Source organism: Amniculibacterium aquaticum (genome assembly GCF_003852705.1).
GTDB lineage: Bacteria > Bacteroidota > Bacteroidia > Flavobacteriales > Weeksellaceae > Amniculibacterium > Amniculibacterium aquaticum.
In genome coordinates this window covers 1-46,374 of the sequence record NZ_REFA01000019.1, presented here as the reverse complement: position 1 = coordinate 46,374, position 46,374 = coordinate 1, and the positions used below count along the sequence as shown (strand labels likewise).

42 protein-coding genes and 1 pseudogene are annotated in these 46,374 nt (G+C 36.9%); 22 read left to right on the top strand and 21 right to left on the bottom strand.

Annotated elements, in window-relative coordinates:
* The 10 genes from EIY84_RS09065 to EIY84_RS09020 form a co-directional block, all read right to left on the bottom strand.
* The coding region (locus EIY84_RS09065) for a hypothetical protein (protein WP_164472031.1) at positions 1-289 on the bottom strand (289 nt) is incomplete at its 3' end.
* Between the two features lie 2 nt (positions 290-291).
* Entirely contained in the window at positions 292-1,548 is a 1,257-nt protein-coding gene (locus tag EIY84_RS09060) for a site-specific integrase (protein ID WP_124642409.1), read from the bottom strand.
* A gap of 254 nt (positions 1,549-1,802) precedes the next feature.
* Positions 1,803-2,837: an NAD(P)/FAD-dependent oxidoreductase gene (locus EIY84_RS09055; RefSeq protein WP_124642407.1), complete on the bottom strand. Its 1,035-nt coding sequence runs from the start codon at positions 2,835-2,837 to the stop codon at positions 1,803-1,805.
* Positions 2,838-2,991: 154 nt separating this feature from the next.
* The gene (gene porN, locus EIY84_RS09050) at positions 2,992-3,927 is read right to left on the bottom strand and encodes a type IX secretion system ring subunit PorN/GldN (RefSeq protein WP_124642405.1); all 936 of its coding nucleotides are present in this window, start codon (positions 3,925-3,927) and stop codon (positions 2,992-2,994) included.
* 28 nt (positions 3,928-3,955) lie between these two features.
* Positions 3,956-5,527 carry a type IX secretion system motor protein PorM/GldM gene (gene porM / locus EIY84_RS09045; RefSeq protein WP_124642403.1) on the bottom strand — a complete coding sequence of 524 codons (1,572 nt, stop codon included), beginning with the start codon at positions 5,525-5,527 and terminating at the stop codon, positions 3,956-3,958.
* A gap of 43 nt (positions 5,528-5,570) precedes the next feature.
* Positions 5,571-6,266 (bottom strand): type IX secretion system motor protein PorL/GldL, encoded by a 696-nt coding sequence (gene porL, locus EIY84_RS09040; protein WP_124642401.1) that lies wholly within the window; start codon positions 6,264-6,266, stop codon positions 5,571-5,573.
* A 36-nt stretch (positions 6,267-6,302) separates the two neighbouring features.
* Positions 6,303-7,715 carry a T9SS ring complex lipoprotein PorK/GldK gene (gene porK / locus EIY84_RS09035; protein ID WP_124642399.1) on the bottom strand — a complete coding sequence of 471 codons (1,413 nt, stop codon included), beginning with the start codon at positions 7,713-7,715 and terminating at the stop codon, positions 6,303-6,305.
* A gap of 108 nt (positions 7,716-7,823) precedes the next feature.
* Positions 7,824-9,677, bottom strand: a complete 1,854-nt coding sequence (gene glmS / locus EIY84_RS09030; protein WP_124642397.1) for a glutamine--fructose-6-phosphate transaminase (isomerizing) — start codon at positions 9,675-9,677, stop codon at positions 7,824-7,826.
* Between the two features lie 50 nt (positions 9,678-9,727).
* Positions 9,728-11,254, bottom strand: a complete 1,527-nt coding sequence (locus EIY84_RS09025; protein WP_124642395.1) for a DUF4270 domain-containing protein — start codon at positions 11,252-11,254, stop codon at positions 9,728-9,730.
* Positions 11,255-11,260: 6 nt separating this feature from the next.
* Positions 11,261-12,037, bottom strand: a complete 777-nt coding sequence (locus EIY84_RS09020; protein ID WP_124642393.1) for a glycogen/starch synthase — start codon at positions 12,035-12,037, stop codon at positions 11,261-11,263.
* A 373-nt stretch (positions 12,038-12,410) separates the two neighbouring features.
* Between EIY84_RS09020 and EIY84_RS09015 the strand changes: the two genes are divergently transcribed.
* The 3 genes from EIY84_RS09015 (at position 12,411) to panC (ending at position 17,163) form a co-directional block, all read left to right on the top strand.
* Positions 12,411-14,975: a TonB-dependent receptor domain-containing protein gene (locus EIY84_RS09015; RefSeq protein ID WP_124642391.1), complete on the top strand. Its 2,565-nt coding sequence runs from the start codon at positions 12,411-12,413 to the stop codon at positions 14,973-14,975.
* Positions 14,976-15,012: 37 nt separating this feature from the next.
* Positions 15,013-16,170: a hypothetical protein gene (locus EIY84_RS09010; RefSeq protein WP_124642389.1), complete on the top strand. Its 1,158-nt coding sequence runs from the start codon at positions 15,013-15,015 to the stop codon at positions 16,168-16,170.
* A 141-nt stretch (positions 16,171-16,311) separates the two neighbouring features.
* On the top strand, positions 16,312-17,163 hold the full coding sequence (gene panC / locus EIY84_RS09005; protein ID WP_124642386.1) for a pantoate--beta-alanine ligase: 852 nt from the start codon (positions 16,312-16,314) through the stop codon (positions 17,161-17,163).
* On the opposite strand, the gene EIY84_RS09000 is transcribed toward panC, so the two are convergent.
* From EIY84_RS09000 to EIY84_RS08985, 4 genes are all read right to left on the bottom strand, one after another.
* Positions 17,152-17,697 (bottom strand): hypothetical protein, encoded by a 546-nt coding sequence (locus tag EIY84_RS09000; RefSeq protein ID WP_124642384.1) that lies wholly within the window; start codon positions 17,695-17,697, stop codon positions 17,152-17,154. The two genes, panC and EIY84_RS09000, sit on opposite strands and share 12 nt — an antisense overlap.
* A gap of 12 nt (positions 17,698-17,709) precedes the next feature.
* Positions 17,710-20,082 (bottom strand): TonB-dependent receptor, encoded by a 2,373-nt coding sequence (locus tag EIY84_RS08995; protein WP_124642382.1) that lies wholly within the window; start codon positions 20,080-20,082, stop codon positions 17,710-17,712.
* A gap of 113 nt (positions 20,083-20,195) precedes the next feature.
* A complete protein-coding gene (locus EIY84_RS08990) occupies positions 20,196-20,531 on the bottom strand; it encodes a hypothetical protein (protein ID WP_164472030.1) in 336 nt (111 codons plus the stop codon).
* Between the two features lie 36 nt (positions 20,532-20,567).
* Complete coding sequence (locus EIY84_RS08985) at positions 20,568-22,505, bottom strand: ABC-F family ATP-binding cassette domain-containing protein (RefSeq protein ID WP_124642378.1); 1,938 nt, start codon at positions 22,503-22,505, stop codon at positions 20,568-20,570.
* Positions 22,506-22,705: 200 nt separating this feature from the next.
* Between EIY84_RS08985 and EIY84_RS08980 the strand changes: the two genes are divergently transcribed.
* The 8 genes and pseudogenes from EIY84_RS08980 (at position 22,706) to aqpZ (ending at position 30,610) form a co-directional block, all read left to right on the top strand.
* On the top strand, positions 22,706-24,427 hold the full coding sequence (locus EIY84_RS08980) for a tetratricopeptide repeat-containing sensor histidine kinase (RefSeq protein WP_124642376.1): 1,722 nt from the start codon (positions 22,706-22,708) through the stop codon (positions 24,425-24,427).
* 2 nt (positions 24,428-24,429) lie between these two features.
* Positions 24,430-25,095 (top strand): response regulator, encoded by a 666-nt coding sequence (locus tag EIY84_RS08975; protein ID WP_124642374.1) that lies wholly within the window; start codon positions 24,430-24,432, stop codon positions 25,093-25,095.
* 131 nt (positions 25,096-25,226) lie between these two features.
* Entirely contained in the window at positions 25,227-26,102 is an 876-nt protein-coding gene (locus EIY84_RS08970) for a DUF4138 domain-containing protein (protein ID WP_124642372.1), read from the top strand.
* A 9-nt stretch (positions 26,103-26,111) separates the two neighbouring features.
* On the top strand, positions 26,112-26,663 hold the full coding sequence (locus EIY84_RS08965; RefSeq protein WP_124642370.1) for a hypothetical protein: 552 nt from the start codon (positions 26,112-26,114) through the stop codon (positions 26,661-26,663).
* Between the two features lie 17 nt (positions 26,664-26,680).
* Positions 26,681-28,144 carry a hypothetical protein gene (locus EIY84_RS08960; protein WP_124642368.1) on the top strand — a complete coding sequence of 488 codons (1,464 nt, stop codon included), beginning with the start codon at positions 26,681-26,683 and terminating at the stop codon, positions 28,142-28,144.
* 257 nt (positions 28,145-28,401) lie between these two features.
* A complete protein-coding gene (locus EIY84_RS08955; RefSeq protein ID WP_124642366.1) occupies positions 28,402-29,130 on the top strand; it encodes a pirin family protein in 729 nt (242 codons plus the stop codon).
* 14 nt (positions 29,131-29,144) lie between these two features.
* Positions 29,145-29,705, top strand: coding sequence for an NADPH-dependent FMN reductase (locus EIY84_RS08950; RefSeq protein ID WP_124642364.1), 561 nt, complete (start codon positions 29,145-29,147; stop codon positions 29,703-29,705).
* Between the two features lie 169 nt (positions 29,706-29,874).
* Positions 29,875-30,610, top strand: a pseudogene (aqpZ, locus tag EIY84_RS08945) (aquaporin Z).
* Between the two features lie 56 nt (positions 30,611-30,666).
* On the opposite strand, the gene EIY84_RS08940 reads toward aqpZ, so the two are convergent.
* The 3 genes from EIY84_RS08940 to EIY84_RS08930 are packed head-to-tail and all read right to left on the bottom strand — an operon-like array spanning position 30,667 to position 32,905.
* On the bottom strand, positions 30,667-31,653 hold the full coding sequence (locus EIY84_RS08940; protein ID WP_124642362.1) for a LuxE/PaaK family acyltransferase: 987 nt from the start codon (positions 31,651-31,653) through the stop codon (positions 30,667-30,669).
* Between the two features lie 3 nt (positions 31,654-31,656).
* Positions 31,657-32,424, bottom strand: a complete 768-nt coding sequence (locus tag EIY84_RS08935; protein ID WP_124642360.1) for a UDP-2,3-diacylglucosamine diphosphatase — start codon at positions 32,422-32,424, stop codon at positions 31,657-31,659.
* 34 nt (positions 32,425-32,458) lie between these two features.
* Positions 32,459-32,905, bottom strand: a complete 447-nt coding sequence (locus EIY84_RS08930) for a 6-pyruvoyl trahydropterin synthase family protein (protein ID WP_124642358.1) — start codon at positions 32,903-32,905, stop codon at positions 32,459-32,461.
* A gap of 49 nt (positions 32,906-32,954) precedes the next feature.
* On the opposite strand from EIY84_RS08930, the gene EIY84_RS08925 reads away from it, so the two are divergent.
* Positions 32,955-33,602: a ComF family protein gene (locus tag EIY84_RS08925; RefSeq protein ID WP_124642356.1), complete on the top strand. Its 648-nt coding sequence runs from the start codon at positions 32,955-32,957 to the stop codon at positions 33,600-33,602.
* 1 nt (position 33,603) lies between these two features.
* Here EIY84_RS08925 and upp read toward each other — a convergent pair whose 3' ends face one another.
* Together upp and der are read right to left on the bottom strand one after the other, a co-directional pair.
* The gene (gene upp, locus EIY84_RS08920) at positions 33,604-34,254 is read right to left on the bottom strand and encodes a uracil phosphoribosyltransferase (protein WP_124642354.1); all 651 of its coding nucleotides are present in this window, start codon (positions 34,252-34,254) and stop codon (positions 33,604-33,606) included.
* A 90-nt stretch (positions 34,255-34,344) separates the two neighbouring features.
* A complete protein-coding gene (der, locus tag EIY84_RS08915; RefSeq protein ID WP_124642352.1) occupies positions 34,345-35,655 on the bottom strand; it encodes a ribosome biogenesis GTPase Der in 1,311 nt (436 codons plus the stop codon).
* Positions 35,656-35,807: 152 nt separating this feature from the next.
* On the opposite strand from der, the gene EIY84_RS08910 reads away from it, so the two are divergent.
* A complete protein-coding gene (locus tag EIY84_RS08910; protein WP_124642350.1) occupies positions 35,808-36,212 on the top strand; it encodes a thiol-disulfide oxidoreductase DCC family protein in 405 nt (134 codons plus the stop codon).
* A gap of 54 nt (positions 36,213-36,266) precedes the next feature.
* Here the strand turns inward: EIY84_RS08910 and EIY84_RS08905 are convergent, their stop codons facing one another.
* Positions 36,267-36,566, bottom strand: coding sequence for a c-type cytochrome (locus EIY84_RS08905; RefSeq protein WP_241154768.1), 300 nt, complete (start codon positions 36,564-36,566; stop codon positions 36,267-36,269).
* A 275-nt stretch (positions 36,567-36,841) separates the two neighbouring features.
* On the opposite strand from EIY84_RS08905, the gene EIY84_RS08900 reads away from it, so the two are divergent.
* The 9 genes from EIY84_RS08900 to EIY84_RS08860 all read left to right on the top strand — a co-directional run bounded on the left by EIY84_RS08900 (position 36,842) and on the right by EIY84_RS08860 (position 44,836).
* Positions 36,842-37,351 carry a c-type cytochrome gene (locus tag EIY84_RS08900; protein WP_124642345.1) on the top strand — a complete coding sequence of 170 codons (510 nt, stop codon included), beginning with the start codon at positions 36,842-36,844 and terminating at the stop codon, positions 37,349-37,351.
* Between the two features lie 35 nt (positions 37,352-37,386).
* Complete coding sequence (gene nosZ, locus EIY84_RS08895; protein WP_124642343.1) at positions 37,387-39,387, top strand: Sec-dependent nitrous-oxide reductase; 2,001 nt, start codon at positions 37,387-37,389, stop codon at positions 39,385-39,387.
* A 238-nt stretch (positions 39,388-39,625) separates the two neighbouring features.
* A complete protein-coding gene (locus tag EIY84_RS08890) occupies positions 39,626-40,204 on the top strand; it encodes a hypothetical protein (protein WP_124642341.1) in 579 nt (192 codons plus the stop codon).
* Between the two features lie 177 nt (positions 40,205-40,381).
* A complete protein-coding gene (locus tag EIY84_RS08885; protein ID WP_124642339.1) occupies positions 40,382-40,783 on the top strand; it encodes a nitrous oxide reductase accessory protein NosL in 402 nt (133 codons plus the stop codon).
* A 107-nt stretch (positions 40,784-40,890) separates the two neighbouring features.
* Entirely contained in the window at positions 40,891-42,126 is a 1,236-nt protein-coding gene (locus tag EIY84_RS08880; protein WP_124642337.1) for a nitrous oxide reductase family maturation protein NosD, read from the top strand.
* A 4-nt stretch (positions 42,127-42,130) separates the two neighbouring features.
* Positions 42,131-42,595 (top strand): cytochrome c, encoded by a 465-nt coding sequence (locus tag EIY84_RS08875; RefSeq protein WP_124642335.1) that lies wholly within the window; start codon positions 42,131-42,133, stop codon positions 42,593-42,595.
* Positions 42,592-43,323, top strand: a complete 732-nt coding sequence (locus EIY84_RS08870; protein ID WP_124642333.1) for an ABC transporter ATP-binding protein — start codon at positions 42,592-42,594, stop codon at positions 43,321-43,323. The genes EIY84_RS08875 and EIY84_RS08870 overlap by 4 nt, the downstream gene beginning before the upstream one ends.
* 19 nt (positions 43,324-43,342) lie before the next feature.
* Positions 43,343-44,110 carry an ABC-2 transporter permease gene (locus EIY84_RS08865; protein WP_124642331.1) on the top strand — a complete coding sequence of 256 codons (768 nt, stop codon included), beginning with the start codon at positions 43,343-43,345 and terminating at the stop codon, positions 44,108-44,110.
* A gap of 171 nt (positions 44,111-44,281) precedes the next feature.
* Positions 44,282-44,836: a fasciclin domain-containing protein gene (locus EIY84_RS08860; RefSeq protein WP_124642329.1), complete on the top strand. Its 555-nt coding sequence runs from the start codon at positions 44,282-44,284 to the stop codon at positions 44,834-44,836.
* A gap of 194 nt (positions 44,837-45,030) precedes the next feature.
* Here the strand turns inward: EIY84_RS08860 and EIY84_RS08855 are convergent, their stop codons facing one another.
* A complete protein-coding gene (locus EIY84_RS08855; protein WP_124642327.1) occupies positions 45,031-46,245 on the bottom strand; it encodes a hypothetical protein in 1,215 nt (404 codons plus the stop codon).
* Positions 46,246-46,374 lie beyond the last annotated feature (129 nt).

Genomic DNA, 46,374 nt, shown 5'->3' with positions numbered 1-46,374 from the left:
CCAATGCAAAGATTAAGGCTTCGTTATACAGTAGTACTTGCACCTCTTTAATCTCTAATTGTTGTTTTGTGTAACTATCAGCTAATTTTAAAAAGGTCTGCTTTGTGCAGGTATCAATTAGGTTATTTCCTTTTTCACTTTGATAGTCAAAATGTATGTTTTTAAGGTCTATAAATAAGCTAATAATGTACATAGATTGATGATACATTCCATTGCTTACCTCATCTTCTCCCTTTGTCTTTTCAAGGGTTAAAATATGCTTAATCGCTTGTTGGTAGATTGTTTCCATTATTATTTTGATGCGTTTACAAATGATTGATAGCTTTCGGCTGTTGTTTCTTTTGAAGTTTTACCAATATAGACCAGTAGCATATTTTCGGAGCTATGTCCTGTTACATTCATTATTTCACTATTTTTCATCTTACCGTAAAAGTGTGTCGCAAAAGACCTCCTGCCACAATGTGAAGTGATAAGTTCATATTTAGGATATTCTCCTGCTATCTCTCTAACCTCTCCTTTGCCTATTACCTCCGCTTTCTTACCTCTTGTAATGGTATCTATTCCAGCTTGTTTACATACTTCCTTTATGTATTCATTATATCGTTGGTCGCTAATCTTTCTTGGGAACTCTCCATTTCTTTTTCGTAGTATTTCTTCTACCTGTGGGAGAATAGGAGCGGTTACATTCTTACCTGTCTTTTGTTGGCGTAAATCAATAAACTTCCCAGTATCATTAACTCTTATCATTGATGAGGTAAACTTTAAAAAATCGCTAACTCTTTGCCCTGTGTAACAAGATATGAGTAGCCAATCTCTTGCATTGTCTAAATAATCATCGGTGTATGTTGTATTCTTAATTTTTTTGAGTTCGTCAAAGGATAGGTATATCTTGGGAAATACCTCATCGGCTAACCTTACTTGTAGTTTATCTAATGCTAAACTTGTAGGCACTCCTTTTGTCCGTGCGTGTACACAAACTGTCTTAATGAAAGTAAAATTTCTCTTTATTGTTTCGGGGGCGTATCGGAGCTTTAATCCGTAAGCCGTCCAGTCCTTTACAAATTGTTCATCAACATTTAGAATATCATATTTTTGTTTTTTGATAGACTGAAATTTACCTATCATATTTCTTATTGATGACCACTTCTTCCACGATGATAATTTAGACTTTAACTCAAATTCTCTCAATCCTAAATAATAATCAAAGTAATCCAATAAACCACTTGGGATAACCTCAATCTTTTTAGGATTGTAATAATTGATTAAAGCGTTATTTAGCCAATCTTTATCTATTGACTTGGTGTTGTTGCTTTCCTTTAATAGATAGTCTGTAATGACTTTTAAATGCTCGTCTAATTCAGTTTTAAGATTTACTTTTTCTGTATCTCTAAATTTCTTATTTGACTTGCACTCTTCCCAAAAGTTTTTAGTAACCTTAAATTGAAGCTGTGAACGAATGGACTTAAAAGCGTTGCCCTCTTTGTAGGTTAGTCTAACCTCAATATTTGATAAGTCTTTTTTAGACCTATACTCAAAAGCTATATTCATGATTTTTAAATTTGATTAACATTTCAAAGATAAAAAACTTTTGTACAATTTAGGTAAAAGTTGAGCAAAATTTGTACAAATAGACCGAACAAAGCAAAATGAATTAAAATTGTTTAAAAAATAAAATCATCGTAAACCACTATCAATAGTATGTTTAAGATATATTTGTGCTTTTTATTTAATTTATCATATTCGATATATGTAGAACCTTCCTTTCTGCAAAAAAATCCTGAGAAAATATTCTCAGGATTTTTCTATTGGTATCTTTTGATGTCTATTTCGGGATGGAGCTCGGCTCCGTTTTCGATGTGCTGATACAATTCGTTGGCAAAATAGCAACCGTTGAGCACACCTCGTGTCCCCATTCCGTTGAGGATGTACATGTTCTTGTGCTGAGGGTGCTCACCTAAAGTGGGTCTTCTATCGGTCAGTGTAGGACGCAACCCGACTTCTACTAATTCGACAGAATAAGGATGAGGATAAATCTCTTCAATGCTTTCTTTCAAAGCGTTTACCGAGTCATCCATAATGGACTCATCGGTTGAGTTTCTATCAAAAGTACCTCCTGCGTAATACAGTCCGTTTTCCATTGGGAAGAAGAAGTGTTTCTTTTTCAAAATACCACCTTCGGTAATGGGTTCTGAAAGTTTAACAGAAAGGTGATGCCCTTTGCTTGGGATGATGGGTAAATTTGAGAAATACGGATTGTTTAAGACACGAATACCTTCGGAAAAAACCAAATTTTGATATTCGATATTTTGATATGTTTTATCATTAACATTCAAATGATTAAAATCAAAAGTAGCATTGAAGTACGAATTGTTTTTATCCAAATATGAATAAAAATCACTAAAAAAGGTAGAAACAGCAATTCGGCCCGATTGTAAAACTTCGCCTATTCCGTAGGGATTGATTACGGAGGTGAAATCTAAAAATTCTGGACTAAGATAATCTGAAAGTTCGTCTAACTTCGATTTTTCCAACCAAGTTTGCTTTTCATTGTCGTCGTGTAAAATACGGTGAACAGGCTTTTGTTCAAAATAGTCTTTACCTAAATAATTTTGAATTTCACTAAGCGTTGTTTTTAAGAAAGTCATTTGCTCATTCCCCAACCAAAAGCTGGTAAATTTATTGAGAACTATGGGATTGACAACACCCCCTGAAACTTCAGATGCACTTTGTTTTCTGTCCGAAACCAAAATGAAAGATTTGTTATTCTTGATGAGTTGATGAACAAAAAATAGCCCAGCAAAGCCACCACCAACGACAATATAATCTACTTTTTTCATATAAAAATGTACTATTAATGATTACTAATTAAACGCAGAGAAAGATAAAAAAGCAACATACTTTATGAGATGTTTTTATCTTATTTTGCAAATTTAAGGATAAAAAAAAACCTGAGTAAAAATACTCAGGTTTTTTATATGAATATGAGAAATCTTAGTAATTCCACATTTCGTTATCCATCTCAAGAATCGTTCCTTTGATTCTGTCGCTTTCTTCGATTTGTTCGTCTGCATTTTTAGGGATATAATCCTTAACAACACCATCACCCAATCCGCTTGTTGATTTATAAATAACAGAAGAAAATCTTCTCATGTTAATTACATCATCATAAGAAAGGTCAGCAGAAGCGTTTCCTTTGTTGTAAATGTAGTTGTTGGCTAGAACTTCTCTTGCATCTGGATAATAGATCCAGAAAAGATCGATAAGTTCATTCGCATCACCAATTGGTCTTCCGTCTGGACCAACTTGACCAGCAGTAGCTGGATCTGGACCTAGAGCTGCGATTCCCAATGGACGATACTTCAACATGCCGTCTCTTTTATCGACAAACCACATACCCATAATTTTAAGAACTCTAACTTTATCGGTCGTTGTTCTGATGTAATCGGTATATTGTCTTCTTTCGTCTTCTGTTAACTGACGACCAGAATTCATGATATCGATAGCGGCTTCGTCTAATCTTACAGATTCCAATCTTTTAGGGATTGCTTCTTTAGCTAATTTGACTGTAAAATTTTCGTCGTCATATACCTCTTTCAACTCACCACTTAGAGCAGCATCTAGAAGTACATCATAAATGGACTTAGACGATTTGAAGAATCCATCTTTATTGTTTTTGTAAAAAGGTTGGTTGATTTTATCGTTCATGTCGATAATTTCCCAAACCATCATTCCTTTAACAATATCGTTTTCGTTAACATGTCCATATTTCAATGGAGTTACTTTTGCAGAAACAATAGAATCACCAACGATTTTTTTGTTTTCTGCTCTCATTTGTCTAAACTCTTCTGGAGATTTTGCATTGAGAATAGATTGGGAAAAAGCAAATCCCGAAACTAAAACCATTAAACTGCAAATATATTTTTTCATAGCTGAAAATATTTCTAATTAAAAATTACTATTGAATGTTAATTACAACTGGTGATGCTTGTTTTGGTTTATAAGCTCCTAGACCTGAAATTGTAGTTTCAATATCAAAAATCCATGCAGCTTCACCAGATTTCAAGTTATTTGTCATTCCAGAAACTGAACTTAAACTGTTCCCTGTAACATAAGTAGCGGCTCTACCTGCAACTTTGAATTTAAATCCTGTTACAGTAAAGGTCACTGGGAAGTCAAAGTCTGGAATAGTTGCTGTTACAATTTGGTTTTGGATAGAACCAGCAGGCATTCCGACAACATTCTTACCTCTAACTTGACCTTGTGGAGCAGGTACATTTTTAATTCTATATTCAAATACTTGAGATAAAGATTTTCCATGAGGGTCTCTACCTGACAATGTCATTTTCAATACATTACCCGATTGTGGTACTACGATCCATTTTCCTTTTCCTAAAGATTTAACAGATGCACCAGGAGCAGATAGCGATAATTGTGCGTTATCAGCACCTAGAATAGATCCAGAAATAGGGTTTTCTAAACCTCTGTACACCACATTCATCTTATCCGCGCTAAGCATCAATCCTTGTTGAAGTTTTACTTCTTGAGGACCAGAGATTACATTGTAGGTATGTGTAAATGGAATCGTTTGAGGTTTTCCATCTGCAGTATTTACCGTAATTGATCCGCTGAAAGTTCTTTCACCTAAACCAGAAGTTGGTAAAGACTTATATCCTTTTCCGTTTTCAACTCTATCCACACCGTTGATGGCGATTTTATTAGAGTTGGAATACGATGCTAAAACTACAGTTGCTTCAGCAGGTTTTCCAGCAACAACATCAGTTGGAGCAGAAACGATAGCTTCGTACTGGTTAAACTTGATGTTGGCATCAACTTTTTCTTGAAGCATCATTGCCAATGCATCGGACTGTACATTTCTAGCATCATTTTGCAAAATCTCTAAGTTAGAGATGGCCGCAATTAGAGGTTGATGATAGAATTTGTATTGCAACCAATTTTTTTGATTGATTTTTTGTCCTTTTGGGAATTCAGTAATCAATGCTTTATCAGCTCTTTCTACAAGTTTCTTAAGATTTGGATTTCCTGCAAAAGTTTGGTCGATATAATTTCTTACATCATCAATTTTCGCTTTTAATTCTTTTGCTTTTCCAGAAGGGATGTTTTCATCACCGCTGGTAAAGAAATACTCAGTTACCGAAGTATTATCATTCAATGCATTGAAATTATCTGCTAAATCGGCTTTCATATCCAATCCTGCATCTTTTTGCAATTTGTCTTTGATTTGGTCTGCATGAGATACCAAAGCATCAATTTTTTCTTTTAACTTAAGATATTGTTGATACGGTTGCTCATAAGTATCCGGTACACTTGCAGCTTTTGCTTTCAAGGTTACCTCAAAGATTTCTGTATTTTTCTCTTGAGTTAAAAGTCTTGTGTCTTTCAACGATTGAGTAGAGTCATAGTATGATCTAATGATTTCTGCATCGATGTTCATGGCCATCATGGCAATGAATACCAAGTACATCAAGTTGATCATCTTCTGACGAGGGGTCTGTTTTCCTTGTGCCATTCTTACTACTTTTTTTTAGATTAATAATAAAATGAAGAGGAAATTAAGACTTCATAGCGGTTAGCATTCCGCCATATACTCTATTCAAGTTGTTCAAGTTAGATGTTAAACCTTGTAATTCTTCGTTAAATTTATTAGAATGCTCTACAGATTTCTGCATATCTTCTACATATTTTCTTGAGAAATCCGATTGCATTTTTCCAGTTTCTAATTGAATTGCATACAAATCGTTCATGTTTTTCATGTGATCTGCAGCTTTATTCATTTCGTCGTTATAACGGTGAGTAGATCCTGAGATATCAACCGTTTGAGAGATTTGATCCACAGAGAACGATAATTTATCGATACCTCCTTTCAATCTTTCGAATAAAGCAACATCCAATTTTGCATCTTCCAACATTTTATCCAATTTATTAGATAGATTGTTTTCTAATTCAGCAAATTGATTTCCTGCACCTTTCATTGCAGATACATTGGAATGCAAAGGGTTAGGTTTTGCATGTCTGTCCAAAAGCTCTGGATAAACATTTTCCCAAGCATAAGATTCTTCAACTTTTGGTGGATCAAAAGCAAATACGATAAAAATAATGGCTTCTGTAATAAGGCCGGCTGCCAAAGTTACATTCCCTGTTAATGGACCTATACTCCAGTGCGTAATTTTAAACAATGCACCCAAGATTACGATTGCTGCTCCAAATGAATAAACGAAATTCATTGTAGCTTCTTTAGTTTTAAACATATTCAATTTTAGTTTTTATTAATGATAATGTGAGTTTTATTTGGTGTTTCTTCTGAATCTAGCAGTCATCGCATCTGGAACATCTTGAACAGTTCTGAAACCGATGTAGCTTCTTGCAGAATCTTTATATTCTCTGTCTCTGTATCCGGTCATCAACATATAACCTACATCTTTCCAAGACCCACCTCTTACAGATTTCTCGTCGTTGGTTGCATGTTTAGTAGAAGGATTTAATGTAGAAGCGAATTGGTAAGTTGCATTGTTATACGGAGAATCTGTCCATTCAGCAACATTTCCTGCCATATCAAACAATCCGTATCCGTTCTTTCTGAATTTTTTCACAGGAGCAGAATACATATAAGTTCCTTTTTTATCGTCTTCGACATAGCTACCTCTTTTTGGTTTGAAGTTAGCCAAATAACAACCTCTGTCGTCCATCATATACGGACCTCCCCAAGGGTAAGTTGCATTTTGCTTTCCACCTCTTGCTGCAAATTCCCATTCCATCTCTGTTGGTAATCTGAACGCTAAAGGTTTTTGTTTTTTCTTCTTTAATTGGTCGTTATAATCAGACTTTAACTTTGATCTAAAGTTACAATATGCTCTCGCTTGATCCCAAGTAACACCAACTACTGGATAGTTTTTATACGCATTGTGCCAGAAATATTGTTCGAACAATGGTTCGTTATATGCGTAGTGGAAGTCTTTGATCCAAACGGTAGTATCCGGATAGATAGCAATGCTTTCTTTTTTCAAGAAATTTGCACCTCTTTCTTTGTCGTTTACGGCTTTTTCCATATCTCCCCACTGGTAAGCATACTTCAACTTACTGGCATCGATAATTTTCTCGTTACCAATTCTAGAAGAAGCTGGAAGGTACATGGACTCTAACACCTCTGCATATTCAACATCTGGATAGCTTTTGGTATTCCAATGCAATGGAACTTTCCAATCAAGTCTTTTCGCTTGATCAAATTCAGCACCTCCTTGGCTCTCCAAATATTCTTGATACGGTGTTAAGTTTCCGTTTTGGTTTGGATCTCCTTTATAAGCATAGTCACTAATACTAGCGCCTCTACCGTTCCCTCCACCACCGTCACCAGCAGCTTCAGCCAACAAAGTTCTCGCGATGGAGTCTCTTACATAATTTACAAAAACTCTGTACTCTGCATTGGTCGTTTCAGCTTCATCCATATAGAATGAATTAACAGTTACCGTCTTCAGACCGGTTTTCTCGGGCATTTTCGTAGGATCCTGATCGGCAAGACCTGCGATAAAAGAACCTCCAGGAATAGCAACCATTCCGTATGGTCTTTCTGCCACAAAAGATTTTGAATTCTCTCTAGGTATCAATTCTCCTTTTGTTCCGGGCTTACCAATTGAAGATTTGCCACCAGAACAAGATACTGCTAAAGACGCTGATGCTAATAAAAGAAATATCCTTTTCATGTTGTTTTTTATAATTAAGCGGTAAATATATAATTTTTTTAACAAACTATTAAGATTTTTTTTGAAAAACCGAAAAAAATCTTGAATTATTACATTTCAAAATGGAAATTACTCCACGGTTACGGATTTCGCAAGGTTTCTCGGCTGATCTACATTTGCCCCTCTGTACACTGCAATGTAATAGGCCAACAACTGCAACGGAATCGCAGAAACAATTGGAGAATAGCATTCTGAAGTTTCTGGGATTTCGATAACATAATCCGACATTTCGCTCACCTGAACATCTCCTTTGTTCACTACGGCAATTACTTTTCCTTTTCTGGCTTTAATTTCTTGAACATTGCTTACCAATTTATCATAATGTCCTTTTTTAGGAGCAATAATCACGATAGGCATATTTTCGTCGATCAAAGCGATAGGTCCGTGTTTCATTTCAGCTGCCGGATATCCTTCTGCATGGATGTAAGAAATCTCTTTCAATTTTAGAGCTCCTTCCAAAGCTGATGGATAATTATAACCACGGCCTAAATATAGGAAATTTTGAGCATTTACAAAATCTTTTGAAATTTCTTTAACCAAATCGTGTGTTGCATGCAGAACTTCTTCAATTTTAGTAGGTAAAGCATCCAATTCCGCAATGAGACTCATGAACTCGGCATTGCCCAACTGACCGTTGTGTTTCCCCAATTTCAATGCAATCAGAGACAAAATCACCAACTGAGCTGTAAAAGCTTTTGTAGAAGCCACTCCAATTTCTGGACCTGCATGGGTATAAGATCCCGCATCGGTAATCCTCGCAATGGAAGAATCGACAACATTACAAATTCCGTATATGAAAGCTCCTTTTTCTTTTGCCAATTTCAATGCTGCCATGGTATCTGCCGTCTCTCCAGATTGAGAAATAGCAATCACGACATCGTCGCTATTGATGATTGGGTTTCTGTATCTAAATTCTGAAGCATATTCTACCTCAACAGGGATTCTTGCAAATTCTTCGATTAAATATTCACCGACCAAACCGGCGTGCCAAGAGGTACCGCAAGCGATGATGATGATTCTTTTGGCATTCTTGAATTTTTCTAAATGATCCCAAATCCCGGCCATTTTTACCACACCTTCATTCACCAAGATTCTTCCTCTCATGGTATCGTGAATGGATTTTGGCTGTTCGAAGATTTCTTTCAGCATAAAATGCTCGTATCCTCCTTTTTCAATTTGTTCCAAATTGAGTTTTAATTCTTGGATGGCCGGTTCAATTTTAGAATTGTCTTGGATGCTTCTAATATCCACTCCTTTTTCTAGAGAGATGATCGCCATGTGTCCTTCTTCCAAATAGATGGCTTCTTTGGTGAATTCAACAAAAGGAGATGCGTCGGAGGCGATAAAGAATTCGTTTTCTCCCAAACCAATAGCCAAAGGAGATCCCAATCTGGCAACAACCAATTCTCCAGGGAAATCCTGATGCATTACTGTAATTGCATACGCTCCGTAAACTTCATTCAATGCAAATCTTACGGCTGTCGGAAAATCCAAATTGGCATTTTCGTCCATTACGAATTGTATCAAATTGACCAAAACTTCAGTATCTGTTTCAGATTGAAAGGTAAATCCTTTCTCCGTAAGCATGGTTTTTATGGTATCGTAGTTTTCGATAATCCCGTTATGCACCAAAACGATTTTCTCGTTATTGGACATGTGTGGATGCGAGTTTCTATCACTTGGCACTCCGTGAGTTGCCCATCGTGTATGTCCCATCCCAATGGTTGAAGTTTCCTTTAACTGAGATGAAACCTCTACCAAATCATCAACTTTTCCTTTTGTTTTCTTTAATTCAAACTGGTTGTTTTTATCTCTCAAAACAATACCAGCACTGTCATATCCTCTGTATTCCAGCCTTCTCAGTCCATTAATCACCACTTCATAAGCATCCCTAAAGCCGGTATATCCTACAATTCCACACATAATTTTTTATTGATTTTAGTTTTTAATTTTTACTTAGGTTTATTTTTCTTTTACTTTTTTCCGTAGATCACATTCAACTGTGCTCTGTTTGCATTGTTTGCATCGGTACCCACCAAGACAATTCTATTGGGTTTGTACGCTCTATCGTGATAGTTCAGACCAAAGAAATTTCCGGTTTGTGAGTTTTTCAAATAACTACCGATATTGATCACAAAGTCTGAATTTGCTTCCTCTTTTTCTACAATATCCTTCAACGATTTGGTAATCGTAATGTCGTAATATGCAGGATTTTTGTCGATATCATAATACTTTATCAGTTGAAAACCCGGCGCACCGGTCAAGGTATTGATATCCGATATAAATGAGGTTGCATTTCTGGTATTGAACAAGAAATCGGTTGGCTTTGCATATTTATTGTTCCAAACGGTAACATCTGAGTACAAACGGATTTTGGCGGTGATGATGCCTATTTTTTCATTTTGATATTTTGCTTTTAATTCAGCAATGGTTGCAGCCGGAATTTTCAAAACCGCTCCTGGACCTCCCATTCCTTGAAGGAATAATTTGGAGTCACCGTTCGGATTAATATTTCCCATCGCCGTTGCTACCATGGTTGAATTACGATTGTACTGAATCTGACTGAACTGGGTGTTTCCCGTGCCCAGATTGAAATTGAATGTTTTCTGAGGTCGGGTATTTACTCCGTTTTCTAATTTGTCGTATTTATAATACATCACAATTTGAGCATCGGTTGGGGTAAACTTCATCATGTATCCATCATTTTCATCAACGGAAACTCTAACGCCTTGAAAATAACGGATGAAGTTGGAGGCATCGCTCAATTCTTGACTGCCTTTTTTGGCTATAATTTTTGATTGGAAAAAGGAAGCATCCAACGGTATTCTAAGACTTCCTACCGTAGAACTCCACAAAGCAGAAGCATCGGAGTCCTTCGTGATCTTCACCGTGTTTACTTGACCGTCAAAAACTTTAGATCCCAACAAAGTATTGTAGGCAACAATTTTGTTGGAATAAATGGGATCTGCACTTCCATACAAAAACTCGGATACTTCATGAACTTTTATATTGAATAGGGTTTTACCACCAATTTTCGTTTTACCGTATTTCTGAACCGGATACGACTCTACCACTTTTTTAGCAGGAATATTTCCTTCAGGATAGATATAATTTTCGTCTGTAGTTGTGGTTAAAGAATCCGATGCGTACAACGGTTTCAGCACCAAGACTGCAGAATCGACAACGGCATTGGTCCCGAAGTCCGGATTGTAAGCATCCATTCTGACTTGGGTTACGAAGGACGATTTTTGCATACCAAAAACAGGCTCGTCAAAAGCACCAAGACTGGCGTATTGCAAGCGAGTGGCATCTACCCTTACCGTATCGTTATTGTTCAGGTTATTTGCGATTAGTCCGTACGATTTTTGTTCGCCTTGCACCATGCTGTCAGCAAAAAACTGTTCACCTAAACTGTCCGCATTGGGTTCGCAGTTTAACAAAAAAACACTTCCGAAAACAATTGCAGAAGCGCTATAGATTTTATTAATATTTATTTTCATCAATGATTATTTATCGTATAATGTTCCTATGGCATCAATTTCCAAATATTCCATTTTAGTGGTTTGGGTCTTAGTAAACTCTTTATCTAAAAGCCCTTCAAGGAATTCATCTCCTTTCACCACAGCGTCAACAAAGTTCATACTTTCGGCAACGAAACTTTGGAAGGTCGGTTTTTTAAACGCAGAAAGTCCTTCGATATTATCGAATTTCATTTTATCTTCGATTTGATTTTGGATCTTACCGTCTTTTTCATTGTACAAAGAAAGTACAATTTTGGTATCTGCAAAATAATTATCGTTTTTATAATAAGTCTTTAGATAAATTGGCACAAAAGAAGACATCCATCCGTTGATATGAATAACATCCGGAACCCAATTTAATTTTTTAACGGTTTCGATAACCCCTCTAGCAAAGAAAATTGCTCTTTCGTCGTTGTCGTCGAAAGGTTGATCTTGGTCGTCAAAATAAAATTGTTTTCTCTTGAAATACTCTTCATTTTCAATAAAATACACCTGAAGTCTTTCGCCAGGAAGAGAAGCCACCTTTATAATCAAAGGCTGATCCAAGTCATTGATAATCACATTCATACCAGAAAGACGAATCACTTCGTGAAGCTGGAATTTTCTTTCACTGATTTGTCCAAATCTTGGCATAAAAACCCTAACATCGTTACCTTCCTGATACATCTTTAGAGCCATTTTATTTACCATTGCGGCCAAATTATCATCTTCTTGGTAAGGATACATTGCAGTGGTAACATAAAGTATTTTCTGATTCGGCATAATAATAATTTCTATCTTGTTTTTAAAGTTGATACACCTATATTCTGCAAATTTACAAAAAAATTAAACGATATTTTTTTTTCTCACTGATTTTTAAAGTAAAACTTGATGAAAAACACCAATATTACTAACAGTTAACAAGGATTTTTTGAAGAATTAATACCCAACAAAAACACCTAAAAGGAAGTACAAACCTCGTTACGACCGCCACATCAATTTAATACTCGTTTTCAAAACCGTCTATTGTTCATATTCCATTTACAATACGATAAAATTATTAACACTTTTTTAAAGATTTATTAAAGATTACAAAATCGATTATTTTCCTGTTTCAACCTTACTTTGCGGTGTTAAAAAAGATAAAAAAGTAAGAATGAAAAATTGTAAATTAAGCATTGCTACACTCATTATACTATGCAGTTCGCAATCGATATTTGGACAAAAAAAAGAAAAGGACAGCCTAACAAAAACCAAAGAAATCGAAGTGGTTATCCTGCAAGGTGTTGGTAAAAAAAGTACAGAAAACAGCATCATGAGCATCCAAAAAAAATCGGCAGAAGTTATCGAAAGACTGGGCATCAGCCAATTGGAAAAACAAGGAATTGGAGACGCCTCTACCGCCATTACCAAAGCAACAGGATCACAAAAACAAGAAGGAAGCAACCAAATTTTCATCCGTGGTTTGGGAGACAGAAACAATACGACAACCATTAACGGATTGCCCATCCCATCGAACGATCCTTTACTGAAAAACATAGACCTTTCCATCATAAAAACGGACATGATCGAACACATCGGTTTAGAGAAAGTGTATCACCCAAAAAACTGGGGCGATGTTTCTGGTGCCAACATCGATATTTCATCGAAAATATATTCCGGGAAACCCTACTTCAAAATAAACATAGGATCCGGATTCAACACCAATACCCTAACTAAAAATCCATTTTTAGTACAAGATGGATCTAATTTTTGGGGCAGTAAAACCACACAACAACCGATTAAAAATAAAATTGCACAAATTGGATACGCTTTTGAAACCTCAACCATTAACCAAGAAAGAGATACCCCAATTAACTCTTCGCTAGGACTGGATTTTGGTACGCATTTCAAAGTGGGAAATCAGGGTAAAATTTCAGCTTTCGGATATGCAGGATTCGATAACGATTACCATTACCAAAAAGGAATTACAGGAGGGAGCTACAACGGACAAAACGATCCTTTGAAAATCTACAACAATTCTGAAGAATACAAATACGCCACCAACACCACGGCTTTGATCAATTTAAATTATAAAATAAATCCAAAACACAACCTCAATTACTCTTCCAATTTCTTGCACACCACAGAGCAAAAACTTGGCCTTTACAAAGGCTACGACAGAGATTTTGATATTTTTGATGACCTCGCTTTGACCAAACACGAAACTCAGGTCAGAAGAGCCACTTACAAGACCAACAACCTTTTCATCAACCAGTTACGAGGCGAGCATCAGATTTCCGAACCTGTGAAATTCTCATGGAATTTGGGTTATAATTTTCTTGAAAACCAAAGACCAGATCGACAACAAAACATCAGCATTTACGATAAAACCAGTCAAAGAAATTATTTTGCCAGCTCTAATCCAGGAGCCAATAATCGCTACTTCGACCGACTGATTGAAGATGATTTCGTTGGAGACTTCAAAATCAATTATAAATTCAGCAAAAAAGCCATGCTTACCCTTGGGTACAACGGCAGATACAAGCAAAGCGACTTCAAGGCTACGCAATACAATTTCAAAATTTTAGCACCTCAAAATTCGTATTCATTAGATCCCAATAACTACGATGCTTTTTTCAACCTTGCCAACTACCAATCCGGCGCCTACTTCGATATTGTCACATTTCGTGGAGACATAAAATGGGATGCGAAAACAGCATTGAAACCGCAATATTTCAAATCGGAACTTAACAATCATGCGGCTTATGCATTGGCTGAATTTCAAATCAATGAAAAGCTAACCGCGCAATTGGGTTTGAGGTTCGACATTTTGCAACAAGAAATGAGCTACAACACATCCATTCTTCCTTTGGGTGGAACCATCAATAGAGAATACCAAAAACTCCTACCTTCAATCAACTTAAAATATGCTGTAAACGAAAAACAAAACCTTCGTTTTTCAGCATCTAAAACCTATACGACTCCTTTGTTATTGGAAGTTGCACCATTCGAATACCAAGATATAGACGACACCAGTTTTGGAAACATCGACCTCTATCCTGCCGACAATTACAATGTCGATTTAAAATGGGAAATCTTCCCCAACAAAAGCGAAATGCTCTCTGTAATGGCTTTTGGAAAATACATTGCCAACCCCATAGCCAGAATCACCATGGCATCTTCTGCCAACACCGTTTCCTTTGCTAATGTTGGAGATTACGGTACAGTTTACGGTGCTGAAATGGAACTTAGAAAAGACTTGTTTCAAAAAGGTAAATCCAAAATATATACCTTCCTAAACGCCAGTTACATCCATACCCAGCAGGAACTGAACAAGGAAAAACTAGATCACGAAAACCAATATGTCACCAGCAATTTCATCTCGAATCTGGACAAGATGCAAGGCGCATCCAGCTTTTTAGCCAACATCAACCTGGGCTGGGAACACAAATGGGACAAGAAACAAATTTTGGATTTTGTGATTTCTTACGCTTATCTGTCGGACAACATCTATGCTTTGGGATTCGAAGAACGAGGAAACATGGTGGACAAAGCCATACACTCCTTGGACAGCACCTTAAAGCTAAAATTAAAATCCGGATTGGGAATTTCTTTGAGCGGTAAAAACCTTCTTAACCCAAAGTTTGAAAGGGTTCAGGAGAACAAAACCACCAATCTCATTTCCAAATCGTACCGAAAAGGCAGCGGTGTAAGTCTTGGACTGTCCTATGAATTTTAAAATTAAACAAAATATAAATCAATAAAATAAAAATTAAATGAAAAAATCAATTTTCAGCATCCTAGTCGCTGCAAGCATTGCAACAACAGCAATCACAGTACAATCCTGCAGATCCAATGACGATGAAGAAATCACTGTAAACACGGGAAACACCATGGATCCGAACAACTTTCAGGGAGAAATTAAGAAAGGAGAAATCCTTACTTTAGATCCCAGCAAGGTTTACAAAATGACCGGCCCAGTCTTTGTAAACGACGGTGCCACTTTGGTTATCCCTGCCGGAACAAGAATAGAAGCCTCAGGAGGCACCTCATCCTATCTTACGGTAAAACAAGGCGGCAAAATATTCGCCAACGGCACCGCTTCCCAACCTGTAGTTTTCACTTCGCTTAGTGCAAGTCCCGGTAGCTGGGGTGGACTCGTAATTTGCGGTAAAGCACCCATTAACAAAGGCAGTTCAGCTACTGCCGAAGTTGGGAATGCTACCTATGGAGGAAGCGAAGCCAATGACAATTCCGGAGTATTAAATTATGTGAAAATAGAATATGCCGGAGCTATTTTCACGGCCGACAAAGAATTCAACGGACTTTCTTTATTTGCCGTAGGAAATGGAACTTCCATCAACCATGTTGCTTTGTTAAATGGATCCGATGATGGAATTGAATTTTTTGGTGGAACGGTAAATGTTTCCAACATAATCTCGATCGGAAACGAAGACGATGCCTTTGATTGGACCGAAGGCTGGAACGGCACTGCCACAAACATCTTCACCAAAAGAAGAGCCGATGGCAATGGAAACCGAGGTATAGAAGGTGACAACAACTCCAACAACAACAATGCCGATCCCAGATCCAACCCCACCATAAAAAATGCCACCTTTATCGGAGCAACTACCGGTGAAGCCGATGGCCTAAAACTGAGAGTAGGCACCCATGGGAATTTTGACAACATTGTACTTTCAGGATGGAAAACAGGCATCAACTTGGAGCACGATGCTACATTGAACCATTTCAATGGAAACGGAAAAATTACCAATGTGAAATTTGACAACATCACCACAGAAATTTCTGCAAAAAACAGCAGCGGAAACACCGTAACAACCAACAATAACACCTACACCATCAACAACAACGCCAGCGGTGCCGGTAACGGAACCACCACCCCAACTTGGGCGCTGGGTTGGTCCGGACAATAATACTTTTTTTATCCTATTTTAACTTCAGCGATCAATGAATAATCATTGGTCGTTGTTTTTTTATAAAAAACAATCAAATTTTTAAATTGAAGTTTATTGACGGTAAATTTTAATTATTTTTGAGGTTGAAAATCGTTCATCATGGAAATCATTAAAAACAGAAAAAAACTACAGGATTATATCGAAAGGCAGAAAGAGATGGGAAAGAAAATCGGCTTTGCCCCAACCATGGGCGCTTTGCACGATGGACACCTTTCACTTTACCAAAAAGCCAGAGAAGAAAATGATTTGGTGGTTTCGTCCATTTTTGTAAACCCAACCCAATTCAACAACGCCGAAGATCTTGAAAAATATCCTAGAACGGTAGATCGCGACATTGAAAAACTAAAAGAATCTGCCTTGGTGGATGTCGTGTACCTCCCAGAAGTCGAGGACATCTACCCGGAAAAAGCAAAAAGTAAATCGTATGATTTCGGAGGCATCGAAAAAGAAATGGAAGGCGCCTCTAGACCTGGACACTTTGATGGCGTAGGTACTGTTGTGGAAGAGCTTTTCCGACAGGTACAACCCGACCAGGCCTATTTTGGTGAAAAAGATTTCCAACAACTGGCCATTATCCGAGAGTTGGTGAGGCAACTAAAACTCCAAATAAAAATAATTGGAGTCCCAATTTTTCGTGAGCAACACGGCTTGGCCATGAGCTCCAGAAACGAAAGGTTGACCAACGAACTCAAGCTAAAAGCAGGAAAAATCCATGAAACCTTAAAATGGGTTGAAGAGTCCTTTCCAAAAACACCACTTCCTGAAATTCATGAAAAGGTAAAAGAAGTTTTTGAAAATGACCAAGATATGGAGCTGGAATACTTCATCATTGCCGATGAAAACAACTTAAAAACAGCAACCACCCTTGAAAAAGACAAAAAATATAGAGCTTTTATCGTAGTGGTGGTTGCAGGAGTTCGACTGATCGACAATATGGGACTAAAAAATTAAATCAAAGAATGCTTCGGCATCCGTCTCACCACCTTCGGCATGTCCAAAGGTGGTATTATTTTGGCTTTCTGACACCGAAATCGCACCGTGATTCATGGTTAAAATTAGCTGAGCACCTGCAGGTTGCAAGTCCAAGACTTTCCATTTTGTTTTCAACCCCACTTTCACACCATCAGATCTAAGATCGTTTGCACCATCCAAACGACTAAGCTCCACCTGGGCATTTTGAAAGTTGAAAAGCAAAAAATGTTCATCTTTAGCCGCTAAAATTTCAGAATTCAAATCGTCATCACCATTTTTAAACACGAGATCTGCGGTATACGATTTTCCTATTTCGAGTTTTACTTTTGGCAAATCGTAAGCATTGGCGGTGTAATTATAAGCCTTCACCTCTCCGGTCTGATCGTCTTTTAAGAGAAGTACGATGTTTGAAATTTCCTCTTGGGACAGCACATCCAAATCTTCATCAGCACGATGACAAGACGACAAAGCGAACAATAAAAAACTAAGGGCAACTATGATTTTTGTTTTCATTTTATTTTGAATTTAAAACTGATATTGAACAGACAGAATAAAATTTCGTCCCGTTTCGTGGGCAAAAATCCTCATTCTGTTCATGTAATTTTTATAATTTTTATTCAGCAGGTTATCTACTTTCAAACCAAGAGTCAAACGAGAAAGCAACTCGGTTTCTGCGTACAAATTCCAAAGCTGATACCCTGAAGGAGGCGTAGAAAGATCCAGAATTTTCTCGATTTCTATTCCGTTTTCAAAGATTTTTATGGTTGGATTGTACACCGGATACCTCTTTTGTTGATCTACCCATTGATGTTCAATTCTCAGAAAAGATTTTTTCCAAGGCACATTGATATCTAAAGCATTTTTCAACTGCATGGGCATCATCATAATCAAAGGTTGACGATTGCTTTTGTCCTGACCGTAAACATAAGAAAACTGTGCAATCCATTTCAGATTAGAATTGAATTTCCATTGCAAATCCGCATCCAAGCCGTGCATTTGTGCATCGACTTGCTGATAGGTCCAAACCGGAAAAACACCACGAATGGTATTTTGAATTCCTGTAGGGACTTGGGTCACAAAATCTTTTATCTCAGAAAAATAAGGCGTCAAACTTAGTTTCAAGCCATCCAATGCATTTATTTTGGTATCCATTTTCAAAGAAACCTGTTGGGTCTTTTCATTTTTCAAATTCATAGTCCCCACCTCTATCATCGCAGATGAATGATGCAAACCATTTGCAAAAAGTTCGGCCACATTCGGCACTCTACTGGTGTTTGAATACGAAACTCCCAACTGATTGTTGGTGTTAATTTCCCACAAAACCCCTGCGTTTAATCCGAAATTATCGTAGGACAAATTCGGTATTACAAACACTCTATTCCCCTCTGTTTTCTTGTAGAATTGAGAAAAATTCTGTGCATAATTTTCTTCCCAAAACTTTTCATCAAACCATGCCTTCACCCTGTAATTATGATGGTCGTAACGGATTCCGATTTCGGTTCTCAAAGTTGGAATAACCGTATATTTAAACACCGAATATCCGCCAAAATTATATTGATGATAATTGGGAATCAATCGCTTGGCTTGGGTCGTAATGGGTGAATAGTTGTACTGATACTGAGCGTTAATACCCGTTTCTAAAGACCAATTTTCTCTTTCTATAACATTATTGACATTCAGTTGGTTGGTAAACAATTCCAGCTCCATGGCTGCAAGATTATTGAGCTCGCCACGGCGGAGATCAAACTCTTTTCTGTTATTGTATTGGAAACTATAATCTACAGAAAATTTACCCCAATTTTCATATCTTTTGTATGCTGAAATCTTGGCAATATGATGCTGAATTTCTTGATGTGGATTGTCTATTTTATAAGAAAAATCTCGTGTGTAAATGGGTTTTTGATTCAGAATACTTTCGTACAAATCGTTCAGATTTCCGACATCAGAACCTCTGAAAATTCCGATTTTCTGATTGGTCAGATAATAATCAACCGAAAAACCTTTATAAAAATCGCTGTTTTGAACCGTAAAACCAAAAGAATTCATTTCCATACCTGTATTCATCAGTTTATAATTTGGTGTGGACAGGTCGCCCCATTTTTTGTAACCTCCACGCGTTTTTACAGCCCAAGCGTTGTCCCAAGTTTTCATAAGGCTCAAATCGGCTGTCATACCTTTTCCGTTAGACAGTGCAGAAAGTTTTGCTTTGCCTTTTAGGGTGTCTTTTTTGGGAAATATTTCCGGTTCCAAAACCACCACTCCACCGCTGGCATTCATCCCAAACCTTAACGCCGAAGCTCCTTTAACCACATCAACATGATCAAAATTATTGGTATCGACATTGGGAGCATGTTCTACACCCCATTCTTGATCGGCCAACTTCACTCCATTGTTCACTACGGTTACTCGGTCGCCATAAAGACCATGGATAATGGGTTTGGCAATATTATTTCCGGTTTTCAAAGCAGAAACTCCGGAGATATTGGACACTAAGCTCCCCAAGTTTTCGGTAGCGTTTCTTGATAGTTCCTTATTTGAAATTGTCGAAACCCGAACCGATCCGGACTCTCGACTTTTTTTATGAAGTTTTACCGTCTCGATTTCGGTAACATGGTGTTCCAGAATGATTTTCAAAAAAAGATCCGACTGTATTTTGATTTCTTCTTGGTAGTCGTCGCATTCGGCATGCTTCGCCAGCAAACGATATTCACCCGCTTTTAACTTTAGTTGGAACTCGCCTTTGGTATTGGTAGTTGTTGTATGGCCCCCCAGCTGTACCGTTGCATTGGACAGTGGAGTTTTGTCGTGAAAATCCACAACAACACCAGAAATGCTGTATTGTTGTGCGGGTATTAGGGCCATTCCTAAAAAGAACAGCATCAGTTTAAAAAAAATCATGAATAAAAATAATGATGTCGATGTCCATCTCTTGCATACACAAGAAAGTACTCATTGAAAAATGAGTTTAAATACATCAAACAGGGTTAAAAAATAAAAAATAAAATTTATAATTAACCCAAAAATGGAGGACCGCGAAGGTAAAAAGAGAGAAATAATGACGATTGAACCGAAGGCGTTGTGGAAGCAAACGATGCATCGACCCACAGATTTTGAAAATCTAACGCATCAAAAGCAAGCATTTCTAATGCATGTCCATCCAATAAGAAATGACAGGAAAGACAGTCTTTTGAAGCCCCTTTAAACGGTTGATCTGAAATGTGTTTTTGACCTTTCTCAAACTGTAAAAAAACGCCATGATTGTGTTGGTGGATGTCTTGAGAGAAAATGGCTACAAATAAATATACCGCCATGACCAACATGGCGGATACCTTTTTATATTTCCTCAACAATTTCATGGTTCAAAGATAGAAAAAGTATTCATACTAGCTTTCCAATTCCAAAGATAGAGTTTCCCACTCGGCCATTACTGCATCTAACTCGGCTTGAAGCTCGTTGTATTTTTTCAGGTCGGCTTCTGTAGGGTTGGTTTTGGAGAAATAATCTTCCAAAGTCGCAATTTCCTTTTCGTATTCGGAAATTTTCTCTTCGGTTTTCTTAATTTTATTTTGAATGGCTTTTTGTTCTTTAGACACAAAATCCGGTTTTGAATTTTTGATTTGGTTTTCTGAATTTTCAGAATTGTCCACTTCAGCCTTCACCGTATTTTTTACTTCCAACTTGGATTTTTCCACCGATATTTCTCGGATGGACTCTTTCTGTCTGTACTCCAAATACTCATCGATATTTCCTAAAAACTCTTTCATTTGTCCATCACGGAATTCAAAAATTTTATCGGCCAAGCCTTGTAAAAATTCTCTATCGTGGGAAATGACAATTAGGGTTCCTTCAAATTTATTGAGAGCCAATTTTATAATTTCTTTGGATTGGATATCCAAGTGGTTGGTAGGTTCGTCCATAATCAGGGTATTGAACGGTCTAAGCAACAACTTACAAAGGGCCAAACGATTTCTTTCGCCTCCGGAAAGCACTTTGGTTTTCTTTTGTACATCTTCTCCGGTAAACAGGAAACTTCCCAGGAGGTCTCTAACTCTCGGTCGGGTTTCTTCGGCTGCCGCATCTTCGGCTTCTTGCAATACGGTATTGTTTCCGTTCAAGACTTCGTCCTGATTTTGTGCAAAATAACCGATGTTCACATTGTGTCCCAGCTTCCAATCGCCGGAGTAGTCTTTAATTTCACCTGAAAGAATTTTTGCCAAGGTGGTTTTCCCTTGTCCATTTTGTCCAAGGAGCGCAATTCTATCGCCTCTTTCGACAAAGAAATCGACACCGTCAAAAATTTGTTTTTTCCCGTAGGCTTTACCCAGGTTTTCGGCTTCGAAAATCACCTTTCCGGGCACTTGACTTTGTACAAATCGAATGTTGAATTTAGAAACATCTTCGTTATCCAATTCAATTCGTTCTATTTTATCCAATTTTTTTATGAGGGATTGTGCAAAACTCGCTTTGGTAGCTGATGCTCGGAAACGGTTGATGTTGTCTTCCATTTGTTTGATTTCGGCATCTTGATTTTTCTTGGCTTGTTCCAGTTTTTCCCTTCTTTCTTTTCTCAGTTCCAAATATTTGGAATAATTGGCCTTATAATCGTCCACTTTCTTGTTGTTCACATCAAAAGTTCGATTGCAGATGGCGGTCATAAACTGCTTGTCGTGGGATACCAGGACGATGGCTCCGTTGTAATCCATTAGGAAATTTTCTAACCAAATGATGGATTCCATATCCAAGTGGTTGGTAGGCTCATCGAGAAGAAGCAAATCGTTTTGTTGAAGTAAAAGTTTGGCCAGTTCTATTCTCATGCGCCATCCTCCGGAAAATTCATCGGTTATTCTATCGAAATCATCCGCTTTGAAACCCAAACCAAGAAGGACTTTTTCTACATCGCCTTCCAAATTGTATGCATCGTGATGATGCAAAAGATCGTTAAGATCCGTCAGTCGATGGATCAGGTCACTATAGCTATCACTCTCATAATCGGTTCGGGTTGCCAATTGATGATTGACTTCTTCCAGTTCTTTTTTCCAAAGGTTAATTTGTTCAAAAGCTTGCAAGGTTTCGTTCCACACGGTTCTGCCTTTTACAAATTCCAAATCTTGCTTCAGAAAACCGATGGTAATATTTCCATCTGGAACGACTGAACCTTCAAAGAAATTTATTTCGTTGGAAAGAATTTTAAGCAGAGTCGATTTTCCGGCGCCATTTTTCCCGACCAAACCGACTTTGTCGTTTTTTTTGATGGTGAAATTAACATCGCGGAACAGATAATTTCCTGCGTGATGAAGCCCTAAACCTTGTACTGAAATCATTTGGATAAGTATGAGTATTGTTAGTTTGTCCTTTTTTCGGTTTGCAAAATTAAGAATAAAAAAACGAATTGCATTTGGATGAATCTTATGCAGAAAACCAACACACCTCTTAAAAACAAATAAAAATTAAACATTTGCATAAAAAGAAATAGAATTGTACTTTTACCGATGGTTAACTTGCTGAAAACCCAACACTGAAGATGATTTCTTACAGAAATTTCATTTTACAAAAAAAACAAACATCGATCTGGACTAATATTATTTTCCTGATCATTTCATCGTACACAGTCATTTCGTGCACTAAGAAAACCAATCCTAATCTCATCGAAAAAAAGAAAATTGACTCGCTCTATCAAAAAGCCACAAAGCATGTCAATGAAGGGAAAGATGAAAAAGCATTTTACGAATTCAACCTTGCCAAAGACGGGTATCTGAACAACAAAGACAGCATTTGGGCTTCGAGATGCTTAACCGAAATGGCCATCATCCAAGAATACAGTGGTGATAATCTGGGCAGCATAGAGACCAGTATTGCTGCCATAAAACTTTTGCATGAAAATGAAAAAGACCACTACGAGTTGCTTTTTGACAATTATATTAATTTAGGAACCAATTCTACAAGTCTCAAAAATTATAATGAGGCCGAGAAGTTGTATTTGAAATCATTGGCATTTGTCCAGGAAGACATACAGAGATTGAGAAGCATGCACAATTTGGCCATTGTTTACTTCAAAAAGAAAGAATTCAAAAGAGCGCATGACATCCAAAATCTTGTGGTTTATGGACTATCTAAAGACAATGAAAATTATTATAAAGCCCTAATCAACCAGTCCCGTTATCTTTGGCATGATCAACCGAATATTAACCCAACACAAAATTTAAGAGAAGCCGAAAGACATTATCAAAAAGTTGAGGACTCATGGGGATTGGCGGCAACTTACTGTTATCTTTCTGAATATTACGAAGATAGAAAATCGGACTCGGCATTGTATTTTGCAAAAAAAATGTACGAGGTCTCTAAAAAACTTAAATCGCCAACGGATGAATTGGAAGCTTTGGAAAACATCATCAAATACGATCCACAGCCTCAGAAATATTTTGTCAAATTCTCAAAAATATCCGACAGCATTGCCGTCCACGGTAATAAATCGAGAAATCAATTTGCCATCATCCGATATGAAAGTGAAAAAAACCTGAGTGACAATCTGAAACTTGAAAAAGACATCAGTCAGAAAAATGTACTTTTATTTTTTGTTGCTTTATTGTTGGTTAGCACCACTACGGGTGGCTACATCTGGCTTCGAGCAAGAAAAAAGAAAATAAAACTGATTGCAGACAATAAAATTAAAGAGGAACGACTGTCCACTTCCAAAAAAGTGCACGATGTGGTAGCCAATGGTTTGTACCAAATGATGTCTGCCTTGGAACATCGAGAAGATTTAGAAAAAAATGAATTGATGGATCAATTGGAAAAGATGTACCAAAAATCCAGAGATATTTCTTATGATGGACACCTGCCTTTGGCTCCGGACCACATCAAAGAGCAAATCTCTGAAGTGGCAGAAACTTTCCAAAATGAAAACTTACAGGTCTTTGTTATTGGAAACGAAGACCGCCTTTGGAAACAAGTCCCTCAAAAAATCCACAACGACCTCTACATCATTATTCAAGAATTGTTCATCAATTCAAAAAAACATGGAAATGCATCTAGAATTGTTTTGAAATTTGAACTTAAAAATGAAAAGTTAGAGGTGAATTTTAACGACAACGGCGAAGGCATCTTCAACCAAAGTACCACTTTAGGCAATGGACTGAAGCACCTTTTGGATCGTATAAAAAAACACAATGGGACATTAACAATTCCTGATCACGACACAAAAATCAAAGGATTTAAAATAAATTTCAACTTTCCAATACGATAATCATGTTTCATAAAATCATTATTGCAGAAGACTACCAAAGTACCAATCTGTCCATTCAAAAAGCACTGCACGAATTGCAAATACACCAAACACAATATTCCAGTTATTGCGATGATGCTTATCATAAAATCTACCAAGCGATAGAAGCCAAACAACCCTATGAAGTTCTGATTACGGATCTGTCTTTTGATGAAGATGAAAACGAACAGAATCTAAAATCGGGTTTTGATTTGATAAAAGCAGTAAAAAGATTGAAGCCGGAAACAAAAATTATTGTTTTTTCAGCAGAAAAAAAAGACGGTATTATTCAAAATTTATTTCAAGAATATTGCATTGATTCTTTTGTACACAAGGGGAGAAACGATATGAAGGAACTAAAAACAGCCATCGAAAAAGTATATTTGGGAGAAAAATACATCTCATCCGAGACCAGAAATTCTTTTAAAAAGATGAATAGTTATGAGTTTACAAATTACGACATCACCCTTCTCCAACTCATCTCACAAGGAGTTGCGCAAAAGGACATCCCTACCCTACTTCAAGATAAAAACCTAAAACCCAACAGCTTAAGTTCTATCGAAAAACGATTAAACATACTCCGAAAATCCCTTCACCTTTCGAGTAACGAGCAACTTATTTCTTTCTGTAAAGACTTGGGAATTGTATAAAGTTTATTTTTTTATGGTTTCCCGTATTTTTTTTATTTAAAACATAGTATTTTTGCGCTCCGAATACGGGAATAGATCAACCACAAGTTATCTTTTCCGTATCCAAACTAGTAAAAACTAAAGCCTTAACCATGTTAAAAATTTTATTCTCATCATTGCTCCTATTTGGGGTGATGGCAAACTCACAGTCTGTAAAGAAGAAAAAAGCAGTAGTTAAATCTGCTAAAAAATCTCTAATTACCAAAAAAAGCAATAAAACATTAAAAGCTAAATCCAAATCGGCTGTAATGGTTGCAAAAAAAAGCAACCAAAACTACGAAGTTATTCAAGATTCCGATACTGAAAGCACTACCGTTACCATTACTTTCAAAACCAATAAAAAAAGCAGTGCCTCACCAGTAACTCCGTCTGCAACACCGGCCAAGGATCATCTCAACATCAGTACGACCAGCTTTCAACCCCAATTCACGAATCAATCTTTAGAAAATAAAGAAAGTACTATTTCCCAAAAAGAAGAAAAAGCGAAACTTCTAATTTCTTCTGAAAAAACAGAGCCTAAAAGCTCGAACTATCATCAAATTACGGATAAGCTGTTGGGTCAGAAAGGTTGGATCAACAATAGAAATTCTGCCTACATGGACGGAATAGAAGGTTTTGTAAAAGGTGTTTATTTTAATCAAAATCAAATTTTCATCATGCTAGAATTTGATAACAAAACCACGAGCAGTTATCATATTGAAGATGCATCTTTTATTTCAAGCACAGACCAACCCAAAAACATTTTCGCCCAAGAGCCGTTTACGGTAAAAACAATTTTCCCTCTTTTCAGTTATCAGCCTGAGCAACTACCCAATAACACCTTCACCAAAATGGTTTATATCTTTGATAAAACGGTGCTTATCGATCAAAAGAATCTACAATTCGTCATGACTGAAAAGAACGGTGGAAGAAAAATAGCTTTGGACATAAAATCAAAATTTCTAGAAAAAGCTGAATTCATCAACTAAACCATCAACATGAAAAATAAATATTTCACCGCCCTATTCGTATTAATCACCATCAGTCTCCAAGCTCAAGGCAGAAGAAAAAATCAAGCTTCCATCCATGCTCAATACGGCTTCACCAATAATGGAAGCATGATAAAAGCGGGATACGGCAAGGTCTTTGGAGACCAAGGATTTCTGGGGAAATCTGAAGTTTTTTATCAGAATTACAAGGTTGCTTACATTGACAATCAGTCTTTACCTTATGAAAAATACGGAGCCGGTGTGTCTGCCGGTTACAGTTTCGAAAGGTTTTCTCCATTTTTTATAAATGCTTGGTTAGGTCTCTATGGAGGCTATGAAAAAATCAATGAAGGCAAAGAGTACGACTCCAAATACCACGCACCAATTCCATCTAAAGTAAAAGGAATGATCTACGGTGTTAGTGGAGCTTTAGAAGTGGAATACAATATCAATCGTAGATTTTCCATTATTGCCGACTACAGTCAATTTTTTGATTTAAAAAGTGATTTTTCTAAATCGAAATTTGGAATTTTTGGAGGATTGAAATACAACTTAAACTAAAAACAAACGAATCATTCATGAAAAATATTTATTATTTTTTCCTTACCCTTCTCAGCCTATCGTTTCTTCAATCGTGTAGAGAAGATGGCGATTGGGAAAACCATGTACAATTTAGGTTAACCGTAGATAGAGATTATCAATTCAGTGAAAAAGGGATGGGAGAAGCTCAATCGTTAAAGTTCAATCTAAAAACCCAATACAACTTTAACGCTCTTCCTACAAAATTTAAATTTGACAATACTCTTTCAGGAGTTTTAAAACTGAACAATAAAATTCTTAATCCCAATCAAGAATATACATTTACAAAAAGTGATAACATTTTTGAATATGTTGGTAATGCCCCTGGAGAGCACCAGCTAAAAATCACAGTCTTCAACGATAAGAAATTTAGCATTCAAGAAGATTTTCTATTAAAATATGGAGTATCCAGTTTCACACATACCTATACAGGAGGAATTACGGAGACCTACCAAGGAGACAGCTCCCAATACACCATGAAGATTGTTCCTGGAAACAACCAACCCACAACCGGTTACGAAATAAGATTCAATAATTATTCTGGAAACATCAAGTACAATGGAGCACACGCAAGCTTGGGTCAATTTTACCCCATCAATAATTTGGATGAATTCAATGTAATCCTAAACACAACTATCGCTGGCCAACAAAAACTTGATTATACCATCCGAAACTCCACAACTTCTAAAGATTACGAAATACAACATGAAGTAAAAAAGAGACAAATTTCTTTTGAAAACATTCAAATCAACTCAACAGCTGTACCTATCAATTCCAATCTTAACATTACTGGAATTATAAAAAAATCTCCAAACAACACCAATACATCTATAAAGTACAAAACTTGGATTTCATCTGCGTCCAACAACAACAATTCAGGCATACAAACCACCAACAATACCTTTGTTCCGTATGCTTTAGGGAACAATGGAGCATTTAATTTCAACTTTGAAACTTTAGAAATAGGAAATTACACCCTCAACATTCAAGCTCAAGACGAATTCGGCAACGAAACGGAAATCAAGAGTTTCAACATCATCGTAAATACCCCGATGACGATCAACGGAATACCGAATCTAATTTTCACGATTTATAAAGCAGATAGCAACTCGCACTATGTAGGACAAGTAAAAATAAACGACCTGAACGCAACGGCTAACTATAACAACAAAATTTCAAAAATTGAGGTAAAGTTAAAGTTCAGAAGTATAGCAAGCAACAAATGGTTTGATAAGACTTTTACTTATACCCAAAACCCTAATGAAACAAACCTAAACCACCATTCAGAAAAGACGATATATGGTTTCAAAGACTCTTCAGCATACATTTCGCATGGCGATTGGAGCGGTCAGGATAATCTAAATGCAGAAATTACAGTTTACGACAACCAAGGTCAAAAAACAACCGTTAACCCTAGTGTTAATGGATATTGGTATGCCGACTACAACTATTCTGTACAATAAGGCTAAACAAAATTCAAAGAAATTTGCCATTTTTACGGTTTCCCGTAAAATAATGGATCTCGAATTTCTAACTTTGTCCTCGAAACACAGATGAAGAAGAAAAATTATTAAACTAAGACGAAAGTGCTGCTCTAACACAAGGCAGCACTTTTTTTATCTACATACCTGACCTACAGCACTTAATTTCTTATCCTAGATCAACAATTCTCAACGAACACTTGTTGTAATTTTGCATCATCAAATCAAAAGAATACCGTATGAAAACCGTATTTCACAGTTCTACAAGCCGAGGATTCGCCGATCACGGCTGGCTAAAAGCCCACCATAGCTTTAGTTTTGCAGGATTTTTCAATCCCGAAAAAATAAATTTCGGAACCCTTCGGGTTTTGAATGACGATGAAGTCCAAGGAGGCATGGGTTTTAGCAAACACCCACACCAAAATATGGAAATCATTACCATTCCGTTGGAAGGCGAATTGGAACACGGCGACAATATGGGAAACAACGGCATAATCCGAAAAGGCGACATCCAAGTTATGTCTGCAGGATCCGGAGTGATGCACAGTGAAAAAAACACAAGCTTACAACATCCTGTCCGTTTGCTTCAGATTTGGGTATTTCCTAAACAACAGAATGTCCATCCAAGATACGACCAAAAAAACATTGAAAAAGGAAAAATCAATAACGATTTCCAAGTCATCCTTTCTCCAGATCCTCAAGAAAACAGCGTTTGGATCCACCAAGATGCTTGGTTTTATTGGGCCAACTTTGATCATGGAAATTCGAAAAAATACAAAATTAACAAGGAAGGAAATGGAGTTTACCTTTTTGTTATCTCAGGAAAAATAAAAATTGGAGATCAAATTCTTGAATCCAGAGATGCCCTTGGCGTTTGGGACACCGAAGATTTCACAATAGAAGCGATAGACAATTCGGAATTCCTAATCATGGATATCCCAATGGAAATCCCTAGTTTTGAACCCTAAAAAAAATAAAAAAAATGAAAATATTAGCCTTTGCAGCTACCAATTCCAAGAAATCCATCAATGCTCAACTGGTACAACATGTTAGCAGTAGGTTTAACAATGCAGACATCGACTTCGTTGATCTTAACCATTTCGAAATGCCCATTTATAGTATGGATCGAGAGATCGAAAACGGCGTGCCGGATTTAGCGGTCGATTTTGCTAAAAAAATTGACGCTTCGGATCTTATCATCATTTCTTTTGCAGAACATAACGGTACCTACACCACAGCTTTCAAAAATATATTTGATTGGATCTCCAGAATACCGGGACGAAAAGCATTTGGCGATAAAAATATTTTTGCACTTGCAACTTCCAACGGACCAAGAGGCGCGCAAGGGGTATTGGATGTAGCTACTACAAGATTTCCATACAACGGAGGCTACATCGTTGATCAATTTTCTTTACCGCATTTTTCTGAAAATTTCAACCCTGAAAAAGGTATTACTCATCTTGAATTGGAAGAAATTCTTTCAAATAAAATAGACCAAGTTAAGTTGCATCTTCAAAAAGTAAAACAAGAATCGTGTTCGTAATTTGAACTTCGACATGAAACAACAAAGCTCCAAGAACGATTTGCTCTTGGAGTTTTTTTTTGATCCTTACCTTTCACACGGTTATGTAATTACCAAATAATATGTGTTTTTTTTATTGTTTTAAAATTTATTTACTACATTAGCCATACAAACAATAAAAATTACAAATATGACTAGGAAATTATTGGCTGAGTTATTCGGCACATTTTGGTTGGTATTCGGAGGTTGCGGATCTGCCATTTTCGCTTCTCACATTGCACCGGCAGACAACGGACAAATCGGAATTTTACTTTTAGGAGTAGCGCTAGCATTCGGGCTTACGGTACTCACCATGGCTTATGCTGTGGGACACATCTCTGGTGGTCATTTCAACCCGGCTGTTTCTTTCGGATTGCTGGCAGGAGGTAGGTTTTCTTCCAAAGAATTAGTCCCTTACATCGTTGCACAATGCATTGGAGCTGTTGCAGCTGCAGGCGCTCTGGCTTACATCAATGGCGGTGTTGGTGATGGAAGTGCAGGATCTTTTGCTTCGAATTTTTTACGATTCTGCTGTTTATTTTGGTAAAAGTTACGATTTGGGACAGGCTTTCTTAACCGAATTTTTACTAACAATGTTTTTCGTTATTGTAATTATGGGGACGACTGACAAATTTGCGAACGGAAAATTTGCTGGCATTGCCATCGGATTGTGCCTAACGCTTATCCACCTGATTTCCATACCCATCACCAACACTTCTGTAAATCCTGCAAGAAGTCTTTCTCAGGCTGTTTTTGTTGGTGGACAAGCTCTTTCTCAGCTTTGGTTATTCTGGGTTGCTCCCATCGCTGGTGCTGTGGTAGGCGGAATCATCTATAAATCGTTGATGCAAAATACCGATAACGAATACAAATATACCGACGCTTAGTGGCGAAAATATTTTTTAAAAATAAGAAGAAACTGTTCAGAAATGGACAGTTTTTTTTATGAAACCAAAAGACTGCACCCTCGAACATCGGAATGGTCAATTCTCCCTAAAACCTGAAACTTACCATCCTTCATCTTCCCCAAATCTTGTGTTGCAATAAAACTACAGGAATGAATATTGGCGAGATCAATAATGTTGATAGCTCCCGTTGCGCCCTCTTTCACAAAAGAAAAAGGATCTTCTACATTTCGTATCAAAACACGCATCCAAGCTGGGCAGCTGTATTCATTATTCCCCAAAGAATAGGCTTGTGACAAAAGTTCGGTCATGGAATATTCCGAATAAATGGCATCCGTTCCGAAATCGTTTTTCAGGATATAAAGCAGTTCGTCTTTGGTCATTTCCTTCTTCCGTCCCTTCATACCTCCGGTTTCTATGATGATGAGGTTGGGAAAAGAAATTTTGTATTTTGTTTTACAAAAATCTAAAAAATCCAAAAGCGCAAAAGAAACTCCAAAAAGAATCACTTTTCGATCAGTTAAAGATAATTTTTCTAAAATACCGAGCAAATCTTCGTGGTTATAAAGGAAATATCCATTTTCGGGTTGATGGGATTTTTTCATCAGAAAATCGACCATATAAATCAATGACGAATGGTTGTTTTCAGAATAATTTGGAAGCAATCCCAAGAATACAAACTCTTTTGGAGAACCAATAAATTGCTCGAAACTCTTTTCTATACTGGCTTCATACAAATGAAAATCAGCAATCCAATGCTTGGATCTATTGAGCATCGCTGTAGTTCCGGAACTTTGAAAATACCGTTCGGCTCTGAAATTTTTATCCAAAACAAGGTGATTTTTGAACATCTCGATGGGCAAAAATGGAATCTGCTCTACTTGCAGCACTTTTTTAGGATCTATATTCAGGAAATCTACAAATTTCCTGTACACCTCAACCTGCTCATATTGAAACTGAAAAGTCTGAATACAAGCTTGTTCGAAATCGGTTTCGGACTGTATTGAAAATATATCGGATTGCATAAATTAAGATTCCCAAGTTTCTAAATTAAATTGGCTGCCATCAAAAACTCCGTAGGTAAAATAGACGATCCAGTCGCCAAGATTGATGTATTTGGAATACGAATTGAGGTCCAAAATCATGGGAAGGTGTCGGTGTCCAAAAACGAAATAATCAATTTTCTGGGTTTTCAGTTTTTCTTTGGAATACAAAATCAAAAACTCTTTATCTTCACCTAAAAATTCTTTATCCTCTTCACCGGATATTAATTTATTTTTTTGGGACATGTAGTTGGCAATTTTCATTGCGATGTCCGGATGCAGCCACCGAAAAGCCCATTGTGCAACGGGATTTGTAAAGACTTTCTTCATTCTTTTGTAGCCCTTGTCTCCTGGACCAAGACCATCGCCATGAGCCAAAAGAAATTGTTTACCCGCAATTTCGTAGTATTGTTTTTCAAAATATACCGGCACCGATAGTTCGTCTTCAAAATACGATTTCATCCAAAGGTCGTGGTTTCCAACAAAAAAATGAACCTCAATTCCGGCATCTTTCAGTTCGGCAATTTTCCCTAAAACCCGGATATAGCCTTTTGGCACTACATGTTTCCACTCGTGCCAAAAATCGAACAAATCGCCCATGAGAAAAACAATTTGGGCATCTTTTTTAATTTCATTCAGCCAACGAACAAATCGATCTTCTCTAATTTTAGAAGATATTTGGTCGGGAGCTCCGAAATGTTGATCGGATGCAAAATAGATTTTTTTTCCAGGTTGCAGGTCGATTTTCCTCATGAAATAGGCAGAATAATAAGTTTTAACAAAAAAATTAAGGATTTTCTTCAGCAAACCACTCTCCGTAGGAGTTTTCGGTTTCGTGCATTTTTAGATAAGCCAAAGAAATTCCGTCCGGAAGTTTGGATTTTATTTTTGAGGCGATGTCGTACAACATATTTTCGCAGGTGGGTTGATAGTTACAAAAAATAACCTTGTGACCTTTGCTCTCCAAATCCAATCCCAATTCTCTATGCGGTGTATCTCCATTCAGCAAAACGGCATGATCCCAAACATCGATTATTTCTTGTTTTACAATCGTTTTAATATCTCCAAAATCCACAACCATTCCATTTTTTGGATGGTTGACATCGTTTATAGGATTTCCTTTTACAGTAACAAATAATTTATACGAATGTCCGTGCATATTTTTGCATTTTCCATCGTAATTGTACAAGACATGCGCCGTCTCGAACGAAAAAATTTTTGTAATTCTTATCATGGTACAAAGATAAACTTTTGAAATAATAATATTTGTGTAATTTTAATCAATGATTTTGGACATTCTTTTCCCCAACCGTTGCCTGCATTGCAATCTGATTATTGATGGCAAAGACTTGTTGTGCGAAGGGTGCTTTTATCAAATCCCATTTACCCATCATCGGTTTGGAGAAGAAAATGATCTTTCTAAAAGATGCAGAACCCACTTCCCTATCGAAAATTCTTTTGCTTTGATGAATTTTGAACAAGGCAATCTTGCGCAAAAAATCATTCATCAATTGAAATATGCAGATAAGGAATATTTTGGAAAACACATTGCCCAATGGACTTTTGATCGTTTAGAATTTCTACAAAAACCGGACTTATTGGTTAGTGTCCCGCTACATCCTAAGAAACAAAAGAAAAGAGGCTACAACCAACTTCATCTTTTTGCCAAAACCCTATCCGAACATTATGGAATCCCGTTGGAGAATGATTTATTGAAAAGAAATTTCTACAACCAAGCTCAAGCCAAAAAAGATAGAAATCACAGAACGGAAGTGGATCGTTTGTTTTCAGTAACCCAAAAAATTGAAAACCAACACATTCTATTAGTCGATGATGTCCTAACCACTGGAAATACACTTTCTGCGATCGCTTGGGAATTTCTAAAAAATTCTAACAATAAAATTTCGGTTTTGGTAATGGCTTTGGATTAGCCTATCGTTGTAACTTTTCACCGTACGAAAGATCTCCTGCATCTCCCAATCCGGGTGTGATGTAACCTTTGGAAGTCAACTTTTCATCCACTGCGCCTATCCAAATATGGGCATTGGGATACGCTTTTACGACAGTTTCTACACCTTGTTTGGAAGCAATTGCCGCTACGATATGAAGTTGAGAAGGTTCTCCATGATTTAACAAATCTTTTAAAGCTTCCACCAAACTGGCTCCGGTTGCCAACATGGGATCTGCAACTATTAGAGGTCTTCCATCAATATTTGGGCAGGTAAGATAATCCTGTTGAATGGAGAAATAATCGTTGGCATCGTGCTTTCTGTATGCAGCAACAAAACCACAATCGGCTCCATCAAGATAATTCAGAAGCCCCTGAAAAAGCGGAACACCGGCTCTCAGAATGGTCGTAATAACCGGTTGGGTCTGAAGTTCTTTGACCAATATTGTATCGAGTGGTGTGGTAATTTCTACCTCACGATGGTCCAAGTTTTTACTGATTTCGAAAGCCGCTATTTCGCCAATTCTCTCCATATTTCTTCGGAAGCGAAGACGGTCTTTTTGGATTTCGACATTTCTCAGTTCATTAATCCAGATGTTTACTAATGAAAATTGTTCGGATAATAGTGTTATCATGATATCTAAATAAAAATGAGATGGAAACAAATATACTCAATACATCTTGAATTTTTGTTTCCATCTCATAAATTTATGACTTATCCCAACTTATTTTTGTCTGAAATAGACTTCGATTGGCACCCCGGTAAATCCAAATTCTTTACGAAGTTGGTTTTCTGTAAATCGTTTGTACGGTTCTTTCACATACTGTGGTAGGTTACAGAAAAATACAAATTGAGGCGATGGTGTTGGCAACTGTACACAATATTTTATCTTGATGTACTTTCCTTTAATTGCAGGCGGTGGTGTATTTTCAAAAATAGGCAACATCACTTCGTTCAGTTTGGATGTTTTTATTTTTTTAGCCCTATCGTTGTACACATCCATGGCTGTTTCTACGGCTTTTAGAATTCTTTGTTTTGTCAGAGCCGAGATAAATAAAATCGGAATGTCTGAGAACTGACCAATTTTATGCTTGATGACCGCTTCGAAATCCCTCATGGTATTGGTTTTCTTATCTTCGACCAAATCCCATTTGTTCACCAAAATAACAATACCTTTTCTATTTCTTTGGGCGATACTGAAGATGTTCATATCCTGAGATTCCCAACCTAAAGTGGCATCTACCATGATTACGACCACATCAGAATATTCTATGGCTCGTACGGAACGCATTACGGAGTAAAATTCAAGGTCTTCAGAAACCTTGTTCTTTTTTCTCATTCCCGCAGTGTCTACCAATACAAACTCATGTCCAAATTTATTGTACAACGACTGTATGGAGTCTCTGGTTGTCCCTGCCACATCGGTTACAATATTTCTTTCGGTGTCCAACAAGGCGTTGGTAAGCGTAGATTTCCCTACATTTGGTCTTCCTACAATTGTAATTTTTGGCAATCCTTCGAATGGATCTTTGTAATCTGTCGTTGGAAAATCCCTCACGACATCATCCAGTAAGTCTCCTGTTCCAGAGCCAGTTGCAGAGGATATGGTGTAATATTTTTCTATACCCAATTGGTAAAATTCTGTTGCTGGAAGTTCTTCTTTAGATGAATCAACTTTGTTAATAACGATATAAGTTGGTTTTCCGGATTTTCTCAGCATCGCATAGATTTCGTGATCGGTTTCCAACAAACCTTCTTCCACATTCAGCATAAAAATGATGGAGGTGGCTTCGTCTATTGCCAACTGAACTTGTTTGGAGATTTCTTCTTGGAAAACATCGTCGTTATTGACATCGTACCCTCCGGTATCAATCACCGTAAAATCGACACCATTCCAATCGGATTTTCCGTAATGACGGTCTCTGGTAACTCCGGAAGTAGAATCTACAATGGCTTCTCTTCTTTCTAATAAACGGTTAAATAAAGTGGATTTCCCTACATTGGGACGGCCGACAATGGCTACAATATTGCTCATAAAAATTTTATTTCTTTCTTCGTTTCATTTTCTTTTCGAAGAGGTTAAGAATGGGTTCCTCGGTCCTTCCGAGCCCAAAAATTTTTGCAAAGATAAGAATTTCAAATTTGTAATAAATTAACTTTAAATTAGCAAATCTAAAACACGATAAAGTGGAAATAAATACCGAAAAAATTTATGTTTTGTACGACGGCGACTGTGGTTTTTGCAATTATTGGGTACAATGGATATTAAGAAGAGATCAAAAAGACCTGTTTTTATTCGCTTCGTTACAATCTAATTTTGGTCAAAACTTTTTAAAATCCAGAGGTTTGGAAAATAAAATATTCAACACGCTGATTTTATGGTCTCCAGAAAAATATTACCTCACTAAATCCGAAGCCTTATTAAAAATTGCTAAACTCCTAGGTGGAAAGTATCAGATCTTGGCCAGCATGAATATTCTCCCTTTGTTTCTCACAAACTTTTTCTATGATAAAATATCAAAGAATAGACACAAAATTAAGATAAAAAACTGCTCTTTGCCTACGGAAAAAGAAAGACAAAAGATGATATAAAAAAAGCACCTCTTAAAATCGAGATGCTTTTGGAATATTTACTATGAAAAAGAATTATTTCTTCAAAGAAAGGATGTATTCAACCATTTTCTTTGCGTTGTCTTTGCTCATACCTGCGTGTGGTGTCATTGGAATATCTCCCCAACTTCCTTTACCACCAGCGATAATTTTATCTGCTAATTTATCGATATCTGCTTCCGTATATTTAGCTGCAACTTCTTGGTAAGATGGCCCCACCAATTTAGCATCTACTTTATGACAACCCATACAGTCAGCTCCTTCTATTAATGCCAATCCTTCGTTACCACCAGCAGCTTCTCCACCAGCAGGTGCAGCAACAGGCTCTTCTTTCATTACATTAGTATCTTGAGCAGGTTGAGTACTTGCTTCTTTGCTACATGCTACTAAAGCAAGAGCTAAAATCGAAATTCCGAATATTTTTTTCATTTTCAAAATATACTTTTAATATTTAACTCTGCAAAAATCTAAAAAATACACCCTACCACCTATGACTTCAATCATATTAAGATAAAACAGTCGCTAATATATATCATGTTGATTTTATGATTGCAATCATACGGATAATTCACTAAGCCTTGTAAATTTGCTAACAAATAAATGATACTATTATGAAAAACTTAAAATTCTTAGCATTAACTGCTTTCGCTTTCGCAATGATTTCTTGTGGAGGAGACAAAAAGACCGACACCGTACCAACTGCAGACACTGCTACAACTGAAGCTCCTGCTGCTGACGCAGCTGCTCCTGCTGCTGCTGACGCGGGATCTTACGACCCAAAAAGAGGTATGGGAAAATGGGATGCATCCAATGTAGATGTTAGCAAGTTTGATGCCGCAATGGCTGATGCTGGTAAGAAAGCTGCAGAAGTAAAATGCTTCTCTTGCCACAAACTTACTGACGAAAAATTGGTTGGACCAGGATGGAAAGGAATTTCATCTAAACACGAACCTTTCTGGATCATGAACTTCATTACGAACCCAGATCCAATGATTGATGTAGATCCAGAATTGCAAAAGCAATTGGAAATTTGTTTAGTAAGAATGCCAAACCAAGGACTTAGCGACACTGAAGCTAGAGACATTTTGGAGTTCATGAGACAAAATGACGGAGCAAAATAAGCTCTAAAAGCAAAAAAAAACAAAACAAAAATAAAATGAAAAGTTTGAAATTTTTTGGACTTTCAGCACTTGCTATGCTTACAGCTCTAACCAGCTGTAAGCCTAAGGGTGCCGAAAGCGTAGCAACCGGTGACGCAGCACAAAAAGTGTATGTTGCACCTGGAAAGTTAGATGAGATCTACAACTTTGTGAGTGGTGGTTTCAATGGACAAATGAATGTCTATGGATTGCCAAGTGGAAGGTTATTAAAAGTAATCCCTATTTTCTCTGTTAACCCAGAAAACGGATACGGATACTCTGAAGAAACTAAACCCATGCTTCAAACTTCACACGGGTTTATTCCTTGGGATGACCAGCACCATTTGGAGCTATCACAAACCAATGGAGAGCAAGACGGAAGATGGATTTTCGCCAACGCAAACAACACACCTAGAGTTGCAAGAGTTGACCTAAAAACATTTAGAACCGTAGAAATTTTGGAATTGCCAAACTCTGCCGGTAACCACTCTTCTCCATTTATCACAGAAAACACAGAGTATGTTGTAGCTGGAACTCGTTTTGCTGTTCCAACAGACGATATGAACGGTGATGTGCCTATTTCATCATTCAAAGAAAACTTTAAAGGAGTGATCTCTTTTATCGGTGTAAATAAAGAATCTGGAGATATGAATTTATCTTTCCAAATTGAAGCACCTGGTGTTAACTTTGACTTGTCTCACTCTGGAAAAGGAAAATCCAAAGATTGGTTCTTCTTCTCTTGCTACAATTCCGAAAAAGCAAACACTTTACTAGAGGTTAATGCATCTCAAAACGACAAAGACTTCATCATGGCTGTGAACTGGAAAAAAGCTGAGGAATTGGCTAAAGCCGGTAAAGGTCGTAAAGTAAAAACCCAATACGCTCACAATAAATTTGATGAATCCACTCAGATGGCTACATCAAAAATGGAGCAAGAAGTTACAGTACTTTCTGTAGAAGACATGAAAGATGCTATGTACATGATCCCTTGTCCTAAATCTCCACACGGATGTGATGTTGACCCAACGGGTGAATACATCGTAGGATCTGGTAAATTGGCAGCATTGATCCCTGTATTCAGTTTTGATAAAATCCAAAAAGCAATTGCCGGTAAGCAATTCTCTGGAGATTATGACGGAGTACCTGTAATTAAGTACGAAGCTGCATTGCACGGTGAAGTTCAAAAACCAGGTCTTGGTCCGTTGCATACAGAATTTGACGGAAAAGGAAATGCATACACCTCAATGTTCGTTTCTTCTGAAGTTGTAAAATGGGATATTAAATCTTTAAAAGTAATTGACAGACAACCAACTTACTACTCTGTAGGTCACTTGATGGTTGTAGGTGGAGATACTGCAAAACCTTACGGTAAATATTTAGTAGCTTACAACAAAATTACTAAAGACAGATACTTGCCAACAGGTCCAGAATTGGCTCAATCCGCTCAATTGTTTGACATCAGTGGAGAGAAAATGCAATTATTATTGGATTTCCCTACATTTGGAGAACCTCACTATGCACAAGCTGCCCCAGCTGAGTTAATCTCTAAAAACCAAGTAAAATTCTATAAATTAGAGGAAAACAAAAACCCTTATGTAACCAAAGGTGAAGCTGAGTCTAAAGTGGTAAGAGAAGGCAACAAAGTCCATGTTTACATGACTAGTATCCGTTCTCACTTTGCTCCAGACAACATTGAAGGAATAAAAGTTGGCGATGAAGTGTACTTCCATGTCACTAACCTAGAACAAGATTGGGATGTACCACACGGTTTTGCAATTAAAGGCAATGAGAATGCAGAACTATTAATCATGCCTGGTGAAACTTGTACCCTGAAATGGGTTCCTAAAAAAGCTGGAATGTTCCCAATGTATTGTACAGACTTCTGCTCTGCACTTCACCAAGAAATGCAAGGATATGTAAGAGTTTCTCCAGCAGGAAGCAACACTCCACTTATCTACAGTCTTAACAATAAAAAAGACAATGCTCAAGGTCCCGTAAAACAAGGGGAAACCAAGTAAAAAAAATAAAATTTTAAAGGGCAGTTTTACTGCCCTTTTTTTACTCTGACATTTGTCAGTTTGTAACCGTTATCACAAAGATATTCTCGTAAATTATCGTAAATTTATATCACCAAATACAAGGTATATTCCCCTAAAATTCTTTGAAGATTTTCCCGAATTAATAAATACGGTTGAATTATAAATCCTTATACGATACTTTAAAACCATTAATAGAATATCATAAAAACATCATAAAATGAAAACCAATTCATTACAAAAAATTTCAAAAATCTTATTGGCCTTATCAGGCATCGGATTATTCATTAGTATTTTCACTCCCATTTGGGCCATTTACCTCGAAGCACCGCAGTACCCGGAAGGATTAAGCATGTTTATCCATTCCAACAAATTGGCTGGAGAATTTGACATCATCAACGGTCTTAACCATTATATTGGGATGAAAGAAATAAAGGCAGATGAATTTGTAGAATTCAAAATCATGCCTTACGCATTAGGAATTCTTGGTGCCATTTGTCTTTTGGTTGCAGCACTCGGAAAGAAAGCTTGGTTGTACGGAATTACCATCTTGTATTTGGTATTTGGTATTGCTTTTATGTACGACTTTTGGCAATGGGAGTACGATTATGGACACAACCTGGATCCTAACGCAGCCATTGTTGTACCTGGGATGTCTTACCAACCGCCACTCATTGGGTCTAAACAATTATTAAACTTCACAGCCCATTCCTATCCCGACATTGGAGGATGGATCATGTTTGGTGTTGCTTTATTTTTAATGATCTCTTGTTATATCGAGTTTAAAAAAGCAAAATAAGTTCAAACAACTCACTTAAAAAAAATCCTACTAAAGAGCAAGTAAATCATTTGGTTTTCAGTAGGATTTTTCATATTTTAGCCTTTTAACAAAAAATAGAATAAGTAAAAATAAATACTTGATATTAATCAATCCTTTTTACGATCAATTCCCATTAATCATTTGTAAATTTGAAACATGAAAAACATTAAGAACATCCTAGCAGCCTCTACTTTTACACTATTTCTAGCTTCATGTGGAAGCGATGATCCTAAGAAAATTTCTGTTGGCGAACAATGCGAACATTGCAAAATGTCCATAGAAAATGTTAAATATGCAACAGAACTGGTAACCGAAAAAGGTAGAATTTACAAATTTGATGACATCAAATGCATGAATGGTTATGTCACTTCCAATGCGGACAAAGTAGCCAATGCCAAAACTTATGTTACCGACTATCCGTCGGAAAAATTAATTGAATTTGAAAAGGCTACTTTCATCAAAGGAGGATCAATAAAATCTCCAATGGGAGGCAATATGCAAGCCTATGAAAGCAAGGAAGAGGCTGAAAAAGCTAAAAAAGAATTTGGTGTAGAATAAAAATTCTTCATTGTGATTTTATAATTTAGATAGAAAATACAAATCAAAAGAGTGGAGAGTCTATATTGATTTTCCACTCTTATCTATTACAACCTTGGGATACCAACATGAAACAATTTCTTCTTTTACTTTTGTCTTTTCCTTTTTGGTTACAAGCATCCGTATTAAAAGTGGGTAAAGACAAGCCTTACAAAACCATACAACAAGCTTTAAAAGTCTCTAAACCTGGAGACAGCATCTTGGTGGATGCCGGAACTTACAAGGAAGGAAATCTCAACATCACAAAACCACTTACCATTTTGGGTATCGGAAGACCCATTTTGGATGGCGAAATGAAGTACGAAATCCTATCTTTTCGGGCCAATCATATCGTACTGAAAGGGTTTAGAATAATAAATTCTGGAGAAGACGAGGTGAAAAATATTGGAGCACTTCGCTTATACGACAGCCACTTCACAACCGTTGCGAACAATATTTTTGAAAATAATTATTTCGGAATTTTCATACAAAGAGGCTACAAATGTTTAATCCAAAACAACAAATTCACAACAAAAAGATCCAAATCTCAGGAAGGAGTTGGTGACGGCATCCACGCTTGGAGCAGCGACGAGCTTTGGATAAAAAACAACTATGTCGAGGGGCATAAAGATGGAATTTATCTTGAAAAAGTACTCAACTCCTATGTTGCCAGAAACTATTCTAAAAAAAATCTTAGATACGGTTTGCACTTCATGTTTTCTAACGACAACATCTATTCTCACAATACCTTTGACGGTAACGATGCCGGTGTAGCCGTTATGTACAGCAACAATGTAGGCATGGTTGGCAACCGGTTTATCAACAACTGGGGAGATGCTAGTTATGGACTTTTACTGAAAGAGATTTCATTCTCAAAGATTAAGGAAAATTATTTCGATAACAATACCACAGGCATTTTCATGGACGGAGCGACCAAGATTGATTTTTACAAAAACCAATTCAGCAACAACGGATGGGGACTAAAAGTGAATGCCAATTGTATGGAGAATAGAATTAACAACAACAATTTCTTGGGAAATGTTTTCGACATCAGCACCAACGGCACCATGGTTTTGAATGATTTTAAATCGAACTTCTGGGACAAAAACGATGAAAGATACGACCTCAACAAAGATGGAATTTCCGATATCCCTTACCATCCTTTAAGTTTATATGCCGTTTTATCCGAAAGAAACCCGTCTGTGATGCTGCTTTTCCGTTCTTTTTTTGTTGACCTCATGGATAGGGTGGAAAAAATATTACCCAGCCTTACACCAGAAAACTTTGTTGATGATAAGCCCCTGATGAAACCGATCAAAATTTAATTCAATGAAAAAAATAATACCCATTGCATTCATTATATCTTTGTTTTTCAATGGTTTTCTGATCTATTATTTCATGGTAAAAGGAGATGTAAAACCAGCAGACCAAGACCAAAGAAGAGCCATAATTACAAGTAAGGAAAATAAAGATTTTGTAATGGCAGAAATGCGTGGTTTCCTAGAAACGATACAAGAAATAAACCTAGGCCTTACCCACAACAATCCCGAACAAATAATAAAAGCTGCAGAAAAAGCCGGTGGTGCAGCAACCGAACATATCCCAACAGGTTTGTTAAAAGCACTTCCAATCGAATTTAAAAAATTAGGGTTTGACACCCATGACAAGTTCGATCAACTAGCTGAAGCGGTTAGAAAAAAATACAACAAAGAGCAAACACAAGAACAATTGAACGGCATACTAAGCAACTGCACCTCGTGTCATAAATCTTATAAATTTGAAACTCAACCATGATAGAAATAAAAAATCTGAGTAAGAACTTCAACAAATTCACTGCGCTCAACGATATCAATGTAAATTTTGAAGACGGGCAATCGGTGGCACTTATCGGACCGAATGGCTGTGGCAAAACCACCCTTATCAAGAGTATTTTGGGATTAAATGTCTTGGAAAAAGGAGACATCATCGTGAATGGCGAATCCGTAAAAGATCATTACAAATACCGAGTGCATATTGGATACATGCCACAAATAGGACGGTATCCAGAAAACATGTCCATAGAAGACACCATAAAAATGATCAAGGAAACCAGAAATATTCCGGAAAATGAATTGGACACCGAATTGCTCGAAGCTTTTCAGTTGGAAAAAATGTTCGACAAAAAGATGAGAACCCTTTCCGGAGGTACAACCCAAAAGGTAAGTGCTGTACTGGCATTCATGTTCAATCCTTCCATTATTATTCTGGACGAACCGACTGCTGGACTGGATCCTTTGGCATCGGAAATTTTGAAAAATAAAATTCTAAAAGAAAAAGCAAAGGGCAAACTCATCATCATCACCTCTCACCTTCTGAGCGAGTTGGATGATATTGTGAGTGAAATTGTTTTTATGAACGAGGGTAAAATTCTTGTTCACCAGTCGGTAGAAGAATTGATGAAAGAAACCAGCACAAAAAAAATCTCTGACGGAATTATTTCCATATTGAAAAACATGAAGGGAGAAGCCAGAACTCAGATATAATCTCATAAAATTAATTGAAATGAATAAAATAGCCAGATTTATACTTTTTGATATATTAAAAAATAAAATCATCATATTCTACACCATCTTACTTTTCATTATTTCCTGGTCTGTACTTGGTTTGGACAGCAACAGCACAAAAACCACGCTTAGCCTGCTCAACATTGTCTTGTTGGTAGTCCCATTGGTCAGTATTATATTCTCGACCATTTATGTGTACAATTCCGGTCAATTTATCGAGTTGCTCCTCAGTCAGCCCGTTGCAAGAAGTAAGGTGTGGTTCAATTTATTTTTAGGATTGTCCACTGCTTTGGTTTTTGCATTTTTAATAGGCTGTGGCGTCCCAATTGCCATTTATTCTTCTGTAGAAGTCGGCTTTTCACTGATCATTGTAGGAATCATGTTGTCCATAATTTTCACTTCATTGTCCATGTTGGCAGCCATTACCAGCAGAGATCGAGCAAAAGGAATAGGCGTTTCCATATTCATTTGGATGTTTTTCGGAATTATCTACGATGCCCTTTTATTAATATTTTCTTTTCAGTTTTCGGATTATCCAATAGAGGGCATTATGGCGGGACTAACAGCTAGTAATCCCGTAGGACTGTCCAGGATATTTGTTCTGTTACAGCTCAACATTTCCGCCATGCTTGGTCATACGGGTGCCATCTTCAAGCAAGTTTTTGGATCAGGAGGCGGCTTAGGAATCTCCATGGCCGTACTGATTCTTTGGGCCGTGTTTCCATTTTTAATTTCCCTGATAAAATTTAACAAGAAAGACCTTTAGCAACAAAAATCACTTAATGTTAAGTGATTTTTTGTTTTTAATAGAATATTTACACCGAAAAGACAAATTGTTTAGTGATATGACATAAATCACTGTGCGAAAATAAAAATACTGACTTTCATCATTTCAAATTAAGACCAAACCCTCTACTTTTACATAAAAATAATCGTTATGAAAAAGTCCCTTTTAACTCTCGCCCTAGTTTCTTTGGTACTTTGGAGCTGCAAGCCCAATGAAGCTGCTCCAACAGAAGCTGCTACTACCTCTACAGAAAATGTAACCGGTGGACAAGAAGTTGTACAAGATGAAGATTCTGAACCTACAATTGTAAAATTAGCTGCAGGAAACAAAGATCTTTCAACCTTGGTAAAAGGTGTGGAAGCCGCAGGATTGGCAACTTCATTGAGCAACGCAGGTCCATTTACCGTATTTGCACCGCTAAATGCTGCTTTTGACAAACTGCCTGCAGGAACAGTAGAAGATTTGTTAAAGCCTGAGAACAACGGCAAATTAACCGATATCCTTGGACATCATACTTATGTTGGTGTTATCAAAGCAGAACAATTTACCGATGGTCAAAATCTAGGTATGGTCGATGGTAAAAACATCACCATTAAAATGGTGGATGGAAAACCAACCGTTAACGGAACCGTGAACATCGTGGCCTCCGTGCCGGCATCCAACGGGATTGTCCATGTTGTGGACGGTGTAATCCTCCCTCAATAGAAAGAATTTTATCATAATAGTTTGAATTTAATGTTTGTGAAACAGCATCTAAAGCAATTTAGGTGCTGCTTTTTTTGTTTCAAAATACTATTGATAGGGCAAATTATTCTTATAGAAAAGGAGCCTGAAATTTTAAAATTAATCACAAAAAAAAACTCCAGATCGGAGTTTCTTTTATTTGAAATGTTTTGAAATTATTCGTTTGCTTTATTCATATTCATAAAGATGTAGAAAGCCGAAAACATTATGAAAAACGATATCACCACCAAAGCTTCTGCCGTGTATGGAATGGTAAAATAAATTGTCGACAACAACCCCATTGATCCCAAAACCAATTCATTGAGAAATACGCCTAGAAGGAAAAATTGAACACCCAGCAACAGCGCCTTGGAAAGAGAAAATAGATTGGACGCCAACATTTGACCCACCAAAAATGCCGACACACACATAAGAAGAACCAAATGCAGATAAGCAATTACAATATTTCTAAATCCAAATGCAAACTGATTAACAGCCGGGATATTAGATCCCAATTGCAATATAATCTTCACTCCAAATGCGAAACCAACATAGATCAAGACAAACCTAAGCATGGGAGACCAATGCTGCTTGATCACCGACCATCTATCTTTAATCACTTTAAACAACAAATACGCACCCCAAGTCTGCATGAGCGTTGTAACGGTTATGGCTGCAAACATCCAAAGCGGCATTTTGAACCATAAAACGGACAATCCGTATCCGACCAAACATCCAACAAAGGACAACCAAAAAATTAAATTATTTTCTTTTTCAGAAGGTGCAACCCCCATTTTCTTAAGGTTATTCAACAAGAAAGCGATGCAAGAAAAAATGAAAAATCCATTGTACTGAAAATGGAGATAAAAATATTCTGAAGCTAAAAAAACATCTTGAGAAAAATTCTTAGTCGCCATCATGATGCTCAAAGTAAAAACCCCTAAAGATGAAAATACGGCAAAGAAAAACGCAGCATGCAACCATTTTTTTGAAATATCCGAAATACCCTTCATGTCTTTTGAAAAAACAAAATAAAACACAAAACTGGTGAGCAATGCCATGGTTGAAAAAGCAATGGACAACCAAAAATATCCGTTATAAATGAAAGAAATAAGCATACCGAAAGAGGCTACAAGATTGGAGATGACCAACCATTTGTACTTTCCTTCTTTAAGGTTGGGAACAACTTCTCGTAAATATTTTACGATTAAAACATAAATAATAAATGTAATCCAACCGTAAAAAGCAAAATGCGAATGACTTTGTTGAAGGTTTTTTTGTTCGACTATCGGAAGTGAGAATGCAATTTTGTAACGCATAACCGTTCCCAAAACGGCAACAATAAATAGGTTGAATATTGCGAATTTGAGCCAGATATGTAAACTTTTCATAAAGAACTTGTTTAAAGTAAAAAAATCGATAAACACCTTTAAAAAAAGGCGTTAATTATTTGTTTAAAAGACTGGTATTCAGTATATTAGAGGAAAAATAACTACAAATTTCTCTATGCAAAAGAATAC

Excerpts from the sequence above, each read along its gene's own strand:
- EIY84_RS09060 (WP_124642409.1), bottom strand. The coding sequence starts at position 1,548 with ATGAATATAGCTTTTGAGTATAGGTCTAAAAAAGACTTATCAAATATT.
- EIY84_RS09055 (WP_124642407.1), bottom strand. The coding sequence starts at position 2,837 with ATGAAAAAAGTAGATTATATTGTCGTTGGTGGTGGCTTTGCTGGGCTA.
- porN (WP_124642405.1), bottom strand. The coding sequence starts at position 3,927 with ATGAAAAAATATATTTGCAGTTTAATGGTTTTAGTTTCGGGATTTGCT.
- porM (WP_124642403.1), bottom strand. The coding sequence starts at position 5,527 with ATGGCACAAGGAAAACAGACCCCTCGTCAGAAGATGATCAACTTGATG.
- porL (WP_124642401.1), bottom strand. The coding sequence starts at position 6,266 with ATGTTTAAAACTAAAGAAGCTACAATGAATTTCGTTTATTCATTTGGA.
- porK (WP_124642399.1), bottom strand. The coding sequence starts at position 7,715 with ATGAAAAGGATATTTCTTTTATTAGCATCAGCGTCTTTAGCAGTATCT.
- glmS (WP_124642397.1), bottom strand. The coding sequence starts at position 9,677 with ATGTGTGGAATTGTAGGATATACCGGCTTTAGGGATGCTTATGAAGTG.
- EIY84_RS09025 (WP_124642395.1), bottom strand. The coding sequence starts at position 11,254 with ATGAAAATAAATATTAATAAAATCTATAGCGCTTCTGCAATTGTTTTC.
- EIY84_RS09020 (WP_124642393.1), bottom strand. The coding sequence starts at position 12,037 with ATGCCGAATCAGAAAATACTTTATGTTACCACTGCAATGTATCCTTAC.
- EIY84_RS09015 (WP_124642391.1), top strand. The coding sequence starts at position 12,411 with ATGAAAAATTGTAAATTAAGCATTGCTACACTCATTATACTATGCAGT.
- EIY84_RS09010 (WP_124642389.1), top strand. The coding sequence starts at position 15,013 with ATGAAAAAATCAATTTTCAGCATCCTAGTCGCTGCAAGCATTGCAACA.
- panC (WP_124642386.1), top strand. The coding sequence starts at position 16,312 with ATGGAAATCATTAAAAACAGAAAAAAACTACAGGATTATATCGAAAGG.
- EIY84_RS09000 (WP_124642384.1), bottom strand. The coding sequence starts at position 17,697 with ATGAAAACAAAAATCATAGTTGCCCTTAGTTTTTTATTGTTCGCTTTG.
- EIY84_RS08995 (WP_124642382.1), bottom strand. The coding sequence starts at position 20,082 with ATGATTTTTTTTAAACTGATGCTGTTCTTTTTAGGAATGGCCCTAATA.
- EIY84_RS08985 (WP_124642378.1), bottom strand. The coding sequence starts at position 22,505 with ATGATTTCAGTACAAGGTTTAGGGCTTCATCACGCAGGAAATTATCTG.
- EIY84_RS08980 (WP_124642376.1), top strand. The coding sequence starts at position 22,706 with ATGATTTCTTACAGAAATTTCATTTTACAAAAAAAACAAACATCGATC.
- EIY84_RS08975 (WP_124642374.1), top strand. The coding sequence starts at position 24,430 with ATGTTTCATAAAATCATTATTGCAGAAGACTACCAAAGTACCAATCTG.
- EIY84_RS08970 (WP_124642372.1), top strand. The coding sequence starts at position 25,227 with ATGTTAAAAATTTTATTCTCATCATTGCTCCTATTTGGGGTGATGGCA.
- EIY84_RS08965 (WP_124642370.1), top strand. The coding sequence starts at position 26,112 with ATGAAAAATAAATATTTCACCGCCCTATTCGTATTAATCACCATCAGT.
- EIY84_RS08960 (WP_124642368.1), top strand. The coding sequence starts at position 26,681 with ATGAAAAATATTTATTATTTTTTCCTTACCCTTCTCAGCCTATCGTTT.
- EIY84_RS08955 (WP_124642366.1), top strand. The coding sequence starts at position 28,402 with ATGAAAACCGTATTTCACAGTTCTACAAGCCGAGGATTCGCCGATCAC.
- EIY84_RS08950 (WP_124642364.1), top strand. The coding sequence starts at position 29,145 with ATGAAAATATTAGCCTTTGCAGCTACCAATTCCAAGAAATCCATCAAT.
- EIY84_RS08940 (WP_124642362.1), bottom strand. The coding sequence starts at position 31,653 with ATGCAATCCGATATATTTTCAATACAGTCCGAAACCGATTTCGAACAA.
- EIY84_RS08935 (WP_124642360.1), bottom strand. The coding sequence starts at position 32,424 with ATGAGGAAAATCGACCTGCAACCTGGAAAAAAAATCTATTTTGCATCC.
- EIY84_RS08930 (WP_124642358.1), bottom strand. The coding sequence starts at position 32,905 with ATGATAAGAATTACAAAAATTTTTTCGTTCGAGACGGCGCATGTCTTG.
- EIY84_RS08925 (WP_124642356.1), top strand. The coding sequence starts at position 32,955 with ATGATTTTGGACATTCTTTTCCCCAACCGTTGCCTGCATTGCAATCTG.
- upp (WP_124642354.1), bottom strand. The coding sequence starts at position 34,254 with ATGATAACACTATTATCCGAACAATTTTCATTAGTAAACATCTGGATT.
- der (WP_124642352.1), bottom strand. The coding sequence starts at position 35,655 with ATGAGCAATATTGTAGCCATTGTCGGCCGTCCCAATGTAGGGAAATCC.
- EIY84_RS08905 (WP_241154768.1), bottom strand. The coding sequence starts at position 36,566 with ATGAAAGAAGAGCCTGTTGCTGCACCTGCTGGTGGAGAAGCTGCTGGT.
- EIY84_RS08900 (WP_124642345.1), top strand. The coding sequence starts at position 36,842 with ATGAAAAACTTAAAATTCTTAGCATTAACTGCTTTCGCTTTCGCAATG.
- nosZ (WP_124642343.1), top strand. The coding sequence starts at position 37,387 with ATGAAAAGTTTGAAATTTTTTGGACTTTCAGCACTTGCTATGCTTACA.
- EIY84_RS08890 (WP_124642341.1), top strand. The coding sequence starts at position 39,626 with ATGAAAACCAATTCATTACAAAAAATTTCAAAAATCTTATTGGCCTTA.
- EIY84_RS08885 (WP_124642339.1), top strand. The coding sequence starts at position 40,382 with ATGAAAAACATTAAGAACATCCTAGCAGCCTCTACTTTTACACTATTT.
- EIY84_RS08880 (WP_124642337.1), top strand. The coding sequence starts at position 40,891 with ATGAAACAATTTCTTCTTTTACTTTTGTCTTTTCCTTTTTGGTTACAA.
- EIY84_RS08875 (WP_124642335.1), top strand. The coding sequence starts at position 42,131 with ATGAAAAAAATAATACCCATTGCATTCATTATATCTTTGTTTTTCAAT.
- EIY84_RS08870 (WP_124642333.1), top strand. The coding sequence starts at position 42,592 with ATGATAGAAATAAAAAATCTGAGTAAGAACTTCAACAAATTCACTGCG.
- EIY84_RS08865 (WP_124642331.1), top strand. The coding sequence starts at position 43,343 with ATGAATAAAATAGCCAGATTTATACTTTTTGATATATTAAAAAATAAA.
- EIY84_RS08860 (WP_124642329.1), top strand. The coding sequence starts at position 44,282 with ATGAAAAAGTCCCTTTTAACTCTCGCCCTAGTTTCTTTGGTACTTTGG.
- EIY84_RS08855 (WP_124642327.1), bottom strand. The coding sequence starts at position 46,245 with ATGAAAAGTTTACATATCTGGCTCAAATTCGCAATATTCAACCTATTT.